The organism is Neorhizobium huautlense, from assembly GCF_002968575.1.
GTDB classification, from domain to species: domain Bacteria; phylum Pseudomonadota; class Alphaproteobacteria; order Rhizobiales; family Rhizobiaceae; genus Neorhizobium; species Neorhizobium huautlense.
Window position 1 is genome coordinate 55043 of record NZ_PVBM01000010.1, and the last position, 56577, is coordinate 111619.

At 60.4% G+C, this 56577-nt stretch carries 55 protein-coding genes (1 of these 55 running past the window's edge); 45 read left to right on the plus strand and 10 right to left on the minus strand.

Annotation, left to right across the window (positions count from 1 at the left end; genetic code table 11):
- Positions 1 to 106: 106 nt before the first annotated feature.
- The 8 genes from C5L12_RS13130 to C5L12_RS13165 all read left to right on the plus strand — a co-directional run bounded on the left by C5L12_RS13130 (position 107) and on the right by C5L12_RS13165 (position 7111).
- Positions 107 to 892, plus strand: coding sequence for an alpha/beta fold hydrolase (locus C5L12_RS13130; protein ID WP_105372611.1), 786 nt, complete (start codon positions 107 to 109; stop codon positions 890 to 892).
- Between the two features lie 127 nt (positions 893 to 1019).
- Positions 1020 to 1844: a serine O-acetyltransferase gene (gene cysE, locus C5L12_RS13135; protein ID WP_105372496.1), complete on the plus strand. Its 825-nt coding sequence runs from the start codon at positions 1020 to 1022 to the stop codon at positions 1842 to 1844.
- Positions 1845 to 1960: 116 nt separating this feature from the next.
- Positions 1961 to 2164: a DUF3126 family protein gene (locus C5L12_RS13140; RefSeq protein ID WP_105372612.1), complete on the plus strand. Its 204-nt coding sequence runs from the start codon at positions 1961 to 1963 to the stop codon at positions 2162 to 2164.
- Between the two features lie 260 nt (positions 2165 to 2424).
- A complete protein-coding gene (locus C5L12_RS13145) occupies positions 2425 to 2775 on the plus strand; it encodes a phasin family protein (protein WP_105372497.1) in 351 nt (116 codons plus the stop codon).
- A gap of 256 nt (positions 2776 to 3031) precedes the next feature.
- On the plus strand, positions 3032 to 3385 hold the full coding sequence (clpS, locus tag C5L12_RS13150) for an ATP-dependent Clp protease adapter ClpS (protein WP_105372613.1): 354 nt from the start codon (positions 3032 to 3034) through the stop codon (positions 3383 to 3385).
- Positions 3386 to 3395: 10 nt separating this feature from the next.
- Positions 3396 to 5933 (plus strand): ATP-dependent Clp protease ATP-binding subunit ClpA, encoded by a 2538-nt coding sequence (clpA, locus tag C5L12_RS13155; RefSeq protein ID WP_105372498.1) that lies wholly within the window; start codon positions 3396 to 3398, stop codon positions 5931 to 5933.
- 84 nt (positions 5934 to 6017) lie between these two features.
- Entirely contained in the window at positions 6018 to 6767 is a 750-nt protein-coding gene (locus tag C5L12_RS13160; protein WP_105372499.1) for an AzlC family ABC transporter permease, read from the plus strand.
- The gene (locus tag C5L12_RS13165; RefSeq protein WP_105372500.1) at positions 6764 to 7111 is read left to right on the plus strand and encodes an AzlD domain-containing protein; all 348 of its coding nucleotides are present in this window, start codon (positions 6764 to 6766) and stop codon (positions 7109 to 7111) included. Before C5L12_RS13160 ends, C5L12_RS13165 begins: the two co-directional genes overlap by 4 nt.
- Here C5L12_RS13165 and C5L12_RS13170 read toward each other — a convergent pair.
- The 4 genes from C5L12_RS13170 to C5L12_RS13185 are packed head-to-tail and all read right to left on the minus strand — an operon-like array spanning position 7108 to position 9967.
- A complete protein-coding gene (locus C5L12_RS13170; protein ID WP_105372501.1) occupies positions 7108 to 7539 on the minus strand; it encodes an HIT family protein in 432 nt (143 codons plus the stop codon). The genes C5L12_RS13165 and C5L12_RS13170 overlap by 4 nt on opposite strands.
- A 25-nt stretch (positions 7540 to 7564) precedes the next feature.
- On the minus strand, positions 7565 to 8758 hold the full coding sequence (locus tag C5L12_RS13175; protein ID WP_105372502.1) for a GNAT family N-acetyltransferase: 1194 nt from the start codon (positions 8756 to 8758) through the stop codon (positions 7565 to 7567).
- 10 nt (positions 8759 to 8768) lie between these two features.
- Complete coding sequence (locus C5L12_RS13180) at positions 8769 to 9500, minus strand: glycerophosphodiester phosphodiesterase (RefSeq protein WP_170109094.1); 732 nt, start codon at positions 9498 to 9500, stop codon at positions 8769 to 8771.
- Positions 9497 to 9967 (minus strand): RidA family protein, encoded by a 471-nt coding sequence (locus tag C5L12_RS13185; RefSeq protein ID WP_105372503.1) that lies wholly within the window; start codon positions 9965 to 9967, stop codon positions 9497 to 9499. Before C5L12_RS13185 ends, C5L12_RS13180 begins: the two co-directional genes overlap by 4 nt.
- Before the next feature lie 109 nt (positions 9968 to 10076).
- Here C5L12_RS13185 and C5L12_RS13190 point away from each other — a divergent pair, with 109 nt between their 5' ends.
- The 14 genes from C5L12_RS13190 (at position 10077) to lpxB (ending at position 24426) form a co-directional block, all read left to right on the plus strand.
- A complete protein-coding gene (locus C5L12_RS13190) occupies positions 10077 to 10922 on the plus strand; it encodes a cell envelope integrity EipB family protein (RefSeq protein ID WP_105372504.1) in 846 nt (281 codons plus the stop codon).
- A 212-nt stretch (positions 10923 to 11134) separates the two neighbouring features.
- A complete protein-coding gene (gene rpsB / locus C5L12_RS13195) occupies positions 11135 to 11902 on the plus strand; it encodes a 30S ribosomal protein S2 (RefSeq protein ID WP_105372505.1) in 768 nt (255 codons plus the stop codon).
- A 251-nt stretch (positions 11903 to 12153) separates the two neighbouring features.
- Complete coding sequence (gene tsf / locus C5L12_RS13205) at positions 12154 to 13080, plus strand: translation elongation factor Ts (RefSeq protein WP_105372507.1); 927 nt, start codon at positions 12154 to 12156, stop codon at positions 13078 to 13080.
- A 212-nt stretch (positions 13081 to 13292) separates the two neighbouring features.
- Positions 13293 to 14015 carry a UMP kinase gene (gene pyrH, locus C5L12_RS13210; protein WP_105372508.1) on the plus strand — a complete coding sequence of 241 codons (723 nt, stop codon included), beginning with the start codon at positions 13293 to 13295 and terminating at the stop codon, positions 14013 to 14015.
- A 45-nt stretch (positions 14016 to 14060) separates the two neighbouring features.
- Complete coding sequence (gene frr / locus C5L12_RS13215) at positions 14061 to 14621, plus strand: ribosome recycling factor (RefSeq protein WP_105372509.1); 561 nt, start codon at positions 14061 to 14063, stop codon at positions 14619 to 14621.
- Positions 14622 to 14672: 51 nt separating this feature from the next.
- Entirely contained in the window at positions 14673 to 15416 is a 744-nt protein-coding gene (locus C5L12_RS13220) for an isoprenyl transferase (protein WP_105372510.1), read from the plus strand.
- Positions 15416 to 16249: a phosphatidate cytidylyltransferase gene (locus C5L12_RS13225; RefSeq protein WP_105372511.1), complete on the plus strand. Its 834-nt coding sequence runs from the start codon at positions 15416 to 15418 to the stop codon at positions 16247 to 16249. Before C5L12_RS13220 ends, C5L12_RS13225 begins: the two co-directional genes overlap by 1 nt.
- Positions 16250 to 16285: 36 nt before the next feature.
- The gene (rseP, locus tag C5L12_RS13230; protein WP_105372512.1) at positions 16286 to 17407 is read left to right on the plus strand and encodes an RIP metalloprotease RseP; all 1122 of its coding nucleotides are present in this window, start codon (positions 16286 to 16288) and stop codon (positions 17405 to 17407) included.
- A 198-nt stretch (positions 17408 to 17605) separates the two neighbouring features.
- Positions 17606 to 19969, plus strand: coding sequence for an outer membrane protein assembly factor BamA (gene bamA, locus C5L12_RS13235; protein WP_105372513.1), 2364 nt, complete (start codon positions 17606 to 17608; stop codon positions 19967 to 19969).
- A 51-nt stretch (positions 19970 to 20020) separates the two neighbouring features.
- Positions 20021 to 21088 (plus strand): UDP-3-O-(3-hydroxymyristoyl)glucosamine N-acyltransferase, encoded by a 1068-nt coding sequence (gene lpxD / locus C5L12_RS13240; RefSeq protein ID WP_105372514.1) that lies wholly within the window; start codon positions 20021 to 20023, stop codon positions 21086 to 21088.
- Complete coding sequence (gene fabZ, locus C5L12_RS13245; protein ID WP_105372515.1) at positions 21081 to 21548, plus strand: 3-hydroxyacyl-ACP dehydratase FabZ; 468 nt, start codon at positions 21081 to 21083, stop codon at positions 21546 to 21548. The genes lpxD and fabZ overlap by 8 nt, the downstream gene beginning before the upstream one ends.
- Positions 21545 to 22360, plus strand: coding sequence for an acyl-ACP--UDP-N-acetylglucosamine O-acyltransferase (lpxA, locus tag C5L12_RS13250; protein ID WP_105372516.1), 816 nt, complete (start codon positions 21545 to 21547; stop codon positions 22358 to 22360). The genes fabZ and lpxA overlap by 4 nt, the downstream gene beginning before the upstream one ends.
- A 6-nt stretch (positions 22361 to 22366) precedes the next feature.
- Positions 22367 to 23248 (plus strand): LpxI family protein, encoded by an 882-nt coding sequence (locus tag C5L12_RS13255; RefSeq protein WP_105372517.1) that lies wholly within the window; start codon positions 22367 to 22369, stop codon positions 23246 to 23248.
- Complete coding sequence (lpxB, locus tag C5L12_RS13260) at positions 23248 to 24426, plus strand: lipid-A-disaccharide synthase (RefSeq protein ID WP_105372518.1); 1179 nt, start codon at positions 23248 to 23250, stop codon at positions 24424 to 24426. Before C5L12_RS13255 ends, lpxB begins: the two co-directional genes overlap by 1 nt.
- Before the next feature lie 28 nt (positions 24427 to 24454).
- Here the strand turns inward: lpxB and gltA are convergent, their stop codons facing one another.
- Positions 24455 to 25744 (minus strand): citrate synthase, encoded by a 1290-nt coding sequence (gene gltA / locus C5L12_RS13265; protein ID WP_105372519.1) that lies wholly within the window; start codon positions 25742 to 25744, stop codon positions 24455 to 24457.
- Between the two features lie 286 nt (positions 25745 to 26030).
- On the opposite strand from gltA, the gene C5L12_RS13270 reads away from it, so the two are divergent.
- On the plus strand, positions 26031 to 28562 hold the full coding sequence (locus tag C5L12_RS13270) for a ComEC/Rec2 family competence protein (protein ID WP_105372520.1): 2532 nt from the start codon (positions 26031 to 26033) through the stop codon (positions 28560 to 28562).
- On the opposite strand, the gene lexA is transcribed toward C5L12_RS13270, so the two are convergent.
- On the minus strand, positions 28543 to 29262 hold the full coding sequence (lexA, locus tag C5L12_RS13275) for a transcriptional repressor LexA (RefSeq protein ID WP_105372521.1): 720 nt from the start codon (positions 29260 to 29262) through the stop codon (positions 28543 to 28545). The genes C5L12_RS13270 and lexA overlap by 20 nt on opposite strands.
- Positions 29263 to 29464: 202 nt before the next feature.
- Between lexA and C5L12_RS13280 the strand changes: the two genes are divergently transcribed.
- Together C5L12_RS13280 and kdsA are read left to right on the plus strand one after the other, a co-directional pair.
- Positions 29465 to 30337, plus strand: coding sequence for a VOC family protein (locus C5L12_RS13280; protein ID WP_105372522.1), 873 nt, complete (start codon positions 29465 to 29467; stop codon positions 30335 to 30337).
- Between the two features lie 4 nt (positions 30338 to 30341).
- Complete coding sequence (gene kdsA, locus C5L12_RS13285; RefSeq protein ID WP_105372523.1) at positions 30342 to 31190, plus strand: 3-deoxy-8-phosphooctulonate synthase; 849 nt, start codon at positions 30342 to 30344, stop codon at positions 31188 to 31190.
- Between the two features lie 8 nt (positions 31191 to 31198).
- On the opposite strand, the gene C5L12_RS13290 is transcribed toward kdsA, so the two are convergent.
- Entirely contained in the window at positions 31199 to 33034 is a 1836-nt protein-coding gene (locus C5L12_RS13290) for a methyl-accepting chemotaxis protein (RefSeq protein WP_105372524.1), read from the minus strand.
- Positions 33035 to 33355: 321 nt separating this feature from the next.
- Here C5L12_RS13290 and eno point away from each other — a divergent pair, with 321 nt between their 5' ends.
- From eno to lipA, 9 genes are all read left to right on the plus strand, one after another.
- Positions 33356 to 34630: a phosphopyruvate hydratase gene (eno, locus tag C5L12_RS13295; RefSeq protein WP_105372525.1), complete on the plus strand. Its 1275-nt coding sequence runs from the start codon at positions 33356 to 33358 to the stop codon at positions 34628 to 34630.
- Positions 34631 to 34787: 157 nt separating this feature from the next.
- Complete coding sequence (locus tag C5L12_RS13300) at positions 34788 to 35105, plus strand: FtsB family cell division protein (RefSeq protein ID WP_105372526.1); 318 nt, start codon at positions 34788 to 34790, stop codon at positions 35103 to 35105.
- Between the two features lie 195 nt (positions 35106 to 35300).
- Complete coding sequence (gene pdhA, locus C5L12_RS13305) at positions 35301 to 36371, plus strand: pyruvate dehydrogenase (acetyl-transferring) E1 component subunit alpha (RefSeq protein ID WP_105372527.1); 1071 nt, start codon at positions 35301 to 35303, stop codon at positions 36369 to 36371.
- Positions 36372 to 36389: 18 nt separating this feature from the next.
- The gene (locus C5L12_RS13310) at positions 36390 to 37811 is read left to right on the plus strand and encodes a pyruvate dehydrogenase complex E1 component subunit beta (protein WP_105372528.1); all 1422 of its coding nucleotides are present in this window, start codon (positions 36390 to 36392) and stop codon (positions 37809 to 37811) included.
- A gap of 15 nt (positions 37812 to 37826) precedes the next feature.
- Complete coding sequence (locus tag C5L12_RS13315) at positions 37827 to 39182, plus strand: pyruvate dehydrogenase complex dihydrolipoamide acetyltransferase (RefSeq protein WP_105372529.1); 1356 nt, start codon at positions 37827 to 37829, stop codon at positions 39180 to 39182.
- A gap of 16 nt (positions 39183 to 39198) precedes the next feature.
- Positions 39199 to 39837, plus strand: coding sequence for an SGNH/GDSL hydrolase family protein (locus C5L12_RS13320; protein ID WP_105372530.1), 639 nt, complete (start codon positions 39199 to 39201; stop codon positions 39835 to 39837).
- A 60-nt stretch (positions 39838 to 39897) separates the two neighbouring features.
- Entirely contained in the window at positions 39898 to 41343 is a 1446-nt protein-coding gene (lpdA, locus tag C5L12_RS13325) for a dihydrolipoyl dehydrogenase (RefSeq protein WP_105372531.1), read from the plus strand.
- A 73-nt stretch (positions 41344 to 41416) separates the two neighbouring features.
- Positions 41417 to 41662: a GlsB/YeaQ/YmgE family stress response membrane protein gene (locus tag C5L12_RS13330; protein ID WP_105372532.1), complete on the plus strand. Its 246-nt coding sequence runs from the start codon at positions 41417 to 41419 to the stop codon at positions 41660 to 41662.
- 38 nt (positions 41663 to 41700) lie between these two features.
- Positions 41701 to 42675, plus strand: coding sequence for a lipoyl synthase (gene lipA, locus C5L12_RS13335; protein ID WP_105372533.1), 975 nt, complete (start codon positions 41701 to 41703; stop codon positions 42673 to 42675).
- Between the two features lie 12 nt (positions 42676 to 42687).
- Here the strand turns inward: lipA and C5L12_RS13340 are convergent, their stop codons facing one another.
- Positions 42688 to 42873: a hypothetical protein gene (locus C5L12_RS13340; protein ID WP_105372534.1), complete on the minus strand. Its 186-nt coding sequence runs from the start codon at positions 42871 to 42873 to the stop codon at positions 42688 to 42690.
- A gap of 170 nt (positions 42874 to 43043) precedes the next feature.
- On the opposite strand from C5L12_RS13340, the gene C5L12_RS13345 reads away from it, so the two are divergent.
- Both C5L12_RS13345 and C5L12_RS13350 read left to right on the plus strand, forming a co-directional pair.
- Complete coding sequence (locus C5L12_RS13345; RefSeq protein ID WP_105372535.1) at positions 43044 to 43637, plus strand: P-loop NTPase family protein; 594 nt, start codon at positions 43044 to 43046, stop codon at positions 43635 to 43637.
- 9 nt (positions 43638 to 43646) lie between these two features.
- A complete protein-coding gene (locus tag C5L12_RS13350; RefSeq protein ID WP_105372536.1) occupies positions 43647 to 44102 on the plus strand; it encodes a type II toxin-antitoxin system RatA family toxin in 456 nt (151 codons plus the stop codon).
- On the opposite strand, the gene C5L12_RS13355 is transcribed toward C5L12_RS13350, so the two are convergent.
- Together C5L12_RS13355 and C5L12_RS13360 are read right to left on the minus strand one after the other, a co-directional pair.
- Positions 44093 to 44611: a CinA family protein gene (locus C5L12_RS13355; RefSeq protein ID WP_105372537.1), complete on the minus strand. Its 519-nt coding sequence runs from the start codon at positions 44609 to 44611 to the stop codon at positions 44093 to 44095. The two genes, C5L12_RS13350 and C5L12_RS13355, sit on opposite strands and share 10 nt — an antisense overlap.
- On the minus strand, positions 44608 to 45801 hold the full coding sequence (locus tag C5L12_RS13360; protein WP_105372538.1) for a bifunctional 2-C-methyl-D-erythritol 4-phosphate cytidylyltransferase/2-C-methyl-D-erythritol 2,4-cyclodiphosphate synthase: 1194 nt from the start codon (positions 45799 to 45801) through the stop codon (positions 44608 to 44610). Before C5L12_RS13360 ends, C5L12_RS13355 begins: the two co-directional genes overlap by 4 nt.
- 168 nt (positions 45802 to 45969) lie before the next feature.
- On the opposite strand from C5L12_RS13360, the gene dusB reads away from it, so the two are divergent.
- The 9 genes from dusB to hflX form a co-directional block, all read left to right on the plus strand.
- Positions 45970 to 46989, plus strand: a complete 1020-nt coding sequence (gene dusB / locus C5L12_RS13365) for a tRNA dihydrouridine synthase DusB (protein WP_105372539.1) — start codon at positions 45970 to 45972, stop codon at positions 46987 to 46989.
- Positions 46986 to 48131, plus strand: a complete 1146-nt coding sequence (locus C5L12_RS13370; RefSeq protein WP_105372540.1) for a two-component system sensor histidine kinase NtrB — start codon at positions 46986 to 46988, stop codon at positions 48129 to 48131. The genes dusB and C5L12_RS13370 overlap by 4 nt, the downstream gene beginning before the upstream one ends.
- Entirely contained in the window at positions 48128 to 49579 is a 1452-nt protein-coding gene (ntrC, locus tag C5L12_RS13375) for a nitrogen regulation protein NR(I) (RefSeq protein ID WP_105372541.1), read from the plus strand. The genes C5L12_RS13370 and ntrC overlap by 4 nt, the downstream gene beginning before the upstream one ends.
- Positions 49580 to 49810: 231 nt before the next feature.
- Entirely contained in the window at positions 49811 to 52084 is a 2274-nt protein-coding gene (locus C5L12_RS13380) for a sensor histidine kinase NtrY-like (RefSeq protein ID WP_105372542.1), read from the plus strand.
- Positions 52074 to 53438: a nitrogen assimilation response regulator NtrX gene (gene ntrX / locus C5L12_RS13385; RefSeq protein WP_105372543.1), complete on the plus strand. Its 1365-nt coding sequence runs from the start codon at positions 52074 to 52076 to the stop codon at positions 53436 to 53438. Before C5L12_RS13380 ends, ntrX begins: the two co-directional genes overlap by 11 nt.
- A 33-nt stretch (positions 53439 to 53471) precedes the next feature.
- A complete protein-coding gene (gene trkA, locus C5L12_RS13390; protein ID WP_105372544.1) occupies positions 53472 to 54848 on the plus strand; it encodes a Trk system potassium transporter TrkA in 1377 nt (458 codons plus the stop codon).
- 19 nt (positions 54849 to 54867) lie between these two features.
- Positions 54868 to 55731, plus strand: a complete 864-nt coding sequence (locus C5L12_RS13395) for a D-amino-acid transaminase (RefSeq protein WP_105372545.1) — start codon at positions 54868 to 54870, stop codon at positions 55729 to 55731.
- 107 nt (positions 55732 to 55838) lie between these two features.
- Positions 55839 to 56081 (plus strand): RNA chaperone Hfq, encoded by a 243-nt coding sequence (hfq, locus tag C5L12_RS13400; protein WP_056335505.1) that lies wholly within the window; start codon positions 55839 to 55841, stop codon positions 56079 to 56081.
- Positions 56082 to 56155: 74 nt separating this feature from the next.
- Positions 56156 to 56577, plus strand: the beginning of a protein-coding gene (gene hflX / locus C5L12_RS13405) for a GTPase HflX (RefSeq protein WP_105372546.1). It continues 919 nt past the right edge of the window; the window shows 422 of its 1341 coding nt (coding positions 1-422); its start codon is at positions 56156 to 56158; its stop codon lies off the right edge, out of view.

A 56577-nucleotide genomic window follows, 5' to 3' on the forward strand; every position in this document is an offset into this window, starting at 1 on the left:
CCAAATGTGTAGTGGGAAAACCGCCGCAGGCTTTCTGATTTCACCTGATGCATGGCTTCAAAGCGCGGAGCGGATCGCCTATGTTCCGCCAAAAAAGGATGCCTCGATGAACCTCAATGCTCCAGCCTTTTCCTCTTTCCACCACAACGGGCTGAAGCTCGCCTATTTCGACGAGGGTGATCCTTCGGGCGATCCGGTCCTGCTCATTCATGGGTTTGCCTCCAGCGCGCTGGTCAATTGGGTCCATCCGGGCTGGCTGAAGACGCTGGGGGATGCAGGCTATCGAGTGATTGCCATAGATAACCGTGGCCACGGTTCGAGCGACAAGCCGATGGATCCGGAAGCCTATCGCCCCTGGGTGATGGCGGACGACGCAATCGCGCTGCTCGACCACCTGCGCATTCCCGAAGCCCATCTGTTTGGTTATTCCATGGGAGCGCGGATCTCGGTCTTCGCAGCGCTTGCCCATCCGCATCGAGTCCGCTCGCTGGTGCTAGGTGGTCTCGGTATCGGCATGACGGACGGGGTAGGGGATTGGGACCCGATCGCCGACGCCCTTCTTGCCCCTTCGCTCGATGACGTCAGCCATGCGCGTGGCCGCACCTTCCGCGCTTTCGCGGATCAGACCAGAAGCAACAGGGAAGCTCTTGCCGCCTGCATTCGCGGCTCACGCGACCTCGTCTCCCGCGCCGACATGGGCAAGATCGATGCGCCGACATTGATCGGAGTGGGCACTACCGACGATATTGCGGGATCGCCGCAGCAACTGGCGGCCCTTATGCCGCATGCCGTGGCTCTCGACATTCCTGGCCGCGATCATATGCTCGCCGTCGGCGATCGGGTCTTCAAGAAGGCGGTACTCGATTTTTATGGAGAGCTTTCAAAGAAATGATCTCCGCCTGGGGAAAGGTCGCAGGTTTCCTCATACTAACGATCAACGGAATGCGATTTTGAGGCCGTTGGTCTTCCGGTAAAGTTATTCTATATAATGAGCCCGACGATAGAACGAGGAGACGGCCATGGCCGCGAGAACTGAAGCTCGCCAGAAGGAGCAGGTCGCGACGGTGGATCCCATCTGGGATACGCTGCGGGAAGAGGCGCGCACGGCAGCCGAACAGGATCCGCTGCTCGCTGCCTTTCTCTATTCCACGGTGCTGAACCATCGTTCTCTCGAAGAATGCGTGGTACACCGTATCTGCGAGCGCCTCGATCACCCGGATCTGCAGGCTGTGCTTCTGCGTCAGACCTTCATGGAAATGCTTGAAGACTGGCCGGAATGGGGCGCAATCTTACGTGTCGACATTCAGGCCGTCTATGACCGCGACCCCGCTTGCCTGCGGTTCCTCGAGCCGGTGCTTTATTTCAAGGGCTTCCATGCGATCCAGACGCATCGGTTGGCGCACTGGCTCTTCGAGCGCGGTCGTCGCGATTTCGCTCTCTATCTGCAGAGCAGGTCGTCGAGCATCTTCCAGACGGATATCAATCCGGCTGCCCGCATCGGCAAGGGCATATTCCTGGACCATGCGACGGGCCTCGTGGTGGGTGAGACTGCCGTGATCGGCGACAACGTGTCGATCCTGCATGGCGTCACGCTTGGCGGCACCGGCAAGGAAGGTGCAGACCGTCACCCGAAGATCGGCAATGGCGTGCTGATCGGAGCAGGGGCAAAGATCCTCGGCAATATCGAGGTGGGCTCCTGCTCGCGTGTCGCTGCGGGTTCGGTGGTCTTGAAGGCCGTTCCGCCGAAGTCCACCGTTGCCGGCGTTCCGGCCAAGGTGGTCGGGGAAGCGGGGTGTTCCGAACCGGCCCGCCTGATGGATCAGCTCCTGGGCGCCGACATCTGAAGAGTTCCAGCGTCTTGCTCGACAGCAGAAAGAGCGGCCACACGTTCTGGCCGCTTTACTTTCGCCTTTGTCCCATGTCAAAAGCGCCGCAACTTGAATCGCTGACGGAGAGAATGGTGAAACCGGACGAAATCAAGAAGCTCGACGCCTATTTTAAGCGCGTGATCAATCCGCAGGCGGTCGTCAAGGCGCGTCCGCGCAAGAATGATTCGGCCGAGGTCTATCTGGGCGAGGAATTCCTGGGCGTCGTGTATGTAGACGATGAGGACGGCGACCGTTCTTACAACTTCTCGATGGCGATTCTCGACGTCGATCTCTGATCGCCTGCTTTAAGGGAGGCTTTCTGGTCTGCTTCTTGATCCAGGGCTATTGCAACCGCGCAGGGAAACACCTGCCGCCGCACCGAGAGCCTTTTTCTGCACATGAGCTATTTCTGCTAAATCATCGCATCGAATCAGCTTTCGCTCCGACCTAGACCAAGGTATGGCTGTCGGTTATTTTGCATTGCACAAATCAGCCTTGACTTTTGCCGGGTAGGCCGGTTGTATGAGCTTCTCCGAATAGAACAAGGGATCAGGCTATGTTCAATTTCGATGAAGCCAGCAAGAAGAGCAAGGAAGCGATGGACGGTGTGCTGAAAAGCTATACCGAGGTCGCCAGGGGGTTTCAGGCGATCGCGACCGAGGCGAACGACTATTCCCGCAAGTCATTCCAGGATATGACTTCTTTCATGGAGGCGTTCACGTCGGTGCGCAGCATCGAGGCGGCCTACGAACTCCAGACAAAGTACATCAAGTCGACCTACGATGGCTTCATCGTCGAGGCGACCAAGATGAGCGACATGTATGCGGACCTCGCGAAATTGGCCTATAAGCCCTACGAGGCTCCGGTTGCCAAATCGACCGCCGTCGCCACCGCAAACGCGGCCTGACGACGGGCAAGGCCCTTTTAACGACGCCTTTGTGATCGAAGGCCGGCGGCGTTTCGCGTTGCCGGCCTTTTTGATTCCGACCGCGAGCGGAAAACCCCGTTTTTCCGCATCTTCACGGCCTCTCTAGCGGAATAGTGATTGCGTGGGCGCAAAGGGGGCTTAAAATCGTTACTCAGTGAACTACGTTAGGAAGACTGAAGTTCGGCTGATCGGCCCTTCACTGAACCGCCGCCGGATTCCTGGGGAATGAATGAAGATGATCGCACTGCCGATCTTTATGCAACGAGAAAAAGGTGGAGACGGAGATAACGCGGGCCGCGGAACCTCGGTCATCACACGCACGAAACCTAAAACAAAACGGCCCAACCTTTATCGTGTCCTCCTGCTGAATGACGACTACACTCCCATGGAATTCGTCATTCACATTCTGGAGCGTTTCTTTCAGAAGGATCGGGAAGCCGCGACGCGCATCATGCTCCATGTCCACAATCACGGCGTGGGGGAATGCGGAATATTTACATACGAAGTAGCGGAAACCAAAGTGTCCCAGGTTATGGACTTCGCCCGGCAACACCAGCATCCGCTGCAATGTGTCATGGAAAAGAAGTGAGGAACCCGACGTGCCAACATTTTCGCCTAGTCTTGAAAAGGCGCTGCATCAGGCACTGACCTTCGCGAACGAGCGGCATCACGAATACGCCACGCTCGAACACCTGCTTCTGGCATTGATCGACGATGCCGATGCGGCGGCGGTTATGGGCGCTTGTAACGTCAATTTGGAAGCTCTTCGCAAGACCGTTATGGACTATGTCGATAACGAACTTGCCAATCTCGTCACCGGTTACGACGAGGATTCGAAGCCGACCTCCGGTTTCCAGCGCGTCATTCAGCGCGCCGTCATTCATGTGCAGTCCTCGGGTCGCGAAGAGGTGACCGGAGCAAACGTTCTCGTCGCGATCTTTGCGGAACGGGAAAGCCATGCTGCCTTCTTCCTGCAGGAGCAGGAAATGACCCGCTACGATGCGGTCAACTATATTTCGCACGGTATCGGCAAGCGTCCGGGTTCCTCCCAGACCCGCACGCCGCGCGGTGCCGAGGAAAGCGAATCCGACGCCAAGCCTGCGCGCGACCAGGAAGAGGGTTCGGCCAAGAAGCCGCAGGATGCCTTAAAGGCCTATTGCGTCAATCTGAACGAGAAGGCCCGCGAGGGCCGCATCGATCCTCTCATCGGCCGTAACGCCGAGGTCAACCGGACGATCCAGGTCCTGTGCCGCCGCTCCAAGAACAACCCGCTCTACGTGGGCGATCCGGGCGTCGGCAAGACGGCAATCGCCGAAGGCCTTGCAAAGCGGATCATCGAAGGAAAGGTGCCTGAAGCGCTTGCAGATGCCACCATCTTTTCGCTCGACATGGGCACGCTGCTCGCCGGCACCCGTTATCGCGGCGATTTCGAGGAGCGGCTGAAGCAGGTCGTCAAGGAGCTTGAGGATTATCCGGGCGCGGTTCTCTTCATCGACGAGATCCACACCGTCATCGGTGCCGGCGCCACGTCCGGCGGCGCGATGGATGCCTCGAACCTCCTGAAGCCTGCGCTTTCTTCGGGTGCGATCCGCTGCATCGGGTCTACCACCTACAAGGAATATCGCCAGTTCTTCGAAAAGGACCGGGCTCTGGTTCGTCGCTTCCAGAAGATCGACGTCAACGAGCCCTCGATCGATGATGCGATCGAGATCATGAAGGGCCTGAAGCCTTATTTCGAGGACTATCACAAGCTGCGTTACACCAACGAGGCGATCAAGTCCGCCGTGGAACTATCGGCGCGCTACATCTCCGACAGGAAGCTGCCGGACAAGGCGATCGACGTGATCGATGAGACCGGGGCGGCTCAGATGCTTCTGCCGGCCTCCAAACGCCGCAAGCTGATCACCGAGAAGGAGATCGAAGCAACGATCGCCACGATGGCGCGCATCCCGGCGAAGACCGTGTCGAAGGATGACGAGATGGTTCTCGCCAACCTTGAAAAGGAGCTGCGTTCGGTTGTCTACGGACAGGACGCGGCGATTGAGGCCCTTTCGACAGCGATCAAGCTCGCCCGTGCAGGCCTTCGCGAGCCGAACAAGCCGATAGGCTCCTACGTCTTCTCCGGCCCGACCGGCGTCGGCAAGACGGAAGTGGCCAAGCAGCTCGCTTCATCGCTCGGTGTTGAGCTGCTGCGGTTCGACATGTCCGAATATATGGAACGCCACACGGTCTCGCGGCTGCTAGGCGCACCTCCCGGCTATGTCGGATTCGATCAGGGCGGTCTCCTCACCGACAGCGTGGATCAGCATCCGCACAGCGTCGTCCTGCTCGACGAGATCGAGAAGGCGCATCCGGATATCTATAATATCCTGCTGCAGGTCATGGACCACGGTTCGCTGACCGACCATAACGGCAAGAAGATCGATTTCCGCAACGTCATCCTGATCATGACGACCAATGCGGGGGCATCGGAAATGGCCAAGGCCGCGATCGGCTTCGGTTCGTCGAAACGCACCGGCGAGGATGAGGAGGCGCTGAATCGCCTGTTCACACCCGAATTCCGCAATCGTCTCGATGCCGTCATCCCGTTCGCGCCGCTGCCGACGGAGGTCATCCATCAGGTCGTACAGAAGTTCGTCATGCAGCTCGAAACGCAGCTTTCCGAACGCAACGTCACGTTCGACCTGCATCAGGACGCCATCGCCTGGTTGGCCGACAAGGGCTACGACGAGAGAATGGGCGCACGCCCGCTCTCGCGCGTCATCCAGGAGCACATCAAGAAGCCGCTTGCAAACGAGATCCTGTTCGGCAAGCTGCGCAAGGGTGGTGTGGTCAACGTCACGGTCGGCAAGGGCGAGGACGGCAAGGAAAAGCTTGTCCTGGATGCCATTCCGGAGGCGACGCCTGTGAAGCCGAAGCCTGAGGCAGAGGTGGAAGAGGCCGTCGAAGAGACCGAAGCGAAGGTCTCGAAGCCCAAGGCACCGAAGAAGTCGGCGCCGAAGGACAAGGACGGCGGTTCAGCAAAGGCGCGCGCCATGGTCGATGCCGATGTAATCGCCGAGACCACGCCGCCGGGTGCTCACAAGGCGCCTGCGCGCAAGGGCTCGACGGTGCCGCGCGTGCCGAAGAGTAAATAAGGCTGTAAGATCTAGCCATTGCGATGCCGGGCTTGCCCCGGCATCGTCTTTTTTGTGAGTCTCTCCGATACCGCCGGAATGCCGATGTCTCCAGATAGCGACGATCGCAGCGCCTTGTCTTGGTTCCTGACCGGCATGCGGGGCATGTTTTCGCTGCCGGCGCTGATCCTCATGACATCGATCGTCGGGTTCAGCGCCTTCGCCCTTGAATCCGGCCTCACGCGCGCAGAAGCGGTTTTCATGTCTTTCGCAATCTGGGCGCTTCCGGCACAGGTGATTTTGGTCGGCACCATGGCAAGCGGCGCCAATATCGCAGCCTGCTTTCTGGCGGTTACCTTGTCCTCGATCCGTATGATGCCGATGGTGGCCTCCGTCATCCCGGAGATGCGGACGAAGCGGACGCCGACATGGCTCCTTCTGATCCTGTCGCATTTCGTCGCGATCACGGCGTGGGTCTTTGCGATCACGACGTTGCGCAAGGTGCCACGCGAGCATCGTGCAGTCTATTTCGCAGGCTTTGGCGTCACCCTGACGACGAGCGGCACACTGGTGGTCGCGATTTTCTACGGAATTGCTGCAAGCTTTCCGCCGCTGATCGCGGGCGTGCTTTTCTTTCTGACGCCGGTCTATTTCAACGCGTCGATCTGGGCGAGCGCAAGCCAGCCGGTGGTAAAACTGGCCTTCGTCATGGGCGTGGTTCTCGGACCGCTTCTTGCGCTAGTCACACCTGAATTCGACGTACTGTATGCCGGAATCGGAGGAGGGACTGCCGCCTACCTCATCGATAGGTGGAGGCGGAAGAAAAGGCGCGGCACGAAGGCAGGTTCACGATGATCGACGAGTACTGGACCTTTATCGTTATCTTTGTTGCCGGTTTCCTTGCAACAGACGTCTGGCGCTGGCTCGGCGTCGTCGCCGGCAATCGGTTGAACGAGGAGTCCGAGGCGCTTTATTGGGTGAGGGCGGTGGCGACATCGCTCGTCATGGCCGTTACGGCAAAGCTGATCGTCTTTCCGAACGGCATGCTGGCGGAATCGCCGCTCTGGCTTCGGCTGGGCGCCGCCGGCATCGGTTTTGCCGTCTTCCTGGCGACCGGACGCAAGGTTGCGGTCGGTGTCGCGGTGCCGATGGCGCTCCTGATCGCCGGCCTCTGGTGGACCGGCTTTGGAGGCCGTTAGTTGCCAAGCTCGCCGATGATCTTTTCGGCATTGGCAGCAAGCACCTCATTATCCTCCATCTTGCCCGAATGAGGCTTCAGCGCCAGCCCTTCGTAGCGCGGTATGACGTGGAAGTGCAGGTGGTAGACCGTCTGGCCGGATGCCGGTTCGTTAAACTGGATCACCGTGACGCCATCGGCCTCAAAGGCTTCCTTGGCGGCCCTGGCGAGCTTCTGGACGACTGGGATGAGCTTCGAAAGCACCGCCGGATCGGCATCGAGAATGTTGCGGGACGGCGCTTTCGGGATCACCAGCAGGTGACCGGGCGACTGCGGCATGACATCCATGAACGCCAGTGTATCGTCATCCTCATAAATCCGGTGACAAGGGATCTCGCCACGCAGGATCTTTGCGAAGATGTTGTTGGTGTCGTAGATCTGGCCGCTCATCCTGAATTCTCTCCTTGAGTTCTCGTCAATCTTCCTGCTGGCGCTCGCCCTTGCGAAACGGGCTGTGCTCGGACAGATACTCGTTCATGTATTCCACGTCCTGCCGCTCCCGTTCCAGATAATCGGCAACCGCGCGGCGAAGCCCTGGATGGGCGATATAGTGCATGGAATGAGTGGTGACAGGCAGGTATCCGCGTGCCAGCTTGTGTTCTCCCTGCGCGCCGGCCTCGACCCGTTTGAGGCCCTTGGCGAGCGCAAAGTCGATCGCCTGGTGGTAACAGACCTCGAAATGCAGGAAGGGATGGTCTTCGATGCAGCCCCAATGCCGTCCGTAGAGCGCGTCCCCGCCGATGAAGTTGATCGCGCCGGCGATATATTTGCCCTCGCGCTTGGCCATCACCAGCAGGATGTCATCGGGCATGCGCTCACCGACCAGGGAATAGAATGAGCGGGTCAGGTACGGGCGTCCCCATTTGCGGCTGCCCGTGTCCATATAGAAGCTGAAGAACTGGTCCCAGATATCCTCGGTGAGGTCGTGGCCCGTCAGCCAGTCGATCGAAATGCCGTTGTCCAATGCCGCACGCCGCTCTTTCCTCAGTGCCTTGCGTTTGCGCGACGCGAGCGTTTCCAAGAAAGCCTCGTGATCGGCATAACCTTCGTTGATGAAGTGGAATTGCTTGTCCGTCCGGTGCAGGTAGTCAGCGTCCTCAAAGGCGGTGAGTTGGTTCTCCGGAATGAAGGTGACATGCGCGGACGAAATTCCAAGCTGGCGTGTCACCTCTTGAAGACCGGCTGCAAGCGTCAGCTCCGTCGTATCCCTGTCAGAACTTTCGGCGACGAGCAGTCGCGGTCCGGTCGCCGGGGTAAAGGGCACCGCGCACTGTAGCTTTGGATAATACCGGCCACCGGCCCGTTCGAATGCGTCCGCCCAACCGTGATCGAAGACGTATTCTCCCTGGCTATGGCTTTTGAGATAGCCAGGAACGGCCCCGACCAGCGTGCCCTTGTCGTCCTCCAGGAGGAGGTGATGGCCTAGCCAGCCGGTCTTGGCGGTGGCGGAGCCTGATTCCTCAAGCGCGGAGAGGAAGGCGTGCGACAGAAAGGGGTTGTAGGGTGTCTGAGAAGAAGAGGACTTTGAGGTGCCTGAAAGGCGCGACCAGCTTTGCGGGCTGATCGCGCAGAAGGATTTTTCAATGCGGATGGTGAGATTGCCGGTCATATTCTCAAATTTAAGCGGCGGGAGCCTCCCGCGGATCAAAACCTTCAAACGTCATTTGGTCTGCGTATTTATAGGTATGCTCGCGGCCGTTTACATCCCTTACGGTCCAGGTGATGACGGGAATTCCTGCTTGTCTCTGGGCGGTGATGAACGTGTTCGGCAGATGGGAATAGCGGTAGGAAATGAAATCCAGGCTGAGTTGCATCGCCTCGTCATGCGCGAAAAATTCCTCCGGTCTGCTGCCTTCGGCAGTGAGGCCGAGCGGATAAGGTGAGCCGGCCCTTTTCAGATCACGCAGGATGTGGTGGTCGAAGCTCATCAGAGCGACTTTTCCCCGGTAGCCTTCCAGCACCTCCAGCACCGCTTCTGCAAACCCGTCGTCTTCGCCTTCACCCACGCGTCCCTTGATCTCGATGACCAGCGGCACCCGTCCGGCTACCAGGTCGAGCATCTGCTTCAGCGTCGGAATTTTGTCCTTCGTGCCGCCGACGGCAAGCATTCCTAGCTCGGCCGATGTCCGTTCCCGCACATCGCCCTTGATTCCGCAGAGGCGTTCCAGGTCGTGGTCGTGAAAGATCACCGGCACGCTGTCCGCGGCGAGCTGAACGTCGCATTCGATTGCGAAACCGGCTTCGGCGGCGCGCTCGAAGGCCGAAAGCGTATTCTCCCAAATCTGCTGGTTCATGTCATGATAGCCGCGATGGGCGACGGGAAGGTCCTTGATCCAGGAAACGGCGCTCATGCTTCGATCTCTATGATGGCGTCGACTTCGACGGAGGCATTCAGCGGCAGGGCGGCCATGCCGACGGCGGCGCGGGCATGTTTGCCTGCTTCACCGAGAACATTGGCGATGAGGTTGGAAGCGCCGTTCATGACGAGATGCTGTTCCACGAAATCCGGGGTGGAGGCGATGAAACCGTTGAGCTTGAGAATGCGGCGGATTTTGCCGAGGTCGCCGCCGAGGGCCGCCTTCGCCTGGGCGAGGATGTTGATGGCGCAGAGTTCGGCGGCCCGCTGTGCAGTCGGCACGTCCACGTCGCGGCCGACGAGACCGGTCACCGCCACTTTGCCGCCTTCGATGGGCAGTTGGCCTGAAAGATAAAGCGTATTTCCGCTAATCGTATAAGGCACATAATTGGCCGCAGGCGCCGCGGCTACGGGGAGAGTGATTCCCAGTTCCTTCAAGCGGCCTTCGATGGCTTCGGTCATTTTCGACTCCCGTTTTGTTGTAAATTCTTCAAAAATCTTGCATCAAGGCCATAACCTCAACCCATGGCGTTCTTATAACACCCGGACTGAGTCCAACAGGAGATTGTGAATGTTGCGCATAAGCCTAAGGGTGATCCTTGCCGGCGGCGTCAGCCTTGTGGCTTGCGCTTCCGCGGACGCCAACACCGATAGCGCCTCCCGCGCATTGGTGCCGCATCGCGCAATTTACGACCTGAAGCTCAAGGACGCCTCGGAACGCTCCGGCATCGAAGGCATGGTCGGGCGGATGGTCTACGAGTTCACCGGCTCGCCCTGTACCGGTTTCTCGACCAACTTCCGGCTCGTCACAAAGATCAATACGGGAGAGGAGACGCGGCTCAGCGACCAGCAGACCACGACTTTCGAGGACATGGCCGCCCGCCAGTTCCATTTCGAGACCAAGTCCTTCACCGACGAGCAGCTCGACAAGCAGATCAGTGGTGAGGCGAGCGTGGCGGAAAACGGCGTGAAGGTGGAAATCACCCAACCGGACGGCCGCGAAGTTGATCTGCCGGCGAGCGTCTTTCCGACCGGCCATATGCTGGACGTCATCCAGAATGCCAAGGACGGCAAGAATTTCTTCGAAGCGCGCGTCTTCGACGGTTCCGAGGACGGCGACCAGGCACTGCTCACGACGACCGTCATCGGCAAGCAGCAGGAGCCGGAAAAAGGTGACGTCGACGCCGACAAAGCCGGCGAATTTTCCCGGGCGCCGTTCTGGCCGGTGACGATCGCCTATTTCAACGAAACGGCCCAGGGCGATCCGACACCCGTCTACAATATGTCGTTCAAGCTCTATGAAAACGGCGTCACCCGCGATCTGACCATGGAGTATGGCGACTTCGTCCTGTCGGGCAGCCTCACCCGGTTGGAGCTTCTGAAACAGCAGGATCCGTGCCCGGCGCCGGCAAAGTGATCTGATCTTACCGTTAGGGCCCGGTTCGATGATGATCCGAGGCTTTTTTGCCGATACCCTTGCTTTTGCGCCAAATCGCATGTATGGGCACCGGCATTCCACACGTAAGGCATGGGATCGTCCGGGAGAAATCCGGGCTTTTCCGCCGGTGGCATTCCCGAAGGGTTTGCTGTTCGCCTTGCGGAGGTTCAACCGGAAAAGGAGAAAAAGGCATGGCATTGCCTGATTTCAGCATGCGCCAGCTTCTGGAAGCTGGTGTTCACTTCGGCCACCAGACCCATCGCTGGAACCCGAAGATGAAGCCGTATATTTTCGGCGATCGCAACAATATCCATATCATCGACTTGGCTCAGACCGTTCCGATGCTGTCGCGCGCCCTGCAGGTCGTGTCCGACACCGTCGCTCGCGGCGGCCGCGTCCTGTTCGTCGGCACCAAGCGCCAGGCTTCGGAACTCATCGCTGATTCCGCCAAGCGTTCGGCTCAGTATTACGTCAACTCCCGCTGGCTCGGCGGCATGATGACGAACTGGAAGACCATTTCGAACTCGATCCAGCGTCTGCGCAAGCTCGACGAGATCCTCGGTTCGGAAGCTTCGGGCTTCACCAAGAAGGAGCGCCTGAACCTCGAGCGCGAACGCGAGAAGCTGGAAAAGGCTCTCGGCGGTATCCGCGACATGGGCGGCGTTCCGGATCTGATGTTCATCATCGACACCAACAAGGAAAAGATCGCCATCGACGAAGCGAAGCGCCTGGGCATCCCGGTCGTCGCCATCATCGACTCCAACTGCGATCCGGACCTCATCGACTATCCGATCCCGGGCAATGACGACGCTTCGCGTGCCGTCGCTCTTTATTGCGACCTGATCGCTCGCGCCGCCATCGACGGTATCGCCCGTCAGCAGGGCGCCTCGGGCCGTGACATCGGCGCATCCGCTGAAGCTCCGATCGAGCCGGCGCTCGAAGGCGAAGCCGAAGCCTAAGGCTTGCCTGGAGCGGTGACTGCCGCTCTGCTGTACGAGTTCGACCGAGGCCAGAGATACCGCTATCCCTGGCCTCAGTCGTTTAAGATCAAGACGATGGTCTCCGCCGGCCTTGCGCCAATCGTTGAGACAATCTCTGCCGTGATGTCCTTCATCACGCTGTCATACTTCCGGGTACATTCGTCCCAAAACTTTGGTGTCGCCGACGGTTTTCCGGCAATACCCAACTTAAACCGACAAGAGGCATGAAAATGGCTGAAATCACCGCTGCATTGGTCAAGGAACTGCGCGAAAAGTCTGGCGCAGGCATGATGGACTGCAAGAAGGCGCTTGCTGAAACCAACGGCGACATCGAAGCAGCGATCGACTGGCTGCGCGCTAAGGGCATTGCAAAGGCCGACAAGAAGTCCGGCCGCACCGCTGCCGAAGGTCTGATCGGCGTTGCCAGCGCTGGCACCAAGGCAGTCGTCGTCGAAATCAATTCCGAAACCGACTTCGTGGCCCGCAACGATGCCTTCCAGACCATGGTTCGCAGCGTTGCCGACGTAGCACTCGGCACCAACGGCGCGGTTGATGCCGTCGGCGCGGCAACCGTTCCGGCGACCGGCAAGTCGGTCACCGACACCATCAAGGACGCGGTTGCTACCATCGGCGAAAACATGAGCCTGCGCCGTTCGGCACTGCTCTCGGTCGAGGACGGCGTTGTGGCGACCTATATCCACAATGCTGCTGCCGATCGCGTCGGCAAGCTGGGTGTTCTGGTGGCCTTGAAGTCGACCGGCAATAAGGACGCGCTGAACGCAATCGGCCGTCAGGTTGCCATGCACATCGCTGCGACCAATCCGCTGGCAATTCGCCCGGAAGAAGTCGATGCCGCTGTAGCCGAGCGCGAACGGAACGTCTTTATCGAGCAGTCCCGCGCCTCCGGCAAGCCGGACAACATCATCGAGAAGATGGTCGAAGGCCGCATGCGCAAGTTCTTCGAAGAAGTCGCTCTTCTTTCGCAGGCTTTCGTCATCAATCCTGACCTCACCGTCGGCGCCGCCGTGAAGGCTGCCGAAAAGGAAGTCGGCGCTCCGATCGAAGTAACCGGCATGGCCCGCTTGCTGCTCGGCGAAGGCGTCGAAAAGGAAGAGACGGATTTCGCGGCGGAAGTCGCGGCAGTCGCCAAGGGCTGATATCCGCCGATAGACGTCGGGAGCGCCTTTGCGGCCTGCCGGAGCATCGGGAAAACAAGGAGATAAGGTCGCTTGTCAATTCGGTGAAAAGATGAGCGGCCGTCTCTAAAGCGATTAAAAACGGAAGGGCACTGGGTGACAAGCCGGTGCCCTTCGTGTATCCGCAAGCCGTTTGTGTTCTCCGCAGGCCGTTTTCATTTCAAGGAGCCTTCATGTCGCCCAAGCCAATCTATAAGCGCGTATTGCTCAAGGCCTCCGGAGAAGCCCTGATGGGCAGCCAAGGGTTCGGGATCGACGTTAATGTCGCCGATCGCATTGCTTCGGATATCGCCGAAGCCTGCGCCATGGGCGTAGAGGTCGGTGTGGTCGTCGGCGGCGGCAATATCTTTCGGGGCGTTGCCGTGGCGTCCAAGGGCGGTGACCGGGTGACCGGCGACCACATGGGCATGCTGGCGACGATCATCAACGCTCTTGCGCTGGCCACGTCCCTTCGCAAGCTGGACGTCGAGACCGTTGTCCTGTCGGCGATCTCGATGCCGGAAATCTGCGAGAGCTTTTCGCAGCGGCGCGCCGTGCACCACATGGCCCAGGGCAGGGTGGTCATCTTCGCCGGCGGCACGGGAAACCCCTTTTTCACCACCGATTCGGCTGCGGCACTGCGCGCCGCGGAAATCGGCGCCGAGGCCATCTTCAAAGGCACGCAGGTCGACGGCATCTATTCGGCCGATCCGAAAAAGGATCCGGCGGCGACCCGTTTCGAGACATTGACCCACGGCGAGGTGCTCGGCAAGGGATTGGCGGTGATGGACGTGGCGGCGGTCGCGCTTGCCCGCGAAAACTCCATCCCGATCATCGTGTTCTCGATCCACGAGAAGGGCGGTTTCGCTCAAATCTTGACCGGCGGCGGCCGCAAGACCATCGTAACGGACAACTGAGGCGCGGCGCTGAAGGCCGCCAGATAATGATACGGGAGTAGACGGATGAGTGGAGCAGTTGATCTCAACGACATCAAGCGCCGGATGGACGGCGCCATTGCCGCTTTCAAGAGCGATATCGCATCGCTCAGGACCGGCCGGGCCTCGGCCAACATTCTCGATCCGGTGACGGTCGAAGCCTATGGCTCGCGCGTGCCGCTCAACCAGGTGGCCAACATCACCGTGCCGGAGCCGCGAATGCTGGGCGTGTCTATCTGGGACAAGTCCATGGTCAACGCCGTCGATCGCGCGATCCGCGAATCGCATCTCGGTCTCAACCCGATCGTCGACGGGCAGAATCTGCGCATTCCGCTTCCGGAACTCAACGAAGAGCGCCGTAAGTCGCTGGTCAAGGTCGCGCATGATTATGCCGAAAAAGCCAAGGTCGCGATCCGCCACGTACGGCGTGACGGGATGGACGGCCTGAAAAAGGCCGAAAAGGACGGCGTAATCGGTCAGGACGACAGCCGGTCGCAGTCGGAAAAGGTGCAGAAGATGACGGACGATACGATTTCCGAAGTCGACCGCTTGCTTGCCGACAAAGAAAAGGAAATCATGCAGGTCTAGCGCAGGCGTCTCTTGAGCCTGATCTTGGCCGCTAAAGGACCCGCATCAAATATGGCGAATCCCGAACTTGCGATCATTCCTCAACACGTTGCGATCATCATGGATGGCAACGGCCGCTGGGCAAACAAGCGTGGGCTTCCCCGTACGATCGGTCACAGCAAAGGCGTGGAGGCGGTTCGGGAATCGGTGCGTGCCGCTGGCGAGGCGGGCGTCAAATATCTGACGCTTTTTGCTTTTTCTTCGGAGAACTGGAGCCGCCCCCATTCGGAGGTGAACGATCTCCTTGGTCTTCTCAGGCGTTTCATCCGTCGTGATCTGGCGGAACTTCACCGTGAAAATGTACGTATCAGGGTGATCGGCGATCGAGACAACCTGCGAGGCGACATCCTGCCCTTGTTGGTGGAGGCCGAGGAGACGACGCGACACAACACCGCTCTGACGCTGGTGATCGCTTTCAACTACGGCGCCAGAGACGAGATCGTCAGAGCCGTCGTAAAACTCGCCCGTGATGTCGAGGCGGGCGTTCTGAAGGCCTCGGACATCGACGCCGACATGATCAGCAGGAATTTGGACACCGCCGACATTCCGGATCCCGATCTTATTATACGCACAAGCGGCGAGGAGCGGTTGTCGAACTTTCTGCTGTGGCAGGCCGCCTATTCGGAACTGGTGTTCCTGCCGGACTACTGGCCGGATTTCGATCGGAATCTGTTTTTTGACGCATTGAAGGTTTTTGCGTCCCGCGACCGCCGTTTTGGCGGTCTGTCGAGCAAGACGGCCGCGGTGGTTGGCTGATGAGCAGTGAACTCAGGCTTCGGATCATCTCCGCTCTGATTCTGGCGGCGATCGTGCTGGCGGCAACATGGTTCGGTGGCTTTTCCTTCCGCCTCGTCGCTGCCGTGATGGCTGTCCTGATCTATTACGAGTGGTCGACGATTACCAGGCTCGATGAACGGGATTTTCACACCAATGCCTTCAGCTGGGTCGCCGTTCTGCTGATCGCGGTCAATATCGTCTTCGGAGAGAAGGATCTGGCGATTCCGCTGCTTGGCGGGTCAGTCATCACCGCCATTCTTCTGGTTCTGTGGCGCAAGGGTAGCTGGTGGTCGCCGGGCGGCATCGTCTATGCAGGATTGAGTGGCATTTCGCTTTCGGCAATCCGGGCGGACGACCAGGCCGGATTCGTGGCGACGATCTTTATTTTCGCCGTCGTCTGGGCAACCGATATCCTGGCCTATTTCGTCGGTCGGGCACTCAAGGGTCCGAAGCTGGCCCCAAAAATCTCGCCGGGAAAAACGTGGTCCGGCGCGATCGGCGGCACCATTGCCGGCGTTGTTGCGAGTTCGGCGGTGACCTTGGCTGTCTTTTCCCGCCTGTCCTTTTGGACCGTCGTCATCGCCTTCGCGTTGTCGGTGGCAAGCCAGGTCGGAGATCTTTTCGAATCGTTCATCAAGCGCCGGTTCGGCGTCAAGGATTCCAGCCATCTCATTCCCGGGCATGGCGGCGTCATGGATCGGGTGGATGGCCTCGTTTTTGCCTGTTTCGCGGCGTTTCTGCTAACTCTTGTCTATACGGCCGCTACAGGCCATCTTGATATACCGGTGGCTGGTTTTCTTTTCGGGCTTTGAGACCTCGCCGCCATCGCATTTGAAACGGAAACTTTGATGGCCATCCTCAGCTTCGTCACCGGCTATATCATCCCATTCATTCTCGTTCTGTCGCTGCTCGTGTTCGTGCATGAAATGGGACACTACCTCGTCGGACGTTGGTGCGGCATCCGATCGACCGCCTTCTCTGTAGGCTTCGGCCCCGAACTCCTGGGCTTCACCGACCGCCACGGTACACGCTGGAAGATTTCAGCGATTCCTCTTGGCGGCTACGTCAAATTCTACGGTGACGACGATGTCGCGAGCCTGCCGGATGCGAGCGGCCTCGTCGGCATGACGGAGGAGGAGAAGGCGCAAACGCTGGCTGGCGCGAAACTGTGGAAAAGGGCGGCGACGGTAGCGGCCGGGCCAATCGCCAATTTCCTGCTGGCGATCGCGATCTTTGCCGTGTTGTTTAGCGTCTATGGAAAAGTGGTTGCCGATCCTGTCGTTGCCGAAGTCCAGGCAAACAGCGCGGCCCAGGCCGCCGGCGTTCAGCCTGGCGACCGGCTGGTGGCGCTGGATGGCACACGCATCAGGACCTTTGACGACGTGCGGCGTTACGTCAGCATTCGTCCGGAAACGCCGATTGTCGTGACCGTCGACCGCAACGGCCAGGAGATCGATCTGCCGATGCTGCCGAAGCGCACCGAGATCACCGACCAGTTCGGCAACAAGGTAGAGCTGGGCCTGATCGGCATCGTCACCAATGAAGAGCGCGGCAAATTCCGGGTCGAGACTTTTGGCCCGCTGCAGGCGGTGGCTGAAGGCGTAAAGGAGACGGGCCACATCGTCACGGGCACGGTCCGCTATATCGGAAACCTCGTAACCGGCCGCATGAGGGCCGATCAATTGGGGGGACCGGTGCGCGTTGCGCAGGCTTCGGGTCAGATGGCAACGCTGGGCTTTGCCGCCGTCGTGCAGCTTGCCGCCGTTCTGTCCGTTTCCATCGGTCTCCTCAATCTGATGCCTGTTCCGGTTTTGGACGGTGGACATCTCGTTTTCTATGCAATAGAGGCGGTTCGTGGCAAACCGCTGGGAGCCGGTGCACAGGAGATTGCCTTTCGCATTGGTCTCGCAATGGTGCTCAGCCTGATGGTATTCGCGACCTTCAACGACATCAGCAATCTCATTGGCTGATGCCCTTAAAATCGTTGAAGGAAACTGTTTATTTACTATGTTTTCAACTCTTGCGTGGCCATTGGGTCACGCCTGAGAAGGAAGTAAATAGAAATTAACAGGATACCTTGCTTGTAGGGCAAAAGAAGGTAAAACGACACACGTGGCCGGAGTCGGGCTCCACCCGCCGAGGGACAACGGGAAAAGGTAAGAATTGAAATGAAGGCTGGTTCAAGGTTTTTGAACGCAGTGTCGGCGTTTGCGCTGTCTGCTAGTGTTGTTGCCTCGGGCGCGGGTGTGCTGGTGCTTGCTTCCGCGCCGTCCGCAGAAGCGGCGGTGATCCGGAGCGTCCAGGTTCGCGGTGCCCAGCGCACGGGCGAAGAAGCAGTTCGTTCCAACCTGACCATTCGTCCTGGTGTCAGTTTTTCGAACAACGACATCGATGAGTCTGTGCGCAAGCTTTATGCAACCGGATATTTTTCCGATGTCCGTATCAGCGTTTCCGGCAGCACGCTCGTCGTAACGGTGAGTGAGAACCAGCTCGTCAATCAGGTCGTCTTCAACGGCAACCGCAAGATTACCGATGAAAAGCTGCAGGCTGTTGTTCAGACCCAGCCGCTCGGTCCTTATAGCGAGACGATGATCAATGCCGACATCGAGCGGCTGCGCGAGGCTTATCGCGCGATCGGCCGCAGCGACGTCGAGATCACGACGCAGACCGCTCCTGTCGGTCAGGGCCGCGTCAATCTGGCCTTTGTCGTCAACGAGGGCGATCGCACCAAGATCGCCGACATCAATTTCGTGGGCAATCAGGCCTATGGCGACGGTCGCCTGAAGTCCGTCATCATCACCAAGGAATCCAGCCCGCTGTCGTTCCTCACCCGCAAGGACGTCTACAGCGAGGACAAGCTGCGCGCCGACGAGGAAACGTTGCGCCAGTTCTATTACAATCACGGCTATCCCGATTTCCGCATCATCTCTTCCGAAGCGGTTCTCGACGAGGCGAACAACAAGTACAACATCACCTTCACCGTGGAAGAAGGTCAGCGTTATTCCTACGGCGGCGTTGGCGTCGAATCGACTGTCGAAGGCGTCAGCAGCGAAGAGTTGCAGGGCCTGGTCGAGACGCGGGAAGGTCGTACCTATGACGCCCGCGAAGTCCAGAAGACCATGGAGGCGATCTCCAAGCGCGTCGCAGCGAAAGGTTACCCCTTTGCACGCGTGACGCCGCGGGGCGACCGCAACATGGAAACGCACACGATCGGCGTGACCTATCTCGTTGATCAGGGCGAGCGCGCTTACGTCGAGCGTATCGAAGTTCGCGGCAATACCCGCACCCGCGACTACGTCATCCGCCGCGAATTCGATTTCAGCGAAGGCGACGCATTCAATCAGGAAATGATTTCGCGCGCTAAGCGTCGTCTGGAAGCCCTTGGTTACTTCACCACGGTCAATATCTCCACTGCTCCGGGCAGCGCTCCGGACCGCGTGGTCGTTGTGGTCGATGTTGAAGACCAGTCCACCGGTTCGTTCGGTATCGGTGCCGGCTACTCCGCAGGCGGCGACGGCTTCATGCTGGAAGCCTCCATCGAGGAAAAGAACTTCCTGGGCCGCGGCCAATTCATCCGTGTTGCCGTCGGCGGCGGTCTCGAAGAGGCCCGCAGCTACAACCTTTCGTTCACCGAGCCCTACTTCCTCGGTTACCGTCTGGCAGCCGGTTTCGACCTGTTCAAGAGCAAGACGTCCTCGAACAGCTACTACGATTACGACGAGCAGGGCGTTACCCTGCGCGTGACCGCGCCAATCACCGAGGATCTGGCGACGACGTTCCGCTACACCTATAAGGAAATCAACTACGAAGATGACGGCGCGTTTGGCTCCGACGGCGTTCCTGGCACGGGCGACGACAACCTTTCGTCGCCTTACATTTCCATGATCGATCAGGGCAAGTTCGTCCAGTCTTCCGTTTCGCAGACGCTGACCTACAACACGCTCGACAGCCAGACGCTGCCGCGCGAGGGGATCTACGCCACGATCACGCATGAATATGCAGGCCTTGGCGGTGACTCCGAATTCTACAAGATCTCGGGTCGTGCCCGTTACTTCCACCTTCTGTCGACAGAGGCCGACCTGATCGGCTCCGTCGCGGTCGGTGCCGGCCATGTGGTTTCCACCGGCGACAATCTGCATGTTTTTGACCAGTTCACGCTGGGCGGGCGTCAGGTTCGCGGCTTTGAGAACGACGGTATCGGTCCGCGTACGGTCGATCATGGCGACGCGCTCGGCGGCACGACCTACTTTACGGCTTCTGCGGAAATGTCCATGCCCATGCCGGTTTTCCCGGAAGACTTCGGTCTGCGGGCTGCCGTCTTTGCCGATGCCGGCACGCTCTACGGAAACGATGTCCCGCTCGGCACCAGCACCGCACAGGGCACAGGCATGTCTTGGCGCGCATCCGTGGGCGCTGGCGTGATGTGGGCTTCGCCGTTCGGCAACATCCGCTTCGACTATGCCATTCCGGTCGTCAAGGAAGACTTTGACGAGACTCAGGAATTCCGGTTCAGCATGGCGAACCAGTTCTGATCGTTTCCGCCCGTCTCGACGGGCGGGAATCTGTTCCGGAGCTCTGGCTTTATGGATCACAATGAATTTTTCCCGCCCCATGATGGCGTGAGCCTGCGCGAGCTGGCCACCCGTCTTGGGGTGGAACTGCTTGACGAGAATGCTGGCGATCGAATGATCCGGTCGATCGCCCCGGTTGCCAGGGCCGGCGAGGGGCAGCTCAGCTATATTCTCTCTCGCAAGAACCGGCACGAACTGGAAACGTGTCACGCCTCTGCCATCCTATGTGATGCGGCGATCCGGCCGATCGTTCCGGACCATATCCCAATCCTGCTTTCCAAGGCGCCCTTGACGGCCTTTGCCATGGCCGGTGCTGTTCTGCACCCTATCGCGATGCGCCCGGCGCCTGTCACGTCCGCACCATCGGGGATTTCGCCTGCGGCCTATGTCGATCCGACGGCGATGCTCGAGCTCGGCGTCGAGGTCGAGCCTATGGCGGTGGTTGGCGCGCGGGCCGAAATCGGCAGCGGCACGCGGATCGGCGCGGGCACCGTGATCGGCGCGGACGTCAAGATCGGCCGCGATTGTACGATCGCGGCGGGCGCCAGTGTCCTGGCGGCTTTGATCGGCAACAGTGTCATTATTCACAATGGCGCACGTATCGGCCAGGATGGCTTCGGCAATGCGCCCGGCCCGCGGGGCATGCTCAAGCTCGTTCAGATCGGGCGCGTCATTATTCAGGACAATGTGGAGATTGGCGCCAACACCACCGTCGATCGCGGCGCGATGGACGATACGGTCATCGGTGAAGGCACGAAGATCGACAATCAGGTTCAGATTGCGCATAACGTCCACATCGGTCGGCATTGCGGCATTGCGGCGGGCGTTGGCATTGCCGGATCCACGAAGATCGGCAATGGCGTGTTGATTGGTGGCGCGGCCGCTATCAACGGGCATATTTCGATCGGTGACGGCGTTCAGCTCGCCGCGTTCAGCGGAGTGATTGGTTCCGTGCCCGCCGGCTCCATATATGGCGGCATTCCGGCCCGGCCGATGAAGGATTTCCTCCGCGAAATGGCGGATAAGATGGCACAGTCGGACGAGCGCGCTAAGCGCAAAGGAGAGAAGAAAAATGACTGATGAGACCAAGCCGATGCTCGGCGCGGCCGATATTCAGGAAATCATGAAGCTGTTGCCGCATCGCTACCCGTTTCTTCTGGTCGACAAGATCGTCGAAATCGATGGTGACAACTCCGCGATCGGCATCAAGAACGTGACCGCCAGCGAGCCGCATTTCACCGGCCATTTCCCGGACCGACCGATCATGCCGGGCGTGCTCCTGGTCGAGGGCATGGCCCAGACGGCCGGCGCGATTTGCGCGCGCAAGGAAGGCGAGGGCGGCAACCTGGTCTATTTCATGACGATCGACAACGCCCGCTTCCGCAAGCCGGTGATACCGGGGGATCGGGTGGAGTACCACGTCACGAAGCAGAAGCAGCGTGGCAATATCTGGAAGTTTCATTGCGACGCCAAGGTTGACGGCGCGCTCGTCGCTGAGGCTGATATCGGCGCGATGATCGTGCGTAAGGACGCGGAATGAGCAAGATTGCTGCCAGCGCGCGGATTCATCCCCTTGCTGTGGTCGAGGACGGCGCCGTGATCGGCGAGAATGTCGTTGTCGGCCCGTTTTCGCATGTGGGCTCGCGCGTGGTGCTGAAGGATGGCGTCGAACTCTTCTCGCATGCCGTGGTGACCGGCAATACGGAGATCGGCCGCAACTGCCGCATCTTCCCGATGGCGGTAATTGGCGGCGTTTCTCAGAGCCTTCACGAAGCGGGAGAGGATTCCTCGCTCACCGTGGGCGACAACTGTACGATGCGCGAAGGCGTGACCATGAACTGCGGTACGGTCGGCGGCGGCGGCAAGACGGTGGTCGGCAGCAATTGCCTATTCCTTGCAAATTCCCATGTGGCGCATGATTGTCAGCTTGGCAGTGACATCATCATGTCGAACAATGTCATGCTGGCCGGCCACGTTCATGTGGGAGACAAGGCAATTCTCGGCGGCGGCTGTGCGGTGCATCAGTTCACCCGCATCGGTCGCCAGGCCTTCATCGGCGGGCTTTCGGCCGTCAACTACGATGTGATCCCGTATGGAATGTTGAACGGCAATCCGGGCATCTTGGGCGGCCTGAACGTCGTCGGCATGACACGCGCAGGTGTGGAGCGTGCGACGATCCATACTGTACGACGGGCCTTCAAGCAGATCTTTGAAGGCGCAGGGAACATCCGCAACAATGCGGCGGCAATCCGCGAGGATTATGCCGATTGCAAGGAAGTGATGGAGATCCTCGATTTCATTGCTGCCGACAGCGAACGCGCCCTTTCGTCTCCCTTCCGCAGCAAGAGCTGAGCGGCCATGCGGGGCGTCCCGAGCCTTGCGCCAAAGGGGCGGCTCGCGATCATCGCGGGGAATGGATTTCTACCCATCTATCTTGCCGAAGCCGCGCGGGAGGGAGGAGAAAATCCTTTCATCATCTCGCTGCGCAATGAGTCCGATCAGCGTTTCGATGGTTTCGAAACCGCATCGGCCAGCATTGCCGACATCACGGGCTTCGAGCGGATATTCAGGGAGAAGGGCATCGGCCGTGTCGTCTTGTCCGGCGGTGTGACCCGAAGGCCGGATTGGCGTGATATTCGCCCGAACTGGAAGGTTTTGCGCAAACTGCCGCTCTTGCTCCGCACCCTCGTCTCCGGTGGAGATGACGCGCTGCTGCAGGTGGCCATCGGCATTATCGAAGCGCAGGGCTGCCGCGTCATCGGCGCCCATGAGGTTGCGCCGGGGCTTCTGGCGAAAACCGGTAAGCTCGGGGCCCATTCTCCTTCGCAGGACGATATTCGCGATATCGAAAAGGCGGCCGAAGCCGCACGTAGGCTGGGTGAGCTCGATATTGGCCAGGGAAGCGTGAGTGTCGGCGGCCGCGTCGTTGCGCTCGAAGGTGTCGAAGGAACCGATCGGATGCTCGACCGCGTTGCCGCGTTGCGCGCCGAGGGACGAATCTCCGCCCGTCGCAAGGGTGTTCTTGTGAAATTGTGCAAACCCCAGCAGGATATGCGTGCCGATCTTCCCACAATCGGCCCTTCCACCGTGGAGCATGCTGTGAAGGCAGGGCTTGCCGGCATAGCCGTGGAGGCGGGGCGGGCTCTGGTGATAGAGGAACAGAAGATGATTGCCGCTGCGGATGCTGCGGGTATCTTCGTCTGCGGCATCGACCTTGGTCTGCCGCAGGGAGGATTGTGATGGCGAGAATCTTGAAGATGGGCGTCGTCGCCGGTGAAGTCTCGGGCGACCTCCTGGGGGGCGATCTGATCGCCGCGCTGAAGGCCGCCCATGCGGGACCGGTCGAATTGGTAGGCGTCGGGGGCGACGCTCTGACGGCGCAGGGGCTTGCTTCGCTTTTCGATTTTTCCGAACTTTCGATCATGGGTCTGACTCAGGTGCTTGCCCGCCTGCCGAACCTGATCAAGCGGATCAATCAGACCGCCGATGCGATCATTGCAGCCAGGCCGGACGTGCTTGTCATCATCGACAGTCCGGACTTCACCCACCGGGTTGCGAAGAAGGTTCGAGCCGCTCTGCCTGACATGCCGATCGTGGATTACGTCTGCCCGAGCGTCTGGGCCTGGAAGGAATACCGGGCAAGCGCCATGCTTGCCTATGTGGATCACGTTCTGGCTGTCCTGCCGTTCGAGCCGGAGGCGATGAAGAGGCTTGGCGGGCCGGAAACGACTTTCGTCGGCCACCGCCTGACGGACGATCCGGCGCTGCTGCGGGTGCGGAGCATCCGCGCGGAACGCCCGGTGAAGGGGAAGGACGAAGAAAAGACAATCCTGCTTCTGCCCGGCTCGCGCTCTGCAGAGATCAAGGCGCTTTTGCCGGTCTTTGGGGAGGCCGCCCGTGAATTCGTCTCCCGCAACGGTCCCGCGCGTTTTCTGTTGCCGACGGTACCCCGTCAGGAGAAGCTGGTGCGCGAGATCGCCGCGACCTTGCCGATCAAGCCGGAGATCACGGTCGACGCGGAGAGCAAGTGGGCCGCTTTCGCCGATGCGGACGCCGCCATCGCCGCATCCGGAACGGTGATTCTTGAGCTTGGCCTGTCGAACGTGCCGGTCGTGTCCGCCTACAAGGCCGACTGGCTGATCACCTTGATGTCCAAGCGCATCAAGATCTGGTCGGGCGCGCTGCCCAATTTGATTGCCGATTATCCGGTGGTGCCGGAATATATAAACGATGTCGTACGTCCTGGCAGTCTGTGCCGCTGGGCCGAACGCCTCGCCTCCGATACCACCCAACGCCAGGCGATGATGGAGGGTTTCGATCTCACTTGGCAGCGTCTGCAGGTGCCGGTCCCACCCGGCGAAGCGGCGGCCGGCATCGTTCTGCAAGTCTTGGATACGAAAAAACCCGGTCATCGCTGACCGGGTTTTTGTTTGGGAGGTGCCTCGCTCAGCGCTTGGAGACGGGTACGTAGTCGCGCTGCGGTTCGCCGGTATAGAGCTGGCGCGGACGGCCGATGCGCTGTTCCGGATCTTCGATCATTTCCGCCCACTGGGCGATCCAGCCGACGGTACGGGCAAGCGCGAAGAGCACCGTGAACATCGTGGTTGGGAAGCCCATCGCCTTCAGCGTGATGCCCGAATAGAAGTCGATATTTGGATAAAGCTTCTTCTCGATAAAATATTCGTCGGTGAGCGCGATGCGTTCCAGCTCCATGGCGACCTGCAGAAGCGGGTCGTCCTTGTGACCGAGTTCGCCGAGAACCTCGTGCGTCGTCTTCTGCATGATCTTGGCGCGCGGATCGTAGTTCTTGTAGACGCGGTGGCCGAAGCCCATCAGCCGGAACGGGTCGCTCTTATCTTTGGCGCGGGCAATGTATTCGGGAATACGGTCGACCGAGCCGATTTCCGTCAGCATGTTGAGCGCTGCCTCGTTGGCACCGCCATGCGCCGGACCCCAGAGGCAGGCGATGCCGGCTGCAATGCAGGCGAACGGGTTGGCGCCGGAAGAGCCGGCGAGCCGGACCGTCGAGGTTGACGCATTCTGCTCGTGGTCGGCGTGCAGGATGAAGATACGGTCCATGGCGCGCGAAAGCACCGGATTGACCACATATTCCTCGCAGGGCACGGCGAAGCACATGCGCAGGAAGTTGGACGCGTAATCCAGGTTGTTCTGCGGATAAACGAACGGCTGGCCGATATGGTATTTATAGGCCATCGCCGCGAGCGTCGGCATCTTGGCGATCATCCGCAGGCTGGCAACCATGCGCTGATGCGGATCGGTGATATCCGTGGAGTCGTGATAGAAAGCCGAGAGCGCGCCAACGCAGCCGCACATGACGGCCATCGGATGCGCGTCGCGACGGAAGCCGGTAAAGAAACGGCTCATCTGCTCGTGGACCATCGTATGATGGGTGACGCGGTAGTCGAAGTCTTTCTTCTGGGCAGCCGTCGGCAATTCGCCGTAGAGCAACAGGTAGCAGGTTTCGAGGAAGTCGCCATGCTCGGCGAGTTGCTCGATCGGATAACCGCGATGCAGAAGAATGCCCGCATCGCCGTCGATATAGGTGATCTTGGACTCGCAGGATGCCGTCGAGGTGAAGCCCGGATCATAAGTAAAGGCGCCGGTCTGTTTGTAAAGCGAGCCGATGTCGATCACATCAGGACCGATCGAGCCGGACTTTACCGGCAGGTCGACATGCTTGTCGCCGAGTGCCATATTTGCGCTTTTGCCCGTCATGCTGATCCTCCAACCTTTTGGCGGCGTGGCGCCTAAAAAGCGCCACAAGAATTAAGCGTCCATGCTTTGCTATATGATCCGAAAGCTCATGCCAAGCAGTCCTTGGTAGCATTTTGTGCAGCGCGGCACGATAAGAGGCAGCGGCACATACTTGGATGCCCAACTTTCCGGTGCAACTCACTTGAGTCCTTTGGGAATACTTGGTTTTCGCCGCCAGTTGACGACGCCTGAGGAAACGCGCAGGTTGTATTGTCGCTCATGCGGGGCAAGGTGGGGCGGGCGTTTCATGTCGGAAGACGCAGCGTTTCCGAAATTGGTGGAGAGCAGGGGAGCGATCTTCCGGCAGGCTCGCTCTTTGCCAGATGCGGGCAAATCCGGGTCGCATGTTTTGGAGCCTCTTCTGGATCGTCGCCCGCGTCTGGGGAACCGTCCCGCGACCTATACCCACGGCTATTGGCTGTCTCGGGGGATCCGCCGGCTGCGCCTCAGCCTCCCCGGCATGCTGGAGGAGGAGGCAGCACACGGGCACGGGTTTCTTTTTGTACCGGTCCTCGTCGGTGCCGGGGCAGCTGTCTGGTTCTCGCTGCCTGCCACGCCTCCGTTCTGGTCTCTCCTCGCGGCCTTCTTCATCTGTGTGACGCTTGCAGTCGCCACGCGTCATGCGTCCGGCGCCTTGCGTGTGCTTCCTCCCGCTGTCGCGCTTTTTCTCGGCGGAATGATGCTTGCCGAACTGGAGACCTGGCGAAGAGGAACCACTATTCTCGATTCCCCGGTTACGACCGAGCTGACGGGTGTGGTCGAACGAAGGGAGATCGATGCCCGCGGCCGGTGGCGTTATATCGTACGTGTCGAGCGTACCTCGGGTCCTGAAATCCGGCGCTCTCCGGAGCGCGTTTCGCTGCTTGCGCGGGCGCGTCACGAGCCGGTGCAGACGGCAGATACGATCAGCGGCAGGGTTCGTTTATCGCCGCCATCGGGACCGGCGCTTCCAGGCCTCAATGATTTCGCCTTCTCCTCCTATTTCGATGGGATTGGCGCCGTCGGTTTCTTTTATGGGGCCCCGAAAGGGAGCCGCGACGCCGGACATCCTCATGGATGGTTCTCGGATATCGAGCGCTGGCTCTTCGATCTTCGCAGCATGATCGGCGGTCATATCCGCGCGACAGTGCCCGGCGACGCGGGCGCCTTCGCAGCCGCGATCGTCACCGATGAGCGGCGGGCGATTTCCGAGGAGACCGTCGAAGCGCTGAGGCTTTCCGGCCTTGCCCATATCGTCGCGATCTCCGGGCTCAATATGGCGCTGGCTGCGGGTATCTTCTTCGTCGGCGTACGCACTATCCTCTCGCTGTTCACACGATTTGCCCAGTCCTTCCCGGTAAAGAAGCTTGCCGCCTTGGGTGCTCTCGCCATGGCGACCGCCTACTATCTCATTTCCGGCTTCGGCGTCTCCGCCGAAAGGGCCTATATCATGATGGCAGTCATGCTCGTTGCAGTCCTCTTCGACCGGCCGTCTATAAGCTTGCGCAATGTGGCCCTCTCCGCACTGATCATTATCGCCATATCTCCCTCGGAAAACCTTGGGCCGAGCTTTCAGATGTCCTTTGCCGCCACCGCCGCGCTGGTCGCTGGTTACGCGCTTTGGAAGCATCGGTCGAAAAAACATGACCCGGAGCCTCTGCCGTTTCGTCACCCGGTGGTCATGCCGATCACGGCGGTCTGGAATTTTGCCGCCGGCATCTTCGTGACCTCGTTGATTGGCGGCATATCGACCGCGATTTTCTCGGTCGAGCATTTCCACCGCATCGCGACTTATGGGCTTGCGGCCAATCTCGCCGCCATGCCGGTCATTTCCTTCGTGGTTATGCCGGCGGGATTGATCGGCATGCTGCTGATGCCCTTCGGGCTCGACGGGCCGTTCCTGAAGCTCATGGGCCTCGGCCTGGAAGCCGTGATTGCGATCGCCAGGCATGTGGCGGCCTGGGGCGGCGATGTAGGCATCGGCCGCCAGCATCCCTGGTTCCTGGTCGTCTCGACGGCAGGCTTTCTTCTGCTGACGCTATTGAGAACCCGGCTCAGATACTTGGGTATTCCTCTATTGGTGGCCGGCTTGTTGCTGTCATGGCAGGAGCGGTCGAGACCCCTTCCGGATCTCCTGATCTCCGAGGATGGCACCATGATTGCCCTGACGGATGGTGATGGCATCACCACCAACCGCACCCGTCCCGCGGATTTTGTCTATGACCAATGGAAGCGGGCGCTTCTGCTGGGGGACCCGGTGAAACCGGAATTGCTGCCAGCGAAAGACAAGTCTACGGCCGGAGACAGGCTCCCGGAGGGAAAGTCCGGAGGAAATCCGCTGCCTTCGAACAGTCCCGGCGAGCGTGCTGAATTGACGACGGAGGAGAGAGAAACGTCAAGCCGCGGGATGAAGCAGGTACCGGTCGGCCGGTTCATCTGCACCCCACGAGCTTGGTGCGCGTCAAAAACCGCCGCAGGCGCTGTAGTCGTTCATGTGGAGGACGCGCGTTATGCCGGCGTCGCCTGCGACGCTGCGCATATCGTCGTCGCTCCACGTGCCAGGTTTGACCGCTGCCGTTCCGGAGCCCTGATGATCAACGGCAACGCGCTGAGGATCGCAGGAGCGCTCGAACTGTTTCTGGATGGTTCCGCTGACATTCACCGCTGGCGGCTTCGTGCAGCGCTCCTTGGCCAAGACCGCCCGTGGACCCGCCATCGCCATTACGACTGGCGGCGCCAGATCTTCAGCTCATCCCTGCCGGAACCGCTGGGCAAACTGGTCAATGATAGCGGCGGATGAGACCCACAAGCTTACCCTGGATCTTGACCCGGTCCGGCGGGAAAATCCGCGTCTCATAGGCCGGATTTGCGGCTTCGAGCGCGATCGACGCCCCGCGGCGACGGAAGCGCTTGAGTGTCGCTTCCTCCTCATCCACCAATGCGACGATGATATCGCCCGGATTGGCCGTATTGCCGTTGCGGATGATTACGGTATCGCCGTCGAGGATGCCGGCCTCGATCATCGAATCACCCTTGACCTCCAGCGCATAATGTTCGCCCGACCCGAGCATCTCGGCAGGGACGGCGATGTCGTGCGTGTTGTTCTGGATCGCCGAGATCGGAACGCCGGCCGCGATGCGGCCCATGACGGGAACCGTGGTGGAGTTGGAATTATCGTCGTTGGCGGGGGGCTTCGCAGAGGCGGCAGCCGGTTGCGGCTTGCCAAGACTGCCTTCGATGACGCTGGGCGAAAAGCCCCGGCGCGGCTGAATGCTGGGCGCATAGGCTTCCGGCAGCCTGATGACTTCCAGGGCGCGCGCCCTGTTCGGCAGGCGGCGGATGAACCCCCGTTCCTCGAGCGCGGTGATCAACCGGTGAATACCCGACTTGGATGCGAGGTCGAGCGCATCCTTCATTTCGTCGAAGGAGGGCGGTACGCCGGATTCCTTCATCCGTTCGTGTATGAACAGAAGCAATTCCTGCTGTTTGCGCGTGAGCATTTTCGGCACCCTCAAGAGTCGGAAACAAATCAAGAACGGACACTATATGTTCCATATGTGTTCCGCAAGTCCCTAAATTTTCGTGAAGTATGATGATTTTTTCTTCATAGATGTCTGCAAGATATCTGCTTCGTTACCACTTGCGCACGGCGTGCCCGCTGCCATTTTAGCTTTGCGATTCTGAAATTCCTGGGGGCCTCGCTTGAACGCAAGATCGATCGATCATCTCGTAGTGCCGGTGGCGGACCTTGCGTTCGCGCGTTCGCGGCTCTCCGATCTCGGATTTACTGTCGCACCGGATGCATTTCATCCTTTCGGCACTGCCAATGCTTGTGTGTTCTTCTCGGATGGTACCTATCTGGAGCCACTGGCGATCACCAACCGCCGTCACGCGAGCGCTGCCGCCAAGCGGGGCAATGTCTTTACCGCGCGCGATCTCGCCTTTCGAAAAGGGCGCAACAGGCAGGGGCTTTCTGCCCTGGTCGTCGCGTCGCAGGATGCCGTCGCCGATCATGCCCGGTTCAGGCTGCGCGGAATTTCCGCCGGCGACATTCTGGAGTTTTCGCGCACGGTAAGGATGCCTGATGGTTCCGCGACAGAGGCGAGCTTCCGGCTGGCATTTGCAGGCGATGACCGTGCGCCCGATTTTTTCCTGTTCTCCGTTCAGCGCCTTGCTCCGTTGCCGTCCGACCGAGGCGAGTTGGAGCGGCATGCCAATACGGTTGTCGGCCTGAGCGAGGTCATCCTGTCCGCTCAAGCGCCGTCTGATTTCGCCCCTCTGGTCGAGGAAGTGTTGATGGCCCGGGGGGAGGTGGAGCCCGGTTTTCTGAAATTGGCCGCCGCAAACGCGCGGATTCGCATTTTGGGAAATGATGATCTGGAGGCGGAATTTGCGCTCCCGCCGGTCGCTGGTGCGGATGGTTTGCACGGCCGAGCCGTGATCTTCAAGACGGCCGATCTTGCCGTGACAGAGATCATCCTTGCTGCTAATGACGTGGCATTCGTCCGCCGCGAAGGCCGCGTTCTGGTCCAGGCGGCACCCGGCCAGGGTGTTTTGTTCGGCTTCGAGGAATAGATTTATGGAAGTTTCTGCCAATCCGCGCGTCCTAGTCGGCGAAGGAAAGGGCCAGGTGGTTTTTGCACAGGATGCACGCCTGTCCTTGATCGCTGGTCCCTGCCAGATGGAGAGCCGCGACCATGCCTTCATGATCGCCGGCACGCTCCAGGAACTCTGCGGCAAGCTCGGCATCGGCCTCGTCTACAAGTCGTCCTTCGACAAGGCAAACCGCACCTCGATTTCGGGCAAGCGCGGCATCGGGCTGGAAAACGCCATGGAAATCTTCGCCGATCTGAAGAAGGAATTCGGGTTCCCCGTTCTGACCGACATCCACACCGAAGAACAATGTGCGATGGTCGCAGGCACTGTGGACATACTGCAGATACCGGCCTTCCTCTGCCGCCAGACGGATTTGCTTGTCGCCGCCGCGAGGACCGGCCGCGTCATCAACGTCAAAAAGGGCCAGTTTCTTGCCCCCTGGGACATGAAGAACGTGCTTGCCAAGTTCACCCAGAGCGGCAATCCGAACGTGCTGCTGTGCGAGCGCGGCGCTTCCTTCGGCTATAATACGCTCGTTTCGGACATGCGGTCGCTGCCGATCATGGCGGCCATGGGTTCGCCGGTTGTGTTCGATGCCACCCATTCGGTTCAGCAGCCGGGCGGGCAGGGAAGCTCCACGGGAGGCCAGCGGGAATTCGTGGAGACTTTGGCGCGCGCGGCTGTTGCGGTCGGCATTGCCGGTCTTTTTGTCGAGACCCATCAGGATCCCGACAATGCTCCCTCCGACGGCCCCAACATGGTGCACCTGAAGGATATGCCGAGGCTGCTCGAAAAGCTTCTCGCCTTCGACGCCATCGCAAAGGCGGCTTGAGAAATTTCTCAGCCGGCCTTTCGAAAGCCTATCGCCGGCCGGTGACTTCCGGCTGTCGTGGACTCAAGCTTGAAGCGGGACAGAAGGCGGTTGAGCTTGGCCGCCTCTTCGCCGAGTTCATGGCACGCAGCACTTGTTTCTTCCACCATTGCAGCGTTCTGCTGGGTTACCGTGTCCATACGGTTGATCGCGGTATTGACTTCCTGGAGTGCCGTCGACTGTTCCGTGGAGGCCCGCATGATCGAGCCGATGAGGTCGGTGACCTTGGCGACCTGGCCGTCGATGTCGCCCAGCGCCTCGCCCGTGCGGTTTACGAGTGACACCCCGGCCGCCACCTGGCTCGCGGAGGTTTCGATCAGCCGCTTGATTTCATGGGCAAGATTGGCCGAGCGCCCGGCGAGATCGCGGACTTCCTGCGCGACGACCGCAAAACCCTTGCCGGCTTCGCCGGCACGCGCAGCCTCGACACCCGCGTTGAGCGCTAGCAGATTCGTCTGAAATGCGATCTCGTCGATCACGTTTATGATGCTGCTGATCTGGGTGGAGGAGGCCTCGATCTGCTCCATCGCCACCACTGCATCCCGCACGACACCCGCAGAATGGGCGGCGCCCTGCTGGGCGGCCGTCATCATGGTATTCGCCTCTTGCGCTCTTGCCGTTGCATTTCTCATGGTGGCGGTAATCTGGTCGAGCGCCGAGGCGGCCTGTTCCAACGATGCTGCCTGATGCTCAGTGCGCTGCGCCAGGTCGTCGGTGCCGTTAGCGATCACGCCCGAACCGGTCCGCACGGTTTCCGTTACCCCGGAAATTTCCTGCATGACGGAATAGAGTGTGCGGATGCTGGAGTTGAATTCCTCCCGCAACTCCTCATAGGCCGCCTGGAAAGGATGATCGATCTGCACCGTCAGGTCGCCCTGCGACAGTCGGGAGAGGCCGGCCCGAAGATGCGAAATGACGCTCTCTCTTTCGGCCTCTTCGCTCGCCTTGTCCTTCGCCAGCGCCAAGTCCCGTTCGACCTGCGCCTGCCGGTCGGCTTCCTGCCGCAGCCGGATATTGTCGCGCTCCTGTCCCGATTGGCGGAAGATCGTGACGGCCTGTGCCATCTCGCCGATCTCGTCCCCGCGGCCGCTGAAGGGCACGTCCCGCGAATAGTCGCCGCCTGCCAGCACTGTCATGTAGTCGCGCATCACAGACAGCGGCACGATGGCGCGGCGGCGGAAGAGATAGAGCCCTCCGACCAGCAGAAGCACGGAAGCGGCAGCTGCGGCAAGCGTGATCGACGAAAGAAGCTGCGTCTGTTCGGTCGCATCCTTCTCCGCATCCGCGAGGAAGACGTTCGCCATCTCCACGAGCTCGTTGACCGCCGCTTCATGCACATGAAACTGCGTGGCGAGCTTCTCGAAGGCGGCGCCGACGACTGGCGTATTGCCGGCGAGGATTGCGGGCGAGAGCTCGTCTTTCATCGTCTTCCAGAAGTCGTCGCCTTTCACAAGCACGTCCGCGAGAAGCTTCTGCTTGAGGTCCGCACTGAGCGCCGTTTCCTGCCAGTATTTCCGGCGATCCTCGTAGGCCGGCTTCAGGACGGCCGCAATACGCTCGAGATTGGACTTGGCGGCAGCGGGTCGCTGGACCGCCTCGAGCGCCAGCATGTAGCTTTCCACCAGATAGAGAGGTGGCGGCAGGATATCGGCGACGAGATCCTTGCCGTAGATGATCTGCCGGTAGATCTCGCCGTTGACGCGAAGCTTGTTGAACGCGTGATTCTGAATGCCGATCGAAATGACAAGTCCAGTAGTGACCACCGCGGCAAAGATTGCCAGGCTGCGTGCGATATTGAGTCTCATTGTTGCTCCCCCACAGAGCCCTCAGGGCGGCCATCGCCCGCCTGAATGAATTGCCTTCAAATAAATCTAGACGAGGATGGCTTGTGTGCGGCGTGTTCCGTTTGCCTATACTTGCCTCATCTTCCATTAACCGTAAAATACAATAGTTAATTCCGAAATAAGGTCGACTTTGCTGATGATCACGATTGTCCAGCCGGCAGCCTTCAAAACCATGACATATTCTTCCGATACCGCTCTTTCGCTCGGAGCCAGTCCGCGGATTGTATTTTGCACGCCTTCCATTAAGACAGGTCCCACCAAACCACCACAGCAGGAAGAGCCATGACCGCCATCACCGATATCATCGCCCGTGAAATCCTCGACAGCCGCGGCAACCCCACCGTCGAAGTGGACGTCCATCTTGAAGACGGTTCTTTTGGCCGTGCGGCCGTCCCGTCGGGCGCCTCGACCGGCGCGCATGAGGCAGTTGAACTGCGTGACGGCGGAAAGCGTTACCACGGCAAGGGTGTCGAGAAGGCTGTGGAAGCCGTCAATACAGAGATCTTCGACGCGATCGGCGGTTTCGATGCGGAGAGCCAGATCCACATCGACAAGACGATGATCGCTCTCGATGGTACGCCGAACAAGTCGCGCCTCGGCGCCAATGCTATTCTCGGCGTATCGCTTGCCGTCGCCAGGGCCGCGGCCGAAACCACCGGCCTGCCGCTCTACCGCTATGTCGGCGGCCCGAATGCGCATGTGCTTCCCGTGCCGATGATGAACATCATCAATGGCGGCGCACATGCCGACAACCCGATCGACTTCCAGGAATTCATGATCATGCCGGTCGGCGCCGACACGCTGCGTGATGCCGTGCGCATGGGATCGGAGATTTTCCATGTTCTCAAGAAGGAACTCGCGGCCCAGGGCCACAACACCAATGTCGGCGACGAAGGCGGCTTTGCGCCGGGCCTGAAAAGCGCTCCGGAAGCTCTCGATTTCATCATGAAGTCGGTTGAGAAGGCAGGATACAAGCCGGGCGACGACGTATGCCTTGCGCTCGATTGCGCTTCGACGGAATTCTTCAAGAACGGCAAATACGAGATGGAAGGCGAGGGTCGTACGCTGGAGCCGGAAGCCATGGCGGAGTACCTCGCCGAGCTTGCGGCGAAGTATCCGATCATCTCGATCGAAGACGGCATGGCTGAAGACGATTGGGATGGCTGGAAGTCCCTGACGGACAAGATCGGCTCCAAGGTCCAGCTCGTCGGAGACGACCTCTTCGTCACCAATTCCGCGCGCCTTCGCGACGGCATCAAGATGGGCGTGGCAAATTCCATCCTGGTGAAGGTCAACCAGATCGGCTCGCTGTCGGAAACGCTGGATGCGGTCGAAACGGCGCATAAGGCAAACTACACCGCCGTTATGTCGCATCGCTCCGGCGAGACGGAAGATTCAACGATCGCGGATCTCGCCGTCGCCACCAATTGCGGTCAGATCAAGACAGGCTCGCTTTCGCGCTCGGATCGCCTTGCCAAGTACAACCAGCTTATCCGCATTGAGGAAATGCTGGGTCCGCAAGCTGCCTATGCCGGCCGCTCCGTTCTCAAGGTCTGAGTCAGCTCCATTATCGTGACTACGAAAGCCCGCGCCGAAAGCGCGGGCTTTTTGCGTCGCGGCAATGGAAACGATTGCTTAAGCAAGTTCTGCGAATTTTACCTTCTGTTTCGGATCGTTCGCGTGATCCGGCAAGTGTGGCAAGGCGTTGAACGGCATGTGGACCAAGCATCATAAAAAAAGAAAATTCGGCCGTTTCGTCCTTCCCGCCATTACCGTCGCCTTTCTTTCATACTTCGGCTATCATTCCGTGCATGGTGATCTCGGGCTGATCGCCACGGAGGAATTCGAACGTCAGCGGCAGGCGCGTGCGGAAGAGCTCGCAAAACTGACCGCGAGACGGGAGGCACTTGAGCGCCAGGTGCGGCTCATGAGTGATGGTTCGCTGGAAAAGGATATGCTGGACGAAATCGCTCGTTATCAGCTCAATGTCTCGCGCCCGGACGAGATCGTCATCTTCAATAACTACTTCTGAGTTAACCGATATCCGGTTAATTTTATCTTTCGTCAATCTTTTCAGTAGGTTGTACGGAATGTGAGCCATGCATTTATGGCATTGCTGGGGCGCGGTTTCTTCCCTATGGTACGCCCCGAAACCAGAATGGGATTCCGGGCGGCGTAAGTCTCGGCATCTGTTCCGTTCTAAAACGCAGCACAGAGGGAGGGATGAATGGCGCCGACTAAAACCGCGTCTGTATCCGGCCGCAAATCCGCGGCAAGGTCTGCTACCAAAACCAGCTCCAAGCCAGCCAGGAAAGATTTCAACGGCGGCATTTTCGCGGAGTTCGATAAGGGCCAGGAGCTTGCCGCCTATCGCGATATGCTGCTGATCCGCCGTTTCGAGGAAAAGGCCGGCCAGCTTTACGGCATGGGCTTCATCGGCGGTTTCTGTCACCTCTATATCGGCCAGGAAGCTGTCGTTGTCGGCATGCAGATGGCGCTGAAGGAAGGGGACCAGGTCATCACCGGTTATCGTGACCACGGTCACATGCTGGCGACCGGCATGAGCGCGCGGGGCGTCATGGCGGAACTGACCGGGCGTCGGGGCGGCTATTCCAAGGGGAAGGGCGGCTCCATGCACATGTTCTCCAAGGAAAAGCAGTTCTACGGCGGCCACGGCATCGTCGGCGCGCAAGTGTCGCTCGGTACCGGCCTCGCCTTCGCCAACAAATATCGCGGCAACGACAATGTCTCGACCGCCTATTTCGGCGACGGTGCGGCAAACCAGGGGCAGGTCTATGAAAGCTTCAATATGGCCAATCTCTGGAAGCTGCCGGTCGTCTACGTGATCGAGAACAACCGCTACGCCATGGGAACCTCCGTTGCCCGCGCCTCGGCTCAGACCGATTTCTCCCAGCGCGGTGCCTCCTTTGGTATTCCGGGCTATCAGGTGGACGGCATGGACGTGCGCGCCGTCAAGGCGGCAGCGGATGAGGCTGTCGCCTATTGCCGCGCCGGCAAGGGTCCGATCATCCTCGAAATGCTGACCTATCGCTATCGCGGTCACTCGATGTCCGATCCGGCGAAGTATCGCTCCAAGGACGAAGTGCAGAAGATGCGATCCGAGCATGATCCGATCGAGCAGGTACGGGCCCGCCTTCTTGAAAAGGGCTGGGCGAGCGAGGATGAGCTGAAGGCGATCGACAAGGACGTGCGCGATATCGTGGCCGATTCCGCCGATTTCGCCCAGGCCGATCCGGAGCCGGATGTGTCCGAGCTCTATACCGACATTCTGCTCTGATCGAGGGGAGGGAACCTTATGCCTATCGACATCCTTATGCCCGCCCTTTCCCCGACCATGGAGGAAGGCACGCTCAGCAAATGGCTGAAACAGGAAGGTGACAAGGTCACCTCCGGCGACGTTATCGCCGAAATCGAGACCGACAAGGCGACCATGGAAGTGGAAGCTGTCGATGAAGGCGTGATCGGGAAGCTGCTGGTTCCGGCCGGCACCGAGAACGTCAAGGTCAACACCAAGATAGCCGTGCTCCTTGCCGAAGGCGAAAGCGCCGATTCCATCGGTTCTTCCGCGCCGGCCGCGCCAAAGGCTGATGCGGACACGCCCGCTGCGGCGTCCGACGCCGCTGGGGGCAAGGCCCGTCAATCGGCGGAAGAGCCGACGGCTGCCGCTGACAGCAAAGTCCCGGCCCAGCCGAAGGTGGACGTCGCCTCCGACCCGGATATTCCGGCCGGCACGGAAATGGTGATGACCACCGTGCGCGAAGCGCTGCGCGACGCCATGGCCGAAGAAATGCGTCGGGACGAAGACGTTTTCGTGATGGGTGAGGAAGTCGCGGAATACCAGGGCGCCTATAAGATCACGCAGGGCCTGCTCCAGGAATTCGGCCCACGCCGCGTCGTCGATACGCCCATCACCGAGCACGGTTTTGCCGGCGTCGGCGTCGGTGCGGCCATGGCCGGCCTGAAGCCGATCGTCGAGTTCATGACCTTCAACTTCGCCATGCAGGCGATCGACCAGATCATCAACTCTGCCGCCAAGACGCTTTACATGTCCGGCGGCCAGATGGGCGCTCCGATCGTCTTCCGCGGCCCGAACGGCGCGGCTGCCCGCGTTGCGGCCCAGCACAGCCAGGATTACGCGGCCTGGTACAGCCAGATCCCGGGCCTCAAGGTCGTCATGCCTTATACGGCTGCCGACGCCAAGGGTCTGTTGAAGGCGGCTATCCGCGATCCGAACCCGGTCATCTTCCTGGAAAACGAAATCCTCTACGGCCAGTCCTTCGAAGTGCCGAAGCTCGATGACTTCGTCCTGCCGATCGGCAAGGCGCGCATCCACAAGCAGGGCAGGGACGCCACCGTCGTTTCCTTCGGTATCGGCATGACCTATGCGGTGAAGGCGGTAGAAGAGCTTTCCAAGGAAGGCATCGATGTCGAGCTTATCGACCTTCGCACCATCCGGCCCATGGATCTGCCGACGGTGATCGAATCGGTCAAGAAGACCGGTCGTCTCGTTACCGTGGAAGAGGGGTATCCGCAGTCGTCGGTCGGCACGGAAATCGCCACCCGCGTCATGCAGCAGGCCTTCGACTATCTCGATGCGCCGATCCTGACGATCGCCGGCAAGGATGTTCCGATGCCCTATGCGTCGAACCTCGAAAAGCTCGCCTTGCCGAATGTCGGCGAAATCGTCCAGGCGGTGAAAACCGTCTGCTACAAATAAGGGGAGGATGTCTCGATGCCGATCAACATCACCATGCCTACCCTTTCGCCGACCATGGAAGAGGGCAATCTTTCCAAGTGGCTCGTCAAGGAAGGCGACAAGGTCAAGTCCGGCGATGTGATCGCCGAGATCGAAACCGACAAGGCGACCATGGAAGTGGAAGCCGTCGATGAAGGCACCGTCGCCAAGATCGTCGTGCCGGCGGGTACCGAGGCGGTCAAGGTCAATGCCCTGATCGCGATCCTCGCCGGCGAAGGCGAGGACGTGTCGGCGGCTGCGTCGTCCGGGGGCGGGGCTGCTGCCCCTGCGCCGAAGGCCGAGGCTGCGCCTGCTCCCAAGGCGGAAGCGGCTCCGGCACAAAAAGCTGCCGAGCCGGCTCCGGCCGCTGCTGCACCGGCACCGGCTGCTTCCGGTGCTCGCCCCTTCTCTTCGCCGCTCGCCCGCCGTCTCGCAAAGGAAGCCGGTCTCGATCTCTCGGCAGTTTCCGGCTCCGGCCCCCACGGCCGTGTCGTAAAGTCCGATATCGAGAAGGCTGTCGCCTCGGGCACCGGCAAGGCTGCTCCGGCCGCAGCCCCGCAGGCAGCACCTGCCGGCGCCGCTGCTCCGGCGATGGCCAAAGGTCCGTCGGATGATGCAACGCTCAAGCTTTTCCCGGAAGGCTCCTACGAGCTTCTGCCGCATGACGGCATGCGCAAGACGATCGCCGCGCGCTTGACGGAGTCGACCCAGACGGTTCCGTCCTACACCGTCTCGATGGATTGCGAGATCGACGCGCTTCTGAAGCTGCGCGCCGAGATCAATGCATCGGCACCGGTGAAGAAGACGGAAAAGGGTGAGGTTCCGGCCTTCAAGCTGTCGGTCAACGACTTCATCATCAAGGCGATGGCGCTGGCGCTGCGCGAAGTCCCGATGGCGAACGCCTCCTGGACCTCGACGGCCCGCGTGCTGCACAAGCACTCCGACGTCGGCGTCGCCGTCTCGATCCCGGACGGCCTGATCACTCCGATCGTCCGCAAGGCCGAAACCAAGACGCTCTCCGTCATCTCCAACGAGGTGAAGGATCTTGCCAAGCGGGCCCGCGACAAGAAGCTGAAGCCGGAAGAATACCAGGGCGGTACGACCTCGGTCTCCAATCTCGGCATGTTCGGCGTCTCCTCATTCACCTCGATCGTCAACCTGCCGCAGGCCTCGATCGTCTCGATCGGCGCCGGCGTCGAAAAGCCGGTCGTCAGGAACGGCAAGATCGAGGTGGGCACGGTGATGACGGCAACCTTCGCCTTCGACCACCGCGTCATCGATGGCGCGCTCGGTGCGGAACTGGCTTCCGCGTTCAAGCGCTACATCGAAAACCCGATGGCGATGCTCGTCTGAGCGGGAGGGCGTCGTCGTGAAGACCGTTCTCTGCTTCGGCGATTCGCTCACCTGGGGTTACGATCCAGAGGGTCCAGGCCGGCATGCTTTCGAGGATCGCTGGTCGAGCGTCCTTCAGGCGGCGCTCGGGCCTGAGATGACGGTGATTGCCGAAGGCCTGAATGGCCGCACGACTGGTTACGACGATCATCTCGCCGATTGCGACCGCAACGGCGTGAAGAACCTGCCGACCGTGCTGCATACCCACATGCCGCTCGATCTGGTGATCGTCATGCTCGGCACCAACGACATGAAGCCCATGATCGCCGGTACGGCGCATGCCGCGCGTGCCGGCATCCAGCGGCTGGTCGGGCTGATCCGCCGGCACGACTATTCCTTTGAATACGAGGTGCCCGAAATCCTGATCGTCTCGCCGCCGCCGCTTTGCGAAACCGCCGATCCGGTGTTTTCGGCGATCTTCCGGGGTGGCATCGAGCAGTCCGCCATGCTCGCGTCGCTCTATCGCGATCTGGCCGACGAGCTCGGCTGCGGGTTCTTCGATGCCGGCTCGGTCGCCAAGACGACGCCGATCGACGGCGTACATCTGACTGCGGAAAATACCCGTGCGATCGGACGCGGCCTCGAGCCGATCGTCCGGATGATGCTTGGGCTCTAGAGAAAATTCCAAAAGGCGGGTCGCGTCAGGCTGGCCGCCCAATGAAAAGGCAGGAAAGCAATGGCTCAATCCTACGACGTCATCGTTATCGGCTCCGGTCCGGGGGGGTATATCGCCGCCATCCGCGCGAGCCAGCTCGGCATGAAGGTTGCGGTCGTCGAGCGCGAACATCTCGCCGGCATCTGCTCCAATTGGGGCTGTATCCCGACCAAGGCGCTCCTGCGTTCCGCAGATGTCATGCACACCGCGAGCCACGCCAAGGATTACGGCCTGACGCTCGAAGGTACGATCAAGCCGGACGTCAAGGCGATCGTCGCCCGTTCGCGCGGCATCGCGCACCGCATGAACAATGGCGTCGGCTTTCTGTTCAAGAAGAACAAGGTCGATATCATCTGGGGTGAGGCAAAGGTCAGCAAGCCCGGCGAAGTCGTCGTCGGCAAGCCTACCAAGAAGCCGGTCGAGCCGGTCGGACCGGTGCCGAAGAATACGCTGGGCGAGGGCACCTATACCGCCAAGCACATCATTGTCGCGACCGGGGCCCGTCCGCGCGCGCTTCCGGGCATCGAGCCGGACGGCAAGCTGATCTGGACCTATTTCGAGGCGATGAAGCCGGAGGAAATGCCCAAATCACTGCTCGTCATGGGTTCGGGCGCGATCGGCATCGAGTTCGCGAGCTTCTACCGTACCATGGGCGTGGACGTCACAGTCGTCGAGATCATGAGCCAGGTCATGCCGGTCGAAGACGCGGAGATCTCCGCCGTCGCCAAGAAGCAGTTCGAGCGCCAGGGCATGAAGATCCATCTGGAGGCGAAAGTCGCCAAGGTGGAGAAGGGCGCAAACTCGATCACCGCCCATGTCGAGAAGAAGGACGGATCGGTCGAGAAGATCACGGCCGACCGGATGATCTCCGCCGTCGGCGTGCAGGCCAATATCGAGGGCATCGGCCTTGAGGCGGTCGGCGTCAAGACCGACCGCGGCTTCATCGTCATCGACGGCTACGGCAAGACCAGCGTGCCGGGCATCTATGCCATCGGCGACGTCGCGGGTCCCCCTCTGCTCGCTCACAAGGCGGAACACGAGGCGGTCATCTGCGTGGAAAAGATTGCCGGCCTGCCGAACGTCCATCCGATGGACAAGCTGAAGATTCCGGGCTGCACCTATTGCAATCCCCAGGTTGCCTCCGTCGGTCTGACGGAAGCCAAGGCGAAGGCCGAGGGCCGCGACATCCGCGTCGGCCGTTTCCCCTTCGTGGCCAACGGCAAGGCGATCGCTCTCGGCGAGGACCAGGGGCTGGTAAAAACGATCTTCGACAAGAAGACCGGCGAACTCCTCGGTGCGCATATGGTCGGCGCGGAAGTGACCGAACTCATTCAGGGCTTCGTTGTCGCCATGAACCTTGAGACGACGGAAGAAGAACTGATGCACACGATCTTCCCGCATCCGACCATTTCCGAAACGATGAAGGAAAGCGTGCTCGACGCCTATGGCCGGGCGCTGAACGCCTGACATTCCCGGCATTGCGAAAGGGCGCGCAGCCGCCCATATCTCTGGAACATCTTTTTAAAACGGGGCTATTCATATGGGTGTGGGTTGGATTGCAGCGATCATCATTGGTGGCCTGGCGGGTTGGCTCGCCGGCATTTTGATGGATCTCCGCTTCGGCGTCTTGATGAACATCATCATAGGCATTGTCGGCGCCTTGCTCGCCAATGCCATTTTCGAGAGCGCCAACATCCATGTCGCAGGCGGATGGCTGGGTTACCTGGTGCAGGGTTTCGTGGGCTCCTGCATTTTGCTATTCGTTGCCAAACTCGTCAGACGCTGACGACATTCCGCGACGGTCGCGGTTGAAAGCAGGTTTTTATGGTCACCATCCTCGACAGGACCACTCTCGACGAAGAGAAGCGCGTCCGCCATCCGGAAAAGGCACATCGTCCTGATACGGAGGTGATGCGCAAGCCCGAGTGGATTCGCGTGAAGGCGCCGGTATCCAAAGGCTACGCGGAAACGCGCTCGATCGTGAAGGAAAACAAGCTCGTCACTGTCTGCGAGGAGGCCGGCTGCCCGAATATCGGCGAATGCTGGGACAAGAAGCACGCCACCTTCATGATCATGGGCGAGATCTGTACGCGCGCCTGCGCCTTCTGCAACGTGGCGACCGGCAAGCCGAACGCGCTTGACATGGACGAGCCGGAAAACGTCGCCAAGGCGGTGAAGCAGATGGGGCTCAGCCACGTCGTCATCACCTCGGTCGATCGCGACGATCTGGAAGATGGCGGCGCCGAACATTTCGAGAAGGTGATCTGGGCGATCCGCGCCGCATCCCCGATGACGACCATCGAAATCCTGACACCGGACTTCCTCAAGAAGCCCGGGGCTCTGGAACGCGTTGTGGCTGCCAAGCCGGATGTCTTCAACCACAATCTCGAAACCGTCGCCGGCAACTATCTGACGGTGCGCCCCGGCGCCCGCTACTTCCATTCCATCCGCCTGCTGCAGCGGGTCAAGGAACTCGACCCGACCATGTTCACCAAGTCGGGCATCATGGTGGGCCTCGGGGAAGAGCGCAATGAAGTGCTGCAGCTCATGGACGATCTCAGAACCGCGGACGTGGATTTCCTGACCATTGGCCAATATCTGCAGCCGACCCGCAAGCATCACAAGGTGATGAGCTTCGTAACCCCGGACGAATTCAAGTCCTACGAGACCGTCGCCTATACCAAGGGCTTCCTGATGGTGTCGTCGAGCCCGTTGACCCGGTCCTCGCACCATGCCGGCGATGATTTCGCGCGGTTGAAGGCTGCCCGCGAGAAGAAACTTCTGGCTGCCGCCGAATAGGCGGCGTCCGAGCTATTCTGCCGCCTCGACCTTTTCGCTCTTGCTCTGGCCGCGCCGTCTTCCCCGCAGCGTGAAGCGCTGACCGCGCGCTTCGCCTTTTGCCATTTCGATCAGATAGGCAAGCATGGGTAGCTCGTTCATGTCGGCGAGCTGCTTTGCGGATTCCAGCAGCTTTATCATCTGAGAAAAATCGTCCATGTATGCTTCGTCCGATTACGCCAGTGGGTCACCTGATGTGTTTATTTTACCCGCGATTGCGGCAATGCACCAAATTGAATTGGCATTAGCACATTAAATTCCGTTAACCAGCATTTGTTTGGGCTGTGTTGAGCGGCTGTGGCCGCCTGACATCCGGTTGTCGGGAGATCATGATGGATATCAAATCCGGTCCAGCCGAGGTTCGCTGTGTCGGAATCTCGGAAGCTGCCGATGAAATCCGCCATGCGGAGAGAATCCTGGTCGTCGGCTGTTCGGGCGGCGGCAAATCGACCCTGGCGCAGCAGATCGCCCGGCGGTTTGCGCTTACTTATATTTCCAACGATCGGGACGTGCTTTGGCTGCCGGGTTGGGTTCAGCGGGAGGGAAGTGAGCAGCGGCGGATCATCGAAGAGCTTATCCGGCAGGAGCGCTGGATCATGGATGGCACCAGCACCTCCACCTTCGATATTCGCGTTCCGCGAAGCGATATCGTTATCTGGGTGCGAATGCCGCGTGCCGTCAATGTCTGGGGTATCCTCAGCCGCTGGCTTAAATATATCGGACGCACTCGGCCGGAAATGGCGCCCGGCTGCCCGGAAAGAATGGATTGGGAGTTTTTCCGGTTTGTCTGGACCTGGGAGAGGGAATTCGCGCCGAGGGTTCTCGCCGGGCTGGAACAACATGCGGGCGGGAAGCCTGTCCTGGTGTTGAAATCCCGCCGACGGATGCGCGAACTTCTTGATCTTCTGGAAGCGCGCGCTTAACTGCGGATCATGCCAAAGTTCGAAATCCGCCGCCCCGTGAAGCATAACGCCGATCAGATGTACGCGCTCGTTGCCGATGTCGAGAAATATCCGGAATTCCTACCGCTCTGCGAGGCGCTGGTCATCCGGTCCAGCAAGGAGCGCGACGGCAAGACGCTGCTGCTTGCCGATATGACAGTCGGCTACAAGGCGATCCGCGAGACTTTCACGACCCAGGTTCTGCTCAACCCTGCCGAACGCGCCATCGATGTCAAATACATCGAAGGACCGTTCAAATATCTCGACAACCGCTGGCGTTTTGAACCGCCCTCTGATGGCTCTTCCGCCGGCTGCGTGGTGCACTTTTTCATCGACTACGAGTTCAAGAGCATGATTCTCGGTGCACTGATGGGATCGATGTTCGACCGCGCTTTCCGGATGTTCGCCGAAGCTTTCGAGACGCGGGCGGACAAGATTTACGCCTGATTTGCGAGCGTCGTTTTGGCGGCGTCGGTCAGCATCTCCAGCGCCGTTCTGACGGTCGCGAGACGCACCGCCGTTCGGCCGATATCGCCGTAGCGCATCTCGCGATGGAGCGAGATGCCGGAGCGGGTTTTTGCCGCAAGATGCACCAGGCCGACCGGCTTGTCTGCCGACCCGCCGCCCGGTCCCGCGATGCCGGTCACGGCGACGGTGAGGTTTGCCCTTGAACGGAACAGCGCGCCGTCCGCCATCTGCAGCGCCGTTTCCCGGGATACCGCGCCGAAGGCTGCCAATGTCGCTTCGGTCACGCCGAGCATATCCATCTTCGCCTGGTTGGTGTAGGTGACGAAGCCCCGGTCAACGACGGCCGAGGAGCCTGAAATTTCGGTGAGCGCGCCGGCGATCAGCCCGCCTGTGCAGGACTCAGCCGTTGAAACCATCAGCCCGCAGGCGGAAAAGTCGGCGACGATCCGCCTTGCCTGGTCTTCGATGTCGGCGGGAAACAGGTTCACCCGGCATCTCCCCGGTAGACCACTGTGGCGGTTGCGATGGCGGCAATGCCCTCGCGGCGGCCGACAAAACCGATCTTCTCGTTGGTCGTCGCCTTGACCGAGCATCGGTCCAGGGAAATACCGAGGATCTCCGCCAGGTTCTCGCGCATCTTCTGCCGGTGCGGCGCAATCTTCGGCGCTTCCGCGATCAGCGAGATATCCGCATTCATGATCGTGCCCCCGCGCTCTCGTACAACCTTTGCCGCGTGATCCAGGAAGATCTTGGAGGGCGCGCCCCGCCATTGCATGTCGGAGGGCGGGAAATGGTCGCCGATGTCGCCGGCGCCGCAGGTGGCGAGCAGCGCGTCGGTAAGCGCATGCATGGCGACGTCGGCATCCGAATGGCCAACGAGCCGCTGGTCGTGGGCAATGAAGACGCCGCAGAGCGTCACGCCGTCGCCGGGCTCGAGCTGATGCACGTCGTAGCCGTTACCGGTGCGCACGTCGGGCAGTGGATGGTGCGAAAGTTTTTCGTCGGCCATGGCGATATCTCGCTTCACGGTGAGTTTGATGTTGTCGGCGGAACCTTCGACCAGCACGACCGGCAGCCCAGCCCATTCGGCGATCGAGGCGTCGTCGGTGAAATCCTCGCGTCGGAGCGCTGCCGCCTTTTCATGGGCGGTGCGGATCGACGGGAGGGAAAAGCTTTGTGGCGTCTGTGCGGCAAAAAGCCCGGCCCGCGGCACCGTCTCGTGAACCAGGTGATCCGGTCCGCCTCGCTTCAGCGTGTCGGTGACAGGCATAGCCGGCAACACGCCTTCCTGTCCCTGGTCGAGCGCCTCGGCGATCCGATCGAGAAGCGCATGATCCACGAACGGCCTGGCCGCATCGTGGATCATCACATGGGTGGCCTCGGTCGCTGACAAAGCTCTGAGGCCTTCGTAGACGGAGCGCTGCCGCGTATCGCCGCCGAAAGTCGTGACGACCTTCGCCGCACTGGGCAGTTCCGCTGCCGCTGCCGCAAACAGCGCTTCGTCGTCCGGATGGATGACGACCACGATCAGGCCGCTGCGCGACCAGCTTAAGAACCGTTCGAGCGTATGGGCGATCACCGGCTTTCCCCCGATACGCCGGTATTGCTTCGGCCCGTCTTCGGGCGATCCTGCCCGTTCGCCGCGGCCTGCGGCGACGATGACGATGCCGATTGTCATGGAGTTGTCGTCCACGCGCCGTACCCATTTCTGCGTTCTGAAGGATTGACAGGGCGAGAACTATAGAATGAAAAGCGGTTTTTCCAGCAGGCCGCTCAAAAATAACGCAGTTCCCGATTTGCTCTTGGCAAATGCTTCGGGACTGAATAAAAATAGTGCAACAATCCCATGTGCCCGAAAGATCATCATTTGCGTTTTCCAGATCTCGCCAAACCTTTCCATATCGGGCCCGTTTCCATCCGTAATCGCGTGATTCTGGCGCCGATGTCGGGAGTTACGGATCTGCCGTTCAGGCGGCTCGCATGGCGCTTCGGCGCCGGCTTGGTCGTGACCGAGATGGTGGCAAGCCGCGAACTCGTGCTGAACCGAGGCGAGTCCTGGGCCCGGCTGAAAGGTGCCGGCATTTCTCCGCATATGGTCCAGCTCGCCGGTCGCGAGGCCCGCTGGATGGCCGACGCTGCCAAGATTGCCGCCGATAACGGCGCCGACATCATCGACATCAACATGGGTTGCCCGGCAAAGAAAGTCACCGGAGGCTATTCCGGTTCGGCATTGATGCGTGACCCGGATCTCGCATTGTCGCTCATCGAGGCGACCGTGAACGCCGTCGATGTCCCGGTGACGCTGAAGATGCGGCTCGGCTGGGACGAAAATTCCATCAATGCGCCCGATATCGCCCGCCGTGCCGAAGATGCCGGCATCCGGCTCGTGACGATCCATGGCCGAACCCGCATGCAGTTCTACGAGGGCAGGGCCGATTGGGACGCCATACGTCTTGTGCGCGACGTCGTCTCGATCCCGCTGATCGCCAATGGCGACGTCGAAACGCCGGAAGATGCCGCTGCCATTTTGGAGCGCTCCGGTGCAGATGCCGTCATGGTCGGGAGGGGCGCCCAGGGGCGTCCCTGGCACATTGGCTGGCTCGCCGGCCACGCCGCACCTTCGCAGCCGGAAATCGCCGCTCTTGTCGTCGAACACTATGAGGCGATGCTGGAGCTTTACGGCCGCGAGGCAGGGCTGCGCCACGCACGCAAACATCTCGGCTGGTATCTCGATCGCTTCGCGCCAGACCTGCCGACTGAAGAAAAGGCCGCCATCATGATTTCCAGGGACCCGGCTGACGTCGCGCGCCGGATAACTGCAGCGCTGACCGGAAACACAGCCGTCGCGCGCAAGGAGGCTGCATGAGCTCGCAAGTGCAGGATTCGGCAAGCGGCAATGCGCTTGCCATGGCCGTCCTCAATTCCGTCCAGAACCCGGTGATTCTTGTTGATGCCGAGGGCAGGGTCGCCTTCGCCAATTGGGAGGCGGAGGCTTTCTTCGGCTCCAGTGCGGCCCAGCTCGCCAAGAACGAAATTTCCACCTTCATCCCCTTCGGCAGTCCTCTGCTCGCCCTGATCGATCAGGTGCGTGAGCGCAGGGCGCCCGTCAACGAATACCGCGTCGATCTCTCTTCACCGCGCTTGGGTCAGGAAAAGCTGGTGGACCTCTATGTCGCGCCGGTGGTGAGCGAGCCGGGGTCGGTCGTGGTGGTCTTCCAGGAGCGCTCCATGGCGGACAAGATCGACCGCCAGCTTACCCATCGCGCTGCCGCCCGTTCGGTGACGGGCCTGGCGTCCATGCTGGCACACGAGATCAAGAACCCGCTTTCGGGCATTCGCGGTGCTGCACAGCTTCTCGAAACCTCCGTTCCGGATGACGACCGGGCGCTGACGCGTCTGATCTGCGACGAGACGGACCGCATCGTCTCCCTGGTCGACCGCATGGAAGTCTTCTCCGACGAGCGTCCGGTGGACCGTGTGCCCTTAAATATCCATTCGGTCCTCGACCATGTGAAGGCTGTCGCCAAGGCTGGTTTCGCTCGCGAGATCAAGATCTCCGAAATGTACGATCCGTCGCTGCCGCAGGTTTATGCCAACCGCGACCAGCTCGTGCAGGTCTTCCTCAACCTCATCAAGAACGCGGCGGAAGCCGTCGGCGATCAGCCGGACGGCGAAATCATGCTGACGACGGCCTATCGCCCGGGCATCAAGCTCTCAGTCGCTGGTACCCGCGAGAAGATTTCGCTGCCCCTCGAATTCTGCGTCATCGACAACGGTCCCGGCGTGCCGGCCGACCTGCTGCCGCATCTTTTTGATCCCTTCATCACGACCAAGACCAACGGGTCCGGTCTCGGCCTTGCCCTCGTTGCCAAGATTATCGGTGCGCATGGCGGCATCGTCGAATGCGACAGCCAGGCGCGCCGCACCACGTTCCGCGTTTTGATGCCCATGCACAAGGAAGAGGCCACGGACGGCCGCTCTTTGAACTCCACAGGAAGTGAAAAATGACTGCCACGATCCTTGTCGCCGACGACGACGCGGCCATCCGGACGGTTTTGAACCAGGCTCTGACCAGGGCTGGTTACGATGTGCGCATCACCTCGAATGCCGCCACTCTCTGGCGTTGGATTTCGGCTGGCGAGGGTGATCTGGTCGTGACGGACGTGGTCATGCCGGACGAGAACGCCTTCGATCTCCTGCCGCGCATCAAGAAATCGCGTCCGGAGCTGCCCGTCCTCGTCATGAGCGCCCAGAACACCTTCATGACGGCGATCAAGGCGTCCGAAAAGGGTGCCTATGATTACCTGCCTAAGCCCTTCGATCTCACGGAACTGATCGCCATCATCGGCCGCGCGCTTGCCGAACCCAAGCGCAAGCCCGCCCGCCTCGACGACGACACTCAGGACGGCATGCCGCTCGTCGGCCGTTCGGCCGCCATGCAGGAAATCTACCGCGTTCTGGCTCGTCTCATGCAGACGGATCTGACGCTGATGATCACCGGCGAGTCCGGCACCGGCAAGGAACTGGTGGCTCGCGCGCTGCATGACTACGGCAAGCGTCGCAACGGACCGTTTGTGGCGATCAACATGGCCGCCATTCCTCGCGATCTGATCGAGTCGGAGCTTTTCGGCCACGAGAAGGGGGCCTTCACCGGAGCCCAGAGCCGCTCCACCGGCCGTTTCGAGCAGGCTGAAGGGGGTACTCTCTTTCTCGACGAGATCGGCGACATGCCGATGGACGCCCAGACCCGCCTTCTGCGCGTCCTGCAGCAGGGCGAATACACCACCGTCGGCGGTCGCACGCCGATCCGCACGGACGTGCGCATCGTCGCGGCGACCAACAAGGATCTGAAGCAGCTCATCAACCAGGGCCTCTTCCGCGAAGACCTCTATTATCGCCTGAACGTCGTTCCGCTGCGCCTGCCGCCTTTGCGCGATCGCGCCGAGGACATCCCCGACCTCGTCCGCCATTTCATGCAGATGGCCGAGAAGGAAGGCCTGGACGCCAAGCGGTTCGATAGCGAGGCCTTGGACCTGATGAAGGCCTATGCGTGGCCGGGCAACGTGCGTGAACTGGAAAACCTCGTCCGTCGCCTGATGGCGCTATATCCGCAGGACGTCATCACCCGGGAGATTATTGAGTCGGAGCTGCGTTCCGAGGTGCCGGACAGCCCCATCGACAAGATGGGAGCCCGCACCGGGTCCCTGACCATCGCCCAGGCGGTGGAAGAAAACATGCGCACCTATTTCGCGAGCTTCGGGGACAATCTGCCGCCGCCCGGTCTCTACGACCGCGTCCTGACCGAAATGGAATATCCGCTCATCCTTGCCGCCCTTACCGCCACCCGCGGCAATCAGATCAAGGCGGCGGATTTGCTCGGTCTCAACCGCAACACGCTCCGCAAGAAAATCCGCGAACTCGGCGTCTCCGTCTATCGCAGCTCCCGCGGCGCTTGAGTTAAGTTGTTGAAGCAAGACCGGACTTTGTTCCCGCTGCTTGACAGGATCGGTTCATCGTTGCATTTTCGCCACAATGCGTTGCTTAAAGGCCACGCAGGGCTTGGGGTTTGCTCTTGGGAGTGGCGGCTCTTGATGGGGTAGCCGGGCCGGTTCGGGAAAGTACTGTCGCTTCGCTCGGTTTTCGGGCTGAAACGATCTCCCGCGAGGACTTGGAGATCGGAGTTATCGATGACGGAAGGCGTGACAGCGCCGATGGCCGAAAACGAGCCGGCAATGTCGGCGCAGGATCGGCGTGCTTCATTCGCGCTTCCCGGCCTTCTGCTTGCCGGCGGCGCGCTCATCTGCGCGTCCCTGACGCTCTTTGTCCTGCTCGGGCTGACGCCCATTGCGCCGAGCACAAACGTCGTCATCGCGTCTGCGGTCATCAATTCGCTTTTCATTTTGGGATTGATGTATCTGATCGGCCGCGAAGTGCTGCGGCTGGTAAAGGCACGTAATCGCGGCCGCGCTGCGGCGCGTCTGCATGTGCGCATCGTCGTCCTTTTTTCCATTGTTGCGATCACCCCGGCAGTGCTCGTGGCGATCTTCGCCAGCTTGACGTTGAATGTCGGTCTCGACCGCTGGTTTTCGCTCCGCACCCAGTCGATCGTGCAATCCTCTCAGGACGTCGCCCGCGCCTATATGCTTGAAAATGCAAGCTATCTTCAGGGGCAGACGGTCTCGATGTCGAACGACCTCGAGCGGAACCGCGCGATGTTTTACCTTGACCGCACGGGTTTTGTGGACCTGATGACCCGCCAGGCGCGGGGCCGCGGCATGTTGGGCGCTTTCCTGGTGCGCGAGGACGGTCAGGCCATCGTTCAGGCCGATATCAAGACGGAAAAGCCGCTGCCGGCGATCCCTTCGGACGCGCTGCAAACCGCAGCGGCCGGCCAGCCGACGCTCATTCCGCCGGGCATCACCAACCTCGTCGGCGCCGTCATCAAGCTCGATTCCATCCAGGGCGCGTTCCTCTATACGATCCGGGCTGTCGATCCGAAGGTCATCGCGGCCATGCGGCTCATGGAGGAGAACACGGCCGAATATCAGGCGATGGAAGCCGGCCGCACCTCGCTGCAGATCGCCTTCGCCGTGCTCTATCTCGGTTTCGCCCTGATCGTGTTACTGGCGGCGATCTGGACCGCGATCGCCGTCGCCGACCGCATCGTCCGGCCGATCCGGCTGCTGATCAGCGCAGCCGACAGCGTGGCAACGGGCAACCTCAACGTCGTCGTGCCGGTGCGTGCGGCGGATGGCGACGTCGGCAACCTGTCGCGCACTTTCAACAAGATGATTTCCCAGATCCGCAGCCAGCGCGACGAAATCCTCGAGGCGAAGGACGAGGTGGACGACCGCCGCAGGTTTATTGAGGCGGTGCTCTCCGGTGTCACGGCGGCCGTGATCGGTGTCGAAGAGGATCGGCGTATCACGATCGTCAATCCTTCCGCCGAAGAACTGCTCGGCGTTTCTGCCGAAGCTCTCATGGGCGAGAAGCTGCAGGACATCGCTCCTGAGATCGATCAGGTGCTGACGGAGGCGAGAAGCCGCGCCCGCGGCGATTTCCGGAAGCAGGTGAACCTGATACGCGGCGGCAAGGAACGGACGCTGTCCATGCAGGTGACGCGCGAGGAACAGCGCGCAGCGCAGGAATCCTATGTGGTGACGCTCGACGACATCACGGATCTGGTCATTGCCCAGCGTTCGACCGCATGGGCGGACGTGGCAAGACGTATCGCCCATGAGATCAAGAACCCGCTGACCCCGATCCAGCTGTCTGCCGAACGCCTGAAACGCCGGTACGGCAAGCAAATCGCCGACGACGACCGCGCAGTTTTCGACCAGTGCACCGATACAATCGTTCGCCAGGTCGGCGATATCGGCCGTATGGTCGACGAGTTCTCTGCCTTCGCCCGCATGCCCAAACCCGCCAAGGAGGAAGCGGATCTGCGCGACATCCTGCGCGACGCGATCTTCTTGCGGGAAATGGGTACCACGCATGTGGATTTCGTTCGCGAGCTCGGAGACGAACCGCTCAAGGGCATGTTCGATTCGCGCATGCTGGGGCAGGCCTTCGGCAACCTCATCAAGAATGCAGTTGAAGCGATCGAAGCGGTGCCGAGCAGCGAAGAGCGCGACGGCCGCAAGGTCAAGGTGCGTTCGGTATTCGATGCCGCCCGCGATGCCTATGTCGTCGACATCATCGACAACGGCAGCGGCCTTCCGTCTGAAAACCGGCATCGCATTCTCGAACCCTATATGACGATGCGCGAGAAGGGCACAGGCCTCGGACTCGCGATCGTCAAGAAGATCATTGAAGAACACGGCGGGCAGCTCGAACTGCATGATGCGCCTGCCGATTTTGATCATGGCAAGGGCGCCATGATCAGGGTCCTGCTGCCGCATCTCCAACAGGCAGTCGTACCCGGAACAGATAATAGCAAGGAATTGGCATATGGCGTCTGATATTCTGGTCGTGGATGACGAGGCAGACATTCGCGAAATCGTTTCAGGTATTCTCTCCGACGAAGGTCACGAGACCCGCACCGCGCACGACAGCGACAGTGCGCTTGCCACCATTTCCGATCGCGTGCCGCGGCTTGTTTTCCTCGATATCTGGATGCAGGGTTCCAAGCTGGATGGCCTGGCGCTGCTCGACGAGATCAAGAGCCGCCACCCGGATCTACCAGTGGTCATGATTTCCGGCCACGGCAATATCGAAACGGCCGTTTCAGCCATCAAGCGCGGTGCCTTCGATTTCATCGAGAAGCCTTTCAAGGCGGACCGTTTGATCCTGATCGCCGAGCGGGCGCTGGAAAATTCAAAGCTGAAGCGTGAGGTCACCGAACTCAAGAAGCGCGCCGGCGATGCGGCCGAACTGGTGGGTACCTCGGTGGCCGTTTCGCAGCTCCGCCAGACGATCGAAAAGGTATCGCCCACCAACAGCCGCATCATGATCCTCGGTCCGTCCGGCTCCGGCAAGGAACTGGTCGCGCGCATGGTCCACAAGAAGTCTAGCCGTTCGGGCGGGCCTTTCGTGGCGCTCAATGCCGCGACGATTACCCCGGATCGAATGGAGATCGCTCTTTTCGGCACGGAGGGCGGTCCCGGTCAACCGCGCAAGATCGGTGCACTGGAAGAGGCTCATCGCGGTATTCTTTATCTCGACGAAATAGGGGAGATGCCGCGTGAGACGCAGAACAAGATCCTGCGCGTCCTCGTCGACCAGCAATTCGAGCGCGTGGGCGGGTCCAAACGGGTCAAGGTCGATGTCCGCATCATCTCCTCGACCGCCTACAATCTCGAAAACCTGATCGCTGACGGATCCTTCCGCGAGGACCTCTATCACCGCCTTGCCGTGGTGCCGGTCAAGGTGCCGGCGCTTGCCGAGCGTCGCGAAGACATTCCTTTCCTGGTGGATATGTTCATGCGGCAGATTTCCGAACAGGCCGGCATCCGTCCGCGCAGGATCGGAGAGGATGCCATGGCGGTTCTCCAGGCGCATGACTGGCCGGGAAATATCCGCCAGCTTCGAAACAATATCGAGCGGTTGATGATTCTCGCCCGCACCGACGGGCCGGACACGGCGATCTCGGCCGATATGCTGCCGACCGACCTCGGCGACATGCTGCCCAAGGTGGCGGGCAAGGGTGACTATCACATCATGACCCTGCCGCTGCGCGAAGCACGTGAAATGTTTGAGCGCGACTATCTGATTGCCCAGATCAACCGCTTCGGCGGCAACATTTCCCGTACTGCGGAGTTCGTCGGGATGGAACGTTCGGCATTGCACCGCAAGCTCAAGTCGCTGGGCGTCTGACCGAAAGTCCTGATCGATGAGAGTTAGTGACCGATGAAAGTCATCATATGCGGCGCGGGGCAGGTGGGTTACGGCATCGCGGAACGGCTGTCGCAGGAGGACAATGACGTCTCCGTCATCGACACGTCCGCGTCGCTGATTGCGGCGATCACCGAAACCCTCGACGTGAAAGGTTATGTCGGCCACGGCGCGCATCCGGACATGCTGGAAAAGGCCGGCGCCGAAGATGCCGACATGATCATCGCCGTCACGCTTTACGACGAGGTCAACATCGTCGCCTGCGAGGTGGCCCACGCGCTTTTTTCGGTGCCGACCAAGATAGCGCGCATCCGGGCCCAGAGTTATCTGAAGCCGGAATATGCCGATCTCTTTAGCCGCCAGAACATGTCAATCGACGTGACGATCTCGCCGGAGATCGAAGTCGGCAAGATGGTGCTGCGCCGCATCTCCTTCCCCGGCGCCACGGATGTCGCCCGGTTTGCCGAGGACCATATCGCCATGGTGGCGATCGAATGCATGGAGGATTGCCCCGTCATCGCCACCCCACTGCACCAGCTGTCCGATCTCTTCCCGGATCTGATGGCGACAGTGGCCGGCATCTTCCGCAATGGGCGCCTGGCGGTCGCCCGGTCATCGGACGAGCTGAACGTCGGCGACCTCGCCTATGTCATCTGCCAGCGTGAACATGTCCGCCGGACGCTCGGGCTCTTCGGCCATGAGGAGCAGGAGGCACGCCGCATCATCATCGCCGGTGGCGGCAATATCGGCCACTTCGTCGCCAGCACGATCGAGGAGCATCAACCGAGGACGCGGCTGAAGATCATCGAAAGCGATCGCGAACGGGCGGCGGCAGTATCGGAAAAGCTGCGCAACACCATCGTCCTGCACGGTTCGGCGCTCGACCAGAATATTCTGGCCCAGGCCGATATCCAGGACACCGACCTGATGGTGATGCTGACCAACAACGACCAGATCAACATTTTGGGGGCGGTGCTCGGAAAATCGCTTGGCTGCAAGTCGAACCTCGTTCTGATCAATTCCACGTCCCTCCACAACCTTACCGATTCGGTGGGCATCGATGCGCAGATCAATCCGCGAGCGGTCACCATCTCCCGTGTCCTGCAGCACGTCAGGAAGGGTCGCATCCGCTCCGTCTATGCGGTTCAGAAGGGCGCTGCGGAAGTGATCGAGGCGGAAGCGCTTGAAACCTCGCCCCTCGTCGGCCGGCCGTTCCGGGAACTCGATCTGCCCGAGGGAATCCGCATCGGGGCTATCTATCGTGGCGGCACGGTCATTCGCCCGAACGGCGACACCAAGATCAAGGCGCGCGACCGGGTGGTGCTCTTTGCGACGGCCGAGGCGGTGCGGGACGTGGAGCAGCTTTTCCGGGTTTCGATCCAGTATTTCTGATTTTTCGAGGGGACGACCAATGTCGAGAATTGCGTACGTGAACGGCCAGTATGTCCGCCAATCCGAAGCGGCCGTGCATGTGGAGGACCGCGGCTTCCAGTTCGCAGACGGCGTCTACGAAGTCTGCGAAGTCCGCCATGGCATGATCGTCGACCTGACGCGGCACCTGAACCGCCTCGACCGGTCGCTGCGGGAATTGAGCATGGCGCAGCCGATGAGCCGCGCAGCACTCACCTTCGTCATCCGCGAGGTTCTCCGCCGCAACCGGGTCAGGAACGGCATCTTCTATCTGCAGGTGACGCGCGGCGCGGCCAGGCGCGACCACTATTTCCCCGCGGACGGCACGCCGCCGACGATCACGATCACCGCCAAAAGCACCGACCCGGCCGTTTCTGCGAAGAAATACGCCAATGGCATCAAGGTGATCACGGTTCCGGAAAACCGCTGGGATCGCGTCGACATCAAGACGGTTGGGCTCCTGCCGAATGTGCTCGCCAAACAGCAGGCGAAGGAAACCGGCGCCCAGGACGCGATTTTCGTGGACCGTAAAGGCATTGTGATGGAGGGGGCGTCTTCCAACGTCTGGATCGTCACGCCGGACGGCGAACTCCTTACCCGTCCCGCAGAGCACGGCATCCTGAAGGGGATCACACGCACGACGCTGATCGATGTGGCGGAAAAGCTCGCATTGAAGGTTGTCGAACGGGAGTTCCGGGTGGACGAGATGATGGCTGCGCGCGAGGTCTTTTTCACCTCCGCGACCGGCATCTGCGTGCCGATCGTCGAAGTCGACGGAAAGCCCATTGCCAACGGTCATCCCGGTACCGTTTCGGGCAGCATTCGCGACGCCTTTTTCGACATTGCGGAAAAGACGGCGATTTGATAACCAGACAATCAGGGGGAAGGGAATACGAGGGCATTCCCGGTCGTCTCTTAAAAGCTTGATCATGTCCCGGCTCATTGACCGGCAAAAAAGAAAGAAGCGGCGCTATGGCGGAACGTTCTCAGAACCTGCAGGATTTATTTCTCAATACCGTTCGCAAGCAGAAGATTTCCCTGACGATATTCCTGATCAACGGGGTCAAGCTCACGGGCGTCGTCACGTCGTTTGACAACTTCTGTGTCCTTCTCCGCCGTGACGGCCACTCGCAACTCGTGTATAAGCACGCGATATCGACCATCATGCCGGGCCAGCCGATGCAGATGTTCGAAAGCGAAGAGAGCGCCGCCTAACAGGACGAACCGAAATAACCCGCGATACCTCGAACGAATCTCTGGTCCCGGAAGCTGAAAAGCGCCGGGACGATATGCGCGCAGCTGTGATCGTGCCGGTTCTCAAACAGGCACGGTCGAGGGGCGGGCAGGGCGATTCGTCGGCTGCCCCCGCGCCGCAGCGCTCCAGTGAAGCCCGTCTCGAAGAGGCGATCGGCCTTGCCAGGGCCATCGATCTGGAGATCGTGGAAGGGCTGATCGTGCCGATCAGCCAGCCGCGTCCGGCCACCCTCATGGGCACCGGCAAGATCGAGGAGATCAAGGCGCTGCTTGACGAGAAGGATGCCGGCCTCGTCATCGTGGACCATCCGCTCACTCCGGTGCAGCAGCGCAATCTCGAAAAGGAGCTCGGCGCCAAGGTCATCGACCGCACCGGCCTCATTCTCGAAATCTTCGGCCGCCGCGCCTCCACCAAGGAAGGCACGCTGCAGGTCGATCTGGCGCATCTCAACTACCA

Bases quoted from the DNA above. Each gene is read 5' to 3' on its own strand.
- C5L12_RS13130 (WP_105372611.1), top strand. From the start codon at position 107: ATGAACCTCAATGCTCCAGCCTTTTCCTCTTTCCACCACAACGGGCTG.
- cysE (WP_105372496.1), top strand. From the start codon at position 1,020: ATGGCCGCGAGAACTGAAGCTCGCCAGAAGGAGCAGGTCGCGACGGTG.
- C5L12_RS13145 (WP_105372497.1), top strand. From the start codon at position 2,425: ATGTTCAATTTCGATGAAGCCAGCAAGAAGAGCAAGGAAGCGATGGAC.
- clpS (WP_105372613.1), top strand. From the start codon at position 3,032: ATGATCGCACTGCCGATCTTTATGCAACGAGAAAAAGGTGGAGACGGA.
- C5L12_RS13160 (WP_105372499.1), top strand. From the start codon at position 6,018: ATGTCTCCAGATAGCGACGATCGCAGCGCCTTGTCTTGGTTCCTGACC.
- C5L12_RS13165 (WP_105372500.1), top strand. From the start codon at position 6,764: ATGATCGACGAGTACTGGACCTTTATCGTTATCTTTGTTGCCGGTTTC.
- C5L12_RS13170 (WP_105372501.1), bottom strand. From the start codon at position 7,539: ATGAGCGGCCAGATCTACGACACCAACAACATCTTCGCAAAGATCCTG.
- C5L12_RS13175 (WP_105372502.1), bottom strand. From the start codon at position 8,758: ATGACCGGCAATCTCACCATCCGCATTGAAAAATCCTTCTGCGCGATC.
- C5L12_RS13180 (WP_170109094.1), bottom strand. From the start codon at position 9,500: ATGAGCGCCGTTTCCTGGATCAAGGACCTTCCCGTCGCCCATCGCGGC.
- C5L12_RS13185 (WP_105372503.1), bottom strand. From the start codon at position 9,967: ATGACCGAAGCCATCGAAGGCCGCTTGAAGGAACTGGGAATCACTCTC.
- C5L12_RS13190 (WP_105372504.1), top strand. From the start codon at position 10,077: ATGTTGCGCATAAGCCTAAGGGTGATCCTTGCCGGCGGCGTCAGCCTT.
- rpsB (WP_105372505.1), top strand. From the start codon at position 11,135: ATGGCATTGCCTGATTTCAGCATGCGCCAGCTTCTGGAAGCTGGTGTT.
- tsf (WP_105372507.1), top strand. From the start codon at position 12,154: ATGGCTGAAATCACCGCTGCATTGGTCAAGGAACTGCGCGAAAAGTCT.
- pyrH (WP_105372508.1), top strand. From the start codon at position 13,293: ATGTCGCCCAAGCCAATCTATAAGCGCGTATTGCTCAAGGCCTCCGGA.
- frr (WP_105372509.1), top strand. From the start codon at position 14,061: ATGAGTGGAGCAGTTGATCTCAACGACATCAAGCGCCGGATGGACGGC.
- C5L12_RS13220 (WP_105372510.1), top strand. From the start codon at position 14,673: ATGGCGAATCCCGAACTTGCGATCATTCCTCAACACGTTGCGATCATC.
- C5L12_RS13225 (WP_105372511.1), top strand. From the start codon at position 15,416: ATGAGCAGTGAACTCAGGCTTCGGATCATCTCCGCTCTGATTCTGGCG.
- rseP (WP_105372512.1), top strand. From the start codon at position 16,286: ATGGCCATCCTCAGCTTCGTCACCGGCTATATCATCCCATTCATTCTC.
- bamA (WP_105372513.1), top strand. From the start codon at position 17,606: ATGAAGGCTGGTTCAAGGTTTTTGAACGCAGTGTCGGCGTTTGCGCTG.
- lpxD (WP_105372514.1), top strand. From the start codon at position 20,021: ATGGATCACAATGAATTTTTCCCGCCCCATGATGGCGTGAGCCTGCGC.
- fabZ (WP_105372515.1), top strand. From the start codon at position 21,081: ATGACTGATGAGACCAAGCCGATGCTCGGCGCGGCCGATATTCAGGAA.
- lpxA (WP_105372516.1), top strand. From the start codon at position 21,545: ATGAGCAAGATTGCTGCCAGCGCGCGGATTCATCCCCTTGCTGTGGTC.
- C5L12_RS13255 (WP_105372517.1), top strand. From the start codon at position 22,367: ATGCGGGGCGTCCCGAGCCTTGCGCCAAAGGGGCGGCTCGCGATCATC.
- lpxB (WP_105372518.1), top strand. From the start codon at position 23,248: ATGGCGAGAATCTTGAAGATGGGCGTCGTCGCCGGTGAAGTCTCGGGC.
- gltA (WP_105372519.1), bottom strand. From the start codon at position 25,744: ATGACGGGCAAAAGCGCAAATATGGCACTCGGCGACAAGCATGTCGAC.
- C5L12_RS13270 (WP_105372520.1), top strand. From the start codon at position 26,031: ATGTCGGAAGACGCAGCGTTTCCGAAATTGGTGGAGAGCAGGGGAGCG.
- lexA (WP_105372521.1), bottom strand. From the start codon at position 29,262: ATGCTCACGCGCAAACAGCAGGAATTGCTTCTGTTCATACACGAACGG.
- kdsA (WP_105372523.1), top strand. From the start codon at position 30,342: ATGGAAGTTTCTGCCAATCCGCGCGTCCTAGTCGGCGAAGGAAAGGGC.
- C5L12_RS13290 (WP_105372524.1), bottom strand. From the start codon at position 33,034: ATGAGACTCAATATCGCACGCAGCCTGGCAATCTTTGCCGCGGTGGTC.
- eno (WP_105372525.1), top strand. From the start codon at position 33,356: ATGACCGCCATCACCGATATCATCGCCCGTGAAATCCTCGACAGCCGC.
- C5L12_RS13300 (WP_105372526.1), top strand. From the start codon at position 34,788: ATGTGGACCAAGCATCATAAAAAAAGAAAATTCGGCCGTTTCGTCCTT.
- pdhA (WP_105372527.1), top strand. From the start codon at position 35,301: ATGGCGCCGACTAAAACCGCGTCTGTATCCGGCCGCAAATCCGCGGCA.
- C5L12_RS13310 (WP_105372528.1), top strand. From the start codon at position 36,390: ATGCCTATCGACATCCTTATGCCCGCCCTTTCCCCGACCATGGAGGAA.
- C5L12_RS13315 (WP_105372529.1), top strand. From the start codon at position 37,827: ATGCCGATCAACATCACCATGCCTACCCTTTCGCCGACCATGGAAGAG.
- lpdA (WP_105372531.1), top strand. From the start codon at position 39,898: ATGGCTCAATCCTACGACGTCATCGTTATCGGCTCCGGTCCGGGGGGG.
- C5L12_RS13330 (WP_105372532.1), top strand. From the start codon at position 41,417: ATGGGTGTGGGTTGGATTGCAGCGATCATCATTGGTGGCCTGGCGGGT.
- lipA (WP_105372533.1), top strand. From the start codon at position 41,701: ATGGTCACCATCCTCGACAGGACCACTCTCGACGAAGAGAAGCGCGTC.
- C5L12_RS13340 (WP_105372534.1), bottom strand. From the start codon at position 42,873: ATGGACGATTTTTCTCAGATGATAAAGCTGCTGGAATCCGCAAAGCAG.
- C5L12_RS13345 (WP_105372535.1), top strand. From the start codon at position 43,044: ATGATGGATATCAAATCCGGTCCAGCCGAGGTTCGCTGTGTCGGAATC.
- C5L12_RS13350 (WP_105372536.1), top strand. From the start codon at position 43,647: ATGCCAAAGTTCGAAATCCGCCGCCCCGTGAAGCATAACGCCGATCAG.
- C5L12_RS13360 (WP_105372538.1), bottom strand. From the start codon at position 45,801: ATGACAATCGGCATCGTCATCGTCGCCGCAGGCCGCGGCGAACGGGCA.
- dusB (WP_105372539.1), top strand. From the start codon at position 45,970: ATGTGCCCGAAAGATCATCATTTGCGTTTTCCAGATCTCGCCAAACCT.
- C5L12_RS13370 (WP_105372540.1), top strand. From the start codon at position 46,986: ATGAGCTCGCAAGTGCAGGATTCGGCAAGCGGCAATGCGCTTGCCATG.
- ntrC (WP_105372541.1), top strand. From the start codon at position 48,128: ATGACTGCCACGATCCTTGTCGCCGACGACGACGCGGCCATCCGGACG.
- C5L12_RS13380 (WP_105372542.1), top strand. From the start codon at position 49,811: ATGACGGAAGGCGTGACAGCGCCGATGGCCGAAAACGAGCCGGCAATG.
- ntrX (WP_105372543.1), top strand. From the start codon at position 52,074: ATGGCGTCTGATATTCTGGTCGTGGATGACGAGGCAGACATTCGCGAA.
- trkA (WP_105372544.1), top strand. From the start codon at position 53,472: ATGAAAGTCATCATATGCGGCGCGGGGCAGGTGGGTTACGGCATCGCG.
- C5L12_RS13395 (WP_105372545.1), top strand. From the start codon at position 54,868: ATGTCGAGAATTGCGTACGTGAACGGCCAGTATGTCCGCCAATCCGAA.
- hfq (WP_056335505.1), top strand. From the start codon at position 55,839: ATGGCGGAACGTTCTCAGAACCTGCAGGATTTATTTCTCAATACCGTT.